Here is a 54333-nt window from a genome sequence, read left to right on the forward strand (position 1 = left end):
GGCCGCCCAGCCCGCGCCGAACGCCTGCCGCTGGACACGCTGCTGCCCCAGGTCGATGCGCTGACCCTGCACTGCCCGCTCAACGATCACACCCGCCACATGATCGGAGCCCGCGAATTGGCGCTGCTCAAGCCCGGCGCCCTGGTGGTCAACACCGCCCGCGGCGGGCTGATCGACGAGCAGGCCCTGGCCGATGCCCTGCGCAGCGGCCACCTGGGCGGCGCTGCCACCGACGTGCTGAGCGTCGAGCCGCCGGTCAACGGCAACCCACTGCTGCAGGCGGACGTACCGCGCCTGATCGTCACGCCCCACAGTGCCTGGGGCGCGGTGGAGTCGCGCCAGCGCATCGTCGGCCAGTTGAGCGAGAACGCCGAGGCATTCTTCGCCGGCCAACCACGGCGTGTGGTCGGCTGAAGCCAGGGCCTCTGGTACACTGCGCCACTTTTTCAGGAGACGCCGTCCATGGACCCGCGCAGTGAAGTATTGCTTCGCCAGGCCGAACTGTTCCAAGGCCCGTTGCTGCTTGCCGGGCTCCCCGCCGATGACCTGCTCGGCCAATTGCCGGGCGCCCACGGCTGGTCCTGGCATGCCGGCGACCAAGCGCTGCTCGACAGCCGTTTCGCCGGCCGCAGCCATTATGGCGTCGAGGTGCCGGACGTCGCGTTCGAGGCCGCCGTGCTGTTCCTGCCCAAGTCCCGCGAGCTGGCCGCCTATCTGCTCAATGCCCTGGCCTCGCGCCTGGCCGGCCGCGAGCTGTACCTGGTAGGCGAGAAGCGCGGCGGCATCGAAGGCGCGGCCAAGCAGCTGCAGGCCTTCGGCAAGCCGCGCAAGCTCGACAGCGCCCGGCATTGCCAGCTGTGGCAGGTGACCGTGGACAACGCACCGCAGGCCAAACCGCTGGAAAGCCTGGCCGAGCGCTTCGAGTTGCCACTCGCCGACGGCCCGCTGCAGGTGGTCAGCCTGCCCGGCGTGTTCAGCCATGGCCGGTTGGACCGCGGCACCGCCCTGCTGCTGCAGCACCTGGACAACCTGCCGGTCGGCCACGTGCTGGACTTCGGCTGCGGCGCCGGGGTGCTGGGCGCAACGGTCAAACGCCGTTACCCACAGAGCCAGGTCACCCTGCTCGACGTGGACGCTTTCGCAGTGGCCAGCAGTCGCCTGACCTTGGCGGCCAATGGCCTGGAGGCTGAGGTGATCAGCGGCGATGGTATCGATGCCGCGCCTGCCGGGCTGGCCCTGATCCTGAGCAACCCGCCGTTCCATACCGGGGTACACACCAATTACCAAGCATCGGAAAACTTGCTGAAAAAATCAGGCGAGCACCTGCAAAAAGGCGGTGAAATGCGCCTTGTCGCCAACAGCTTCCTGCGCTACCAGCCACTGATCGAAGGGGCCCTGGGCAACTGCCGGACCTGCGCCGAGGCAGAGGGTTTTCGCATCTACCAGGCAACGCGCGGTTAAAAACAGGGCTTGCCGAAAGCCGCTCGGCTAGGCAGAATCCGCACCGTCCTAGGGGAGTAGTCTCCCGCGAGCGCCCAGCTCGCCCGGCACGCGTCAACACACTTGGCCCACAGGCCATGGCGCGTGCGACCCAAGCTCCATAGAGAGCGATCCGCACCGCCGGATCACGGGTTTGACAAGACCTATGACACGCACACCTTACCCGGGGCGGGGAGGTCGTACGTGTCATAGCCGTGTCGGCCCGCCCCCGTAGGAATCCTGATGCTGGAATCGTTGCTCGTCCCCACCGCCATCGTTGCCCTCGCCGAGATCGGCGACAAGACGCAATTGCTCGCACTCATCCTCGCCGCCCGTTTCCGCAAGCCTTGGCCGATCATCGCCGGCATCATCGCCGCTACCCTGGCCAACCATGCCGCCGCCGGTGCCGTAGGCGCCTGGGTCAGCAGTTTCTTCAGCGACACGGTGCTGCACTGGGTCCTTGCCGCAAGCTTCGCCGCCACGGCCCTGTGGACCCTGGTCCCGGACAAGATGGACGATGACGAGAACAGCGCCGCACGCCGCTTCGGCCCGTTCGTCACGACCTTGATCGCATTTTTCCTGGCCGAGATCGGCGACAAGACCCAAGTGGCCACGGTCATGCTGGCAGCCCAGTACCCTCACCTGATCATGGTCATCATCGGCACCACCCTGGGCATGTTGATCGCCAACGTGCCGGTGGTATTGGCAGGCAATTTCGCGGCGGAGAAACTGCCACTGACCCTGATTCGTCGCCTGGCAGCGACGGCGTTCTTCGTATTGGCCATCGTCGCGGTGTATTCGGCGATGAAGGCCAGCGGTTGGGTGGGTTGAAGCTATACGGGGGCTGCTGGCAGCCCCATCGCGGGGCAAGCCCGCTCCTACAGAATCCTGCGCAACCCTGTGGGAGCGGGCTTGTCCCGCGATAGGCCCCTTTGTTTACTTCCGGGCCGCCTCATACAGCGGCATCACCTTCGGAATGGCCGCCTGCAGCGAGGCGATCCGAGTGCTCGATGCCGGGTGCGTGCTCATGAACTCCGGCGGGGCACCGTTCGAAGCCTGGTTCATCTTGTTCCACAAGGTGATCGCGGCATTCGGGTCGTAGCCAGCGCGGGCCGCCAGCTCAAGGCCGATCAGGTCGGCCTCGTTCTCGTTGGAACGGCTGTTGGGCAGGGTCATGGCGTAGTTCACCACGGTATCGGCCAGGGCCATGCCACCCTGGCCCAGGCCGAACAGGGCGCCGGCGCCCTGGCGGGCCATTTCCACGCCATAGGCCTTGGACATCGCCTCGCGGCCATGCTCACGCAGGGCGTGGGCGATTTCGTGGCCCAGCACTGCAGCGATCTCGGCGTCGGTGAGCTTGAGTTGGTCCATCAGGCCGGTATAGAAGATGATCTTGCCGCCGGGGCCGCAGTTGGCATTGAGCTCGTCGCTCTTGATCAGGTTGACCTCCCAGTTCCATTGCGCGGCATCGGGCCGGAACTTCGGCGTCTGGGCGATCAGCCGGTCGGCGATGGCCTGGATGCGCTTGGCCTTGGCGCTGGTCTTGTCCAGTTCGCCCTTGGTCGACGCCTCGCTGAGGGTCTGCTGGTAGGACTGGGCATACATCTGGTTGACCTGATCGGTCGAGAGCATGCTGAACATGTACTGCTGACGGTCGACGCCCACGGCGCCACCGCTGGTGGTATTCACCGCCTGGCAACCGGCCAGCAGGATACTGGTGCCCAGCAGGCTGACAACGAATGATCTACGCATGGAAACACTCCCTTTCTACATGCCGCGTATCCTAGGCCGAGTCGCCTGGCCTCGCCAGAGCCGCAGGGAAGATTTATCCGCGCCCCCTCATGCTTTGGTATTACCCCGCCGATAACCCGGGATAACGACCCTCCTGAGTGCGCGGTGCCCCATGAAGTTCAAGTCGATCCAGTTTTCCGTGGCAGCCCTAGCCGGCGCCATCGTGTTGAGCATTGTCGCGGCCCTGGTGCTGTACGCCGTGTATGCCGGCGAACGCACCCAGACGCTGGTGCAGGAGCGCACCCGCCAGCAGTTCGAGAACGTGATCGAGCAGCGCCTGGCCGCCCTCGCCCGCACCCAGGTCAGCGAGATCCAGCGCGGCCTCGAAGCGCCCCTTCTGATCGCCCGAAGCCTGGCCACCAGCAACGCAATGATCGGCATGCAAGGCGCAGACGGCCAGCCGCTGATGCGCATCGACCGCGAGCACCTGGCCAACCAGCTCAAGCGCACCGTGGAGGTCAACCCGACGGTGCTCGGCGCCTACCTGGGCTGGGAGCCCAACGCGCTGGACCACGACGATGCGCGCTATGTCGGCAGCAACCTGGTGGGCGTCGACGGCGCCACCGGCCGCTTCCTGCCCTGGTGGTTCCGCAATGGTGACGGCAGCCTCGGCCAGGACAAGCTGATCGATGTCGACGACCACACGGTGCTGGCCACCGGCGTGCGTGCCAGTGAGTACTACCTGTGCCCGAAGGAGTCGAAAAAGGCCTGCGTGATCGATCCGGCGCCGTACAAGGTCGGCGACAAGACCGTCATGCTCGCCTCTTTCGTCGAACCGATCCTGGTCAACGGCCAGTTCCAGGGCATCGCCGGTGCCGACCTGTCGGTTGACTTCATCCAGGACCTGCTCAATGCCGCCGACCAGCAGCTGTACGGCGGCGCCGGCGAACTGGCCCTGGTATCGAGCAATGGCCGCCTGGTGGCCTACACCCGCGACGCGTCCAAGTTCGGCGAAAAGGCCGATGACGTACTGGACGCCGAACAGGCCGGTACGCTGAAGAACCTGAGCGGCGACGACCTGCACTACGAAATCGACGAGGTCAAGGACCGCATCGAGCTGTACCTGCCGTTCCGGGTCGCCAACACGGCTGCACGCTGGTCCCTGCTGCTGGAGCTGCCGCTGAGCACCGTCATGGCGGACGTGCACAAACTGCAGCAGGACCTGGCCGAGCAACGCCGTACCGATATCACCGGCATGACCCTGGTAGGCCTGGGCATCGCCGCCGTCGGCCTGCTGGTGATCTGGTTGCTGGCCCACGGCATCGCCCGCCCGCTGCGCCAGATGGTCGCCATGCTCGATGACATCGCCCAGGGCGAAGGCGACCTGACCCGTCGCCTGCACAGCGACCGCGCCGACGAACTGGGCGCCATCGCCAAAGGCTTCAACACCTTCCTGGCCAAGCTGCAGGCGATGATCAGCCAGGTGGTCGGCTCGGTGCAGAAAGTCAGCGACTCGTCGGAGCACACCGCCGACATCGCCATCCGCACCAACCAGGGCGTGCACAAGCAAATGGCCGAGATCGACCAGGTGGCCACTGCGGTGCAGGAAATGACCGCCACTGCACAAGACGTGGCACGCAACGCCACCCATGCCGCCCAGGCCGCGAACAACGCCGATCAGGCCGCCAATCAAGGCCTGCTGATCGTGCGCGACACGTCCCACTCGATCAGCGCGCTGGCCACCGAAATCAGCCGCGCGGTCACTGTGGTGCAGACCCTGGCCCGCGACAGCGAGAACATCAATGCGATCCTGGTGGCGATCCGCGCCATCGCCGAGCAGACCAACCTGCTGGCGCTCAACGCCGCCATCGAAGCCGCCCGAGCCGGCGAACAGGGCCGAGGTTTCGCGGTGGTCGCCGACGAGGTGCGCAACCTGGCGCAGAAGACCCAGCAGGCCACCGAGGAAATCCAGCAGATGATCCAGCAGCTGCAACAGGGAACCCGTGAAGTGGTCCGGGTGATGGAAGACAGCCAGGGCAAGACCGACGACAGCGTGCAGCAGGCCAGCCGCGCCGCCGAAGCACTGGAAAGCATTACCCAGGCGGTATCGGTGATCAACGACATGAACACCCAGATCGCCAGCGCTGCCGAGCAGCAAAGCGCAGTGGCCGAGGACATCAACCGCAACGTCATCAATATTGGCCAGGTAGCCGGTGAAGTGGCCGGCGGTGCGGACGAGTCCAGCCAAGCCAGTGCCGAACTGACCAAGCTGGCCGAGCAGCAGCGACGGTTGATCAATCAGTTCCGCGTCTGAAGGGCCGGGCCCAATCGCGGGGCAAGCCGGACCGCCGAGCCCACAGGGATTTCGCAAGTCTCGAGAGCGGCGCAATCTCGGTGGGAGCTGGCGACAGCCTGCGATGGGCTGCAAAGCAGCCCCAAGCCCTCAAACGGTAGAGCCCCTCCAAACTCATGGGGCCGCTTTGCGGCCCATCGCAGGCTCCGCCAGCTTCCACGAAGCAAGCGGAGCCTGGGCCGTATTGGCACGGCTGAGCAGTATTAAACCAATCGAACACACTTTGAGCTTGTCCAGCACCATAGAATCTCCCACAGGTACAGCACCGTTTTTGAAATCGGCGCTGTACCTGCAGCACACCATCATCGGGCGCATGCCTGGCGGGCTGAACGTGCATTGTCGTATTGCCACCTACACAGCCTAGCAAGACACGGAGTTATCAGCCCTTCTGAAAAAACGCACAGTCAAGGCTCCACCAAACAAGCCAAGGACACAGCATGACTGTTCAACCCACCGCGACTTCTGCGCTTCCCGAAATCGCCTATTTCCAGATATTCCGGGTCTATCACAGCGCAGCGCAGCCCAACGCAACGCATTATCTGTTCGGCAACAGCCGCCAGCGGATCGCGCTCACGATCGAAGTACTGGCCCGGGATGCCCAGGGCCGAAAAGTCGACCTTTCCCCCAGGCACCTGGCGGCCCTACGGCTCGTTGAAGTGGACCAGTACGGCTCCCCGACAGGCCCAGCGATTGCTCATGAAGCCGACCCCGAAACCTTGACCGGCTGGAGTACTTACGCCGGCCCGAGTGAATATGTATACGATGAGCGCTTGGTAAAGAAACTCGGTAAAGGCGTTGTTCAAGACGACCGACGAGCGCCCGAAGCGACCGGCCATGATGCCCTGGCAATAGAAACGGACCGCGCGCAAATCTGGGTGGCCACGAGCAAAAGCGATACAAAGAGGTTCGCTGCCAAACTGGGGAACTTCGTCTCGTCTGAGCAGGATATCCAAGCACAGTGGATACGCCTGGCAGCCGTCAAGGTGGACACTGCCAAGGTCGATTTCGAGCATCAGGAAGAACGCGCTTACAGCGGCCTTTACGAGAATGCGCGCGGCTACAACAACTATATACAAGCCCGTACTTCAGATGGCGAAAAAATCAAGCTCAAGTATATCTCCATGCCCGGTATCTGGTGGGACAGGGGCGAGAAATACCTGACCGAGTATTCATTCTGTGTTTCGGCGCATGCGGGCCAGACCCAGATGAATTCAGAAGGATTGCCGCCTTATCTAAACCCTCCTGACAATGTAGGCATCAAGTTTCATCCGCTTGAGATGATGAAGCCCCGAGAGGTGGTCAAGCCACGGGAAGACGAAGTGGTGATCATCATGTTCCTGGACCCAACACACTGGCAGTTCCGTCTGCGCGATTTCACCCAGGCAGAAGATAAAGAAGTACATGATGGCGATATCACAGACGTACATGGCAACGTCTACCCGTTACGGTTCAGATATTCCATCACGAAAGTGGACTTGATCATTACAAAGCGCTAAACCCCATTCCAGACGGGCAGCCTGGCGGAGGATCGTTCAAAAACCGTAAAAGCCTCAAGCTGGCGTCAGGCACTGCGGCCCGTCGAGCTTCGGATCGTTGACGAAATGTGCCAGCGCCCGCTCGCGCAACGTCGCTGGCCGGCTGGCCAACAGCTCATGCAAGCGTGCCAACGGCGTGTCCGGATCGAGCCAGGCCGCCTGCCCGGCCTCGTCGAGGATCAACGGCCGGCGCTGGCTCATCGCCGCCTGGGTCACCACGGCGCAGCTCAGCCATACCTGGCCCTGCACCGGATATTCTTCCCACACCCCGGCGAAGAACAGTGATGCCCCCTCCCCCGGCGTGAGCCAGTACGGGCGCTTGCGCACGGTGCCGCGCCATTCGTAGAAGCCGTTGGCCGGCAGCAGGCAGCGTCGCTGGCGAAAGGCGTCGCGAAACATCGGCTGCTCGGCCAGGGTTTCGGCGCGGGCCTGGGCCGGGGTGCGGGAAAGGTCGGTGAGCCACGCCGGGGTCAGCCCCCAGCGGGCCCTGGCCAGCTCCAGCCGACCATGGAGCTGGCGCTGAATCAGCACCGAAGCGCCCGGGGCAATGTTCCATTGCGCCTGCTGGTCGGCAGGGTAGCCCGGCAAGGCGGCAAAGGCCGGGGACCAGCGAAACAGGGCGTAGCGTCCACACATGGCGATAAAAACTCAGCAGATCAGGGTTCCGGGAAAACTCTCCGGTTCGTCGCCGGCAAGTGGCAGGGCGGCATTGTACGCATCGATCAGCTGCCGTGCGTACCCGGCCTGTTCATCAGGCACCGCCAGGCCCAGCAATCCCTGCATCGGCAATTCACCCACGCCACCGACCAGGTCGCGCCCCACCAGGTGCACCTCGACGCCCTCGCTGGCGAGCATGCCCACCAGCAACTGCGCCTCCATCAGGCTTTCCGGTTCGTAGATCCGTTTCATCAAGCGTCATCCTCGCGTCGTGCTTCGAGCATCCATTCGTCACCATGCACCTGCAGGATGAACACGATGGGCTGGCAACAGACTTGGCAGTCTTCGGTATAGACCTGGTCGCCACCGGAAATGTCCACAGTGGTCTCCACCGTTTCGCCGCAATAGGGACAACGATAGAAGTCGATCTCCAGCATCGCGGCCTCCGCGCTGACTTATGCGTATAATTGCCGGTCTGTTTACAGGGCCTGCGTGTGTCCGAGCCGTTTTTCGGGCCCCACCCCTACTTATTACCCTAGCCGTTTCCAACAAGAGAGCATGATGGGCGAATTCGATGCCATCCGACCGTACGACGACGCTGAGGTGCCTGCTGTTCTGGCACGCCTGCTCAGCGACCCGGCATTCCTGGATATCCTCACCCACTTCCGCTTCCCACGGGCAGCCGGCGCCTTCGGCTGGCTGCTCAAGCCGCTGATCGCCCGCCGCCTGCGCAAGGAGTTCGCTGGCGTCAAATGCGTCTCGACCCTGCAGGACAAGGTCGAGTACTACGTCGACCAGACCATCGAGCGGGCCACGGACGGCGTGACCTATTCCGGCGTCGAACAGCTCAAGTCGGGCACCGCCTACCTGTTCCTGGCCAACCACCGGGACATCGTCATGGACCCGGCCTTCGTCAACTACGCGGTGTACCACGCCGGCTTGCCGACGCCACGCATCGCCATTGGCGACAACCTGCTGCAAAAGCCCTTCGTCAGCGACATGATGCGCCTGAACAAGAGCTTCATCGTGCATCGCTCGCTGAGCGGTCGCCGGGAGAAGCTGGCCGCCTACCTGCTGCTGTCGGCCTACATCAACCACTCGATACGCAACGATTGCGTGTCGATCTGGATCGCCCAGGCCGAAGGGCGAGCCAAGGACGGCGACGACCGTACCGATTCGGCGATCCTCAAGATGTTCCACATGAGCCGCAAGGACGAGCCGTTCGGCGCGGTGATCCAGGGCCTGAACCTGATCCCGGTGTCGATCAGCTACGAGTACGACCCGTGCGACCTGGCCAAGGCCAGGGAGCTGTACATCCGCGCCACCACAGGCACCTACAAGAAGGCGCCCGGCGAAGACGACAACAGCATCGCCCAGGGCATCACCGGGTACAAAGGCCGGGTCCACATCAATTTCGCGCCCCCGGTGACCGAGTATTACGAGGACACCAAGCAGCTGGCACAAGAAATCGACCGGCAGATTCTCGGCGGCTATCGCCTGTTCCCGGTGCATTACCTGGCGTATGAGATGTGGAGCGAGGCAGACCCGGCCTTGCAGGTGCCGAATGCGCAGAAGCTGTTTCCAGCCGAGGAGTTGGCCAAGGCCAAGGAAGAATGGCAGCGCCGCCTGGACGCCTGCCCGACCGAGCAGCAGCCGTACCTGGTACAGCAGTACGCGACGCCGGTGCGCAACCAGTATCAGGTCAAGGCGCAAAGCCCGGTCGCCTGACAGGCTTGCTGTGGGTGCGGGCTCGCCCGCCCCACAGGGTTATCAGGTGTTCAGATCCAGGTGCTGAACCAGGACAGCAGCAGCGCCATGGCCAGGCAGGAAAAACCGAGGATGTAGTAATAGCGCGGCACGCGTTGACCGAAGGCATCGACCGCCACCTCGTCACTCACCACGCGCTCGCGCACCACCGCCTCTCGCCGCCGGGCACTGTGCAGCAACATGCCGCCCGGGCAGGTGATCAGCAGGGCAAGCAGGTTGATCAACTTGGCTGGATGGGCGGCCAGGAATCCCCAGAGCACTTGCAAGGACATCGCAACAACCTCGGTAAAGACAAAGAACGACAGCGAAGGCCGGCATTCTACCCAAGCCCGCCTCTGACGCCCGGGTTTTGCGACCAGCTGTCGTTAATTTCATCTGTCACACGCTCGTCATGAGAAGACGCCACTCTGTCGGCCTTTTCCTACAACGGAGCTAGACATGCTGCACGCCGAAAACCAGGACCGCCTCTATCTCGTCACCCAGAGCGATGAACAGCAGGCGCTGATCGACGGCTTCGCCATCAACGTCCAGGATCACCAGTGGTTGGTCTATTGCGCGCTGGGCGGCCATGCCCACCAGGACCTGCCGGAAGTCGACCCGGGCACAGGCCTGAGCGTGATCGATTTCCACATCGCCGCAGCCTGACGCCACATCTGCAGGAGCGGCCTTGCGCCGCCCCGACAATCGCCAGCCAAAACACACAAAAAAGCCCGCCACCGGATGACCGAGCAGCGGGCTTTTTATTGACGCGTAACGCTTATTCGCCCAGCACCTGACCGATGGTCGGGTCTTTGAACAGGCGGGTCAGGGCATCGCTGAGCACGTCACCCACCAGCTTGGTGTTGGTTTCCTGGTTCGGCGCCATGCCGAAGCGTTGGTCCAGCGAGGCGCCGTAGCGACCGCTGTAGCGGCGGTTGGCGTTGGACACGTCGGCACGGAAGGTGGCGCCAATGGTGGCTTCGGTCACGTACAGGTTGTCCTTGGGCGACTGGTACTTGAGCTCGGCCAGGGTCACGGTCAGCTGCGGCGCGTTGTAGGCGTTGGGCGTCGGGGTGAAGCCGAGCAGGCGCACCGCCGCCTCGGCCTGGGCTTGCAGCTTGGGCACGATGTCATTGCCACTGACGCTGATGGTGCTGGTTTCAGGGTACATGCCACCGCGGGTGCCCAGGGACTGCGAAGCACGCCCGTCGACCACCTTGACCACCACCGGCTGGCCACGACCGACCGGGTTGAGCTGGGCGGTGAGCTTGGGTTGCGGGCTGAGTTGTTGCGGGCTGTGGGCACAACCGACCAGGCTCAGGCTGGCCACCGCGATCAAACCGAACAACAGTCGTTGCAACATGCGCGTTTCTCCAGAAAATGCGGCAAAGGCCCACAGTATACCCAGTCGCGCGCGAACCAGTCATCGGAGCGGGCACGCTGTCACATTGGTTTCATGCCCTGCACCTATCCTGTGGCCAGACCGAACGAACAGGATCGCTCGCCATGGCCTCGCTCTGGAACCTACTTTTCTCCCGCCCCCGCCAGAACACCTACGCCCGCCTCGACGCCGACGGCAGATGCCTTGGGTTCATGCACTGCACTCGGCTGCCCGTCAGCAGCGGCTGGGTCCAGGTCAACGAAGCGCACCTGGGCTGGCTGGGCCAGCCACTACCGGCCAGCGCCCGGGTTTGCGCACGCGCAAGCCGTCGCTGGCAACAACGCACCCTGCCGGCCTGACAAACGCAGCAATAAAAAGCCATTAAGCGCACCTTTCTGCCCGCGACATCGTTATAATCTCCCCCCGATTATAAGGACGTCTCCTGATCGGGCCCCGCATCGCCGTTGACCACGGCACCTTCGACGCTTCGCCCACAGAGAGCCTTCCACTCAGGTCTTGCATCGGCTGTCGTGCCTGCTGTTCCCGGCCTTCGCACTGCATGAACCTGTGGGTTGCCATCGCGCAGTCCCTTTTGAGGTTCACGTTCCAAAAGAACGTGAAAAAACGGGTTTTTCAAACTTCACAAGAGTGTGGCGAGCAAAATGAACAGTCTGGCATGTGCAAAAGCGACAGATGCGTCCCGAACAGCCTCGAACAGACGACAACAGCCTTCATCCTCGATGGGGTGCTGAGGCCGGTCCATACCGCACGGCGGACACCTTGACCATAAGTCGCATTGCCGCACCCGTGGCAAACGGCGTTCAATATGTGAACACCAAGACTGAATTGGCAGTGTCCGCGGAAGTGGCAAGAACTGCGAAGAGTCGGACATGGCGATCCTGGCCACCCCAGTGATCCTATGCTGTCAATTAGGTGCTGTAGATTGTGGAGACGCGTTAAATGGCGCAGAACGAATCGGTTGATGTAGTACTGGTAGGCGCGGGCATCATGAGTGCCACCCTGGCCGTACTGCTCAAGGAACTCGACCCGTCGATCAAGCTGGAGGTCGTCGAGGCGATGGACTCCGGTGCCGCGGAAAGTTCCAACCCCTGGAACAACGCAGGGACGGGCCATGCTGGCCTGTGCGAGCTGAACTATACGCCCCAGGCCGCCGATGGCAGCATCGACATCAAGAAGGCCGTGCACATCAATACCCAGTTCGAGGTGTCCCGCCAGTTCTGGGCCTATCTCATTCGCAAGGGCGGCTTCGGCTCGCCACGCGCCTTCATCAACCCGGTGCCGCACCTGAGCTACGTCGAAGGCGACAAGGGTGTTGCATTCCTCAAGAAGCGCTTCGAGCTGCTCAAGCAGCATCACGCCTTCGCCGAGATGGAATACACCGAAGACAAGGCCGTGATGAACGAGTGGATGCCACTGATGATGCCAGGCCGCCCGGCCGACCAGCACATCGCCGCCACCCGCGTGATCAAAGGTACCGATGTCAATTTCGGCGCCCTGACCAACAAGCTGCTCAAGCAACTGGGCAACTGCCCGGACGCCCAGGTCAAGTACAGCAAGAAAGTCGTCGGCCTGCGTCGCAACGGCAGCGGCTGGACCGTCAGCATCAAAGACGTCAACAGCGGCGGCAGCCGTGAGGTCGATGCCCGCTTCGTGTTCCTCGGCGCCGGCGGTGCGGCCCTGCCGCTGCTGCAGATGTCCGGTATCCCCGAGAGCAAGGGCTTCGGTGGCTTCCCGGTCAGCGGCCAGTGGCTGCGCTGCGACAACCCGGAGATCGTCAAGCAGCACCAGGCCAAGGTCTACAGCCAGGCTGCGGTCGGCGCGCCCCCCATGTCGGTCCCGCACCTCGATACCCGCGTGGTGGACGGCAAGAAGTCCCTGCTGTTCGGCCCATACGCAGGCTTCACCACCAAGTTCCTCAAGCATGGCTCCCTGCTCGACCTGCCGTTGTCGGTACGTATGGGCAACATCGGCCCGATGCTGGCCGTGGCCCGCGACAACATGGACCTGACCAAGTACCTGGTCAGCGAAGTGATGCAGTCGATGGAACAGCGCCTGGAGTCCCTGCGCCGCTTCTACCCTGAAGCCAAGGCCGAGGACTGGCGTCTGGAAGTCGCCGGCCAACGCGTGCAGATCATCAAGAAGGACCCGAAGAAGGGCGGTATCCTGCAGTTCGGCACCGAACTGGTTTCGGCCCAGGATGGCAGCCTCGCCGCACTGCTCGGCGCCTCGCCAGGCGCTTCGGTGACCGTGTCGATCATGCTCGAGCTGATCGAGCGCTGCTTCCCCGAGCAGGCCAAGGGTGCCTGGGCTGCCAAGCTCAAGGAGATCTTCCCGGCCCGCGAGAAGGTCCTGGCGACCGATGCTGCGCTCTACCACAAGATCAGCGCGCAGAACGACGAAGCGCTGGAAATGGTCGAGGACAGCAGCCCGGCGCAGCACTACGCCTGAGTCGGCCTGTAACGAAAAAACGCCCTTCGGGGCGTTTTTTGTGCCTGATGTATCGGTGTCAGCCCTATCGCGGGACAGGCCCGCGCCTACAAGTGTACGAGTACCTGGTGGAAGCGGGCTTGCCCCGCGATAGGGCCGGTACAGGCCTGCCTCTCAGCCTCGAGCGTTATTGATGATCTCGATGTACTCGGCCGCATTACGCTGGTCGGCAATCAGCTCGACGAAGGTCTTGCCATGTTCGTCCTTGCCGTCCAGGTCCAGGCCAGCCTCGACGAAGAAGCCGACGAAGCGCTCGAAGTCGTCGACACGCAGGCCACGGTAGGCTTTGACCAGCTTGTGCAGCGAAGGCGAGGTCAGCGCATCGGCCGGCTCGAACCGAAGGAACGTCTTGACGTAGTCGTCGCTGATCTCGTCACCAATCACCTGCTTCTTGTCTTTACGCATTGCCGACTCCAAGTGGACCATCACGGACATTTCAAAGGCCGGCAGTGTACCCCTCGTGGGCCACGGGCCTCAACGCGTACGAACGGTGCCGGTATGCAGGTCGGCCCATACGTGGCCGTTGGGGTAGGTGAGAAACTGCACGTACAGGGTTTCGTTGCGCAGCAGGTCCATGATCATGCGGTAGTTGGCCATCGGGTAGCTCAACGTCAAGGTCCGCGTTTTCTCATCATAGGCCGGCTTCTTCAGGCTCTTGCCGCCTTCCCCATCGAAATTGACCAGCACCTGACTGATGGTCGCCCCCTTGCTCAGCGGCTTGCCCTTCAGACGCAGCAACAGCGAGGAGGTGATCGGGATCGGTTGCTGGTCGGACTGGCGCTGGATGCCGGCCACCACCGAATAGTCGGTTACCTGCAACAATTGCTGGGCCGAAGGGGCTTGCTGGCGCAGGGTCAGATCGTCGGGCGGCAGGAACTGGCCATGCAACGGCGCCGCAGACAGCGGCAGGCTCACCGCCAGCAGGAAGGGAAGAATCGCACGCATGTGAGGCTCCTTGGCAGGGAGGACCACTCTAGCATGGTGCTGGCCTGAAGCGCGTGGGGACGCGTTGCGCCGCGAAAGGGCTGCAACGCAGCCGCAGAATCACTCGAACTGCGCACGCATCCAGGCGTGGTACTCGGCCACGCCTTCTTCGCCTTCGCGCGGCGCCCAGTGGGCATGCTCGCCCTCGCCCACCGGCCGATACGGCCCGGCCTTGCACTCGAACAGAATGCTGTCGGCCTCCAGCACCACCAGCCCATGGTAGGTGCCTGGTGCCAGGTCGACGCCCAGGCAATCGCCCCCGGCCGCCAATACGCGCTTGTCGATCACCACGCCATGGTCGTCGAAGATCAACAGACCAAGGCGCCCCTTGAGCACGATCAGCGCCTCGGCCTTGTCATCGCTCAGGTGACGATGGGGCGGGATGTAGGTGGTCGGCTGCAGGCCAACGGCCATTCGGTGGCACGGCTCTTCCATCTGGTGGAAGTTGTGATGCTGGCGGCCGCGCGGGTTGCCGGCGGCCTTTTGCGCCAACCCAGCAAACAGCGTGTGGTCGATGAATGCGGGCTGGCGCATGGTCACAGGCCCTTGACGGCGAAGATGCCGTTGGCGTTGCGCCAGTAGCCTTTGTAGTCCATCCCGTAGCCGAAGATGTAGCGGTCGACGCACGGCAGGCCTACGTAGTTCGCCTTCAGGTCCGGGCTGGCCTTGCGGTCGTGGTCCTTGTCGATCAGTACGGCGGTGTGCACCGAGCGGGCGCCGGCATGCTTGCAGAAGTCGATGATGGCGCTGAGGGTATGGCCTTCGTCGAGGATGTCGTCGACGATCAGCACGTCGCGGTCGATGAACGAGATCTCGGGCTTGGCTTTCCAGAACAGTTCGCCGCCGCTGGTCTGGTTGCGGTAGCGCGAAGCGTGCAGGTAAGAGGCTTCCAGCGGGAACTGCAGGTGGGTCAGCAGCTTGCCGGCGAAGATCAGGCCGCCGTTCATGACGCAGAAGACCACCGGGTTCTTGTCGTGCAGGTCTTGGCAGATCTGCTGGCCGACCTTGGCGATGGCCGCTTCGACCTCGGCTTCGGTGTACAGGCAGTCAGCCTCGCGCATGACTTGACGGATATGCTCGAGATCGGCGGACATGGCGCTCTCCAGGGGGCTCGGAATTGGAAAAGCGGGCAAAGGTACGCATCCGCTCGTCACAGATCAAGCATTTATGGACTAACGTGCAGAATGACTGGACGACAGCTCAGGCTGAATAGATTAATCTAGCGCGGTTTTTTTGCCCGCCTCCCGGAGCCCTCCCCTATGCCTACTCGTGAGATCCGCCATCCGCTGATCCGCCACAAGCTCGGCCTGATGCGCCGTGCCGATATCAGCACCAAGAACTTTCGCGAACTCGCCCAGGAAGTCGGCGCCCTCCTGACCTATGAAGCCACCCAGGACCTGCCGCTCGAAACCTACGAGATCGACGGCTGGTGCGGCAAAGTGCAGGTCGAGAAGATCGCCGGCAAGAAGATCACCGTGGTCCCGATCCTGCGCGCCGGCATCGGCATGCTCGATGGCGTGCTCAGCCTGGTGCCGGGCGCCAAGGTGAGTGCCGTGGGCGTTGCCCGCAACGAAGAAACCCTCGAAGCGCACACCTACCTGGAAAAACTCGCGCCGGACATCAACCAGCGCCTGGCCCTGATCATCGACCCGATGCTGGCCACCGGCGGTTCGATGGTCGCCACCATCGACCTGCTGAAAAAGGCCGGCTGCAAGGAGATCCGCGCGATGGTCCTGGTCGCGGCCCCCGAAGGCATCGCCGTGGTGGAAAAAGCCCACCCCGACGTGCAGATCTACACCGCCTCGATCGACCAGCGCCTGAACGAACACGGCTATATCGTCCCAGGCCTGGGCGATGCCGGCGACAAGATCTTCGGCACCAAGCAGAAGGACGCCTGATCATGCAGGACGGCTTCAACGACCCGCTTTGGCGCCAGGTCGTCTCGGGCGCGCAGATGCTCTTCGTGGCATTCGGCGCGCTGGTGCTGATGCCGCTGATCACCGGCCTGGACCCCAACGTGGCCCTGTTCACCGCGGGTATCGGCACCCTGCTGTTCCAACTGGTCACCGGACGCCAGGTCCCGGTCTTCCTGGCCTCGAGCTTTGCCTTCATCACCCCGATCATTCTCGCCAAAGGCCAGTTCGGCCTGGCCGAGACCATGGGCGGCGTGATGGCAGCCGGCTTCGTGTACACCTTCATGGGCCTGATGGTGAAGATCAAGGGCACCGGCTTCATCGACCGCATGTTGCCGCCGGTGGTGATCGGCCCGGTGATCATCTCCATCGGCCTTGCCATGGCGCCGATCGCCGCCAACATGGCCATGGGCAAGGGCGGCGATGGCAGCGTATTGATGCCGTACAAGACCGCGATGCTGATCTCCATGCCGGCGTTGCTGACCACGCTGATCGTGGCCGTGTTCGGCAAGGGCATCTTCCGCCTGGTGCCGATCATCGCCGGCGTGCTGGTGGGCTTTGGCCTGTCGTTCGCCTTCGGCGTGGTCGACACCGCCAAGATCGCGGCCGCGCCTTGGCTGGAGCTGCCCAGGTTCACGGCCCCGGCCTTCAACTGGCAGGCGATCCTGTTCATCGTTCCGGTGGCGCTGGCGCCGGCCATCGAGCATATCGGCGGGGTGATCGCCGTGGGCAGCGTGACCGGCCGCGACTACCTGAAGAAGCCCGGCCTGCACCGCACCCTGCTCGGTGACGGCCTGGCCACCACCGCAGCCGGCCTGTTCGGCGGCCCGCCCAACACCACCTATGCCGAAGTGACCGGCGCGGTGATGCTGACCAAGAACTACAACCCGAAGATCATGACCTGGGCGGCGATCTTCGCCATCACCCTGGCCTTCATCGGCAAGTTCGGCGCACTGTTGCAAAGCATCCCGGTACCGGTGATGGGCGGCATTCTTTGCCTGCTGTTCGGCTCTATCGCCGCGGTGGGCATGAACACCATGATCCGCCACAAGATCGACCTGGCCGAGGCACGCAACCTGGTGATCGTCTCGGTGACCTTGGTGTTCGGTATCGGCGGTGTGCTGATCGGCAGCGGCGACGGCCCGGACGACTGGGGCCTGAAGGGCATCGCCCTGTGCGCCATCGTGGCCATCGCGCTGAACCTGATCCTGCCGGGCAATGACAGCTGGAAGCACAAGCAGCTGGATGACTGAAATCGCGGGGGCTGCTGCGCAGCCCTTTCGCGGCACAAGGCCGCTCCTACAGGGGACCGCGTGCTCCTGTAGGAGCGCCGCAAGGCGGCCCCGCTATATCAGGCCTTTTCGCACATCCCTGCCAACACCTTCACCCACTGCGGGTGGTCATTCAGGCAAGGCACAAGTACCAGCTCCTTGCCACCGGCCTCGATAAACTGCTCGCTGCCGCGCATGCCGATCTCTTCCAGCGTCTCGATGCAATCGGCAACGAATGCAGGGCACATCACCAGCAGCCTCCTCACCCCCGCCTTGCCCAGCTCGTCCAAGCGCGTCTCGGTGTAGGGCTCGATCCATTTGGCACGCCCCAAGCGCGACTGGAACGACACCGACCACTTGCCGTCCGGGATACCCATTTTCTGCGCGAAGGCCCGCGCGGTGGCCAGGCATTGGCCGCGATAGCAGACCGCTCGCATCTCCGCACTGGCCTCCTTGCAGCAATCGGCGGCCTGGAAGTCATGCTGGCCGGTCGGGTCGAGCTTCTTCAGGTGGCGTTCGGGCAGGCCATGGAAGCTCAGCAGCAGGTGGTCGTAGTCCTGCTCCAGGTACGGCCTGGCGCTAGCGGCCAGCGCCTCGATGTAGTCGGGGTGTTCATAGAACGGCTGCAGCACGCGCATCTGCAACGGTAATTGGCGCTCAGTGAGGGTCTGCTTCGCCAGCTCCACCACCGTGGTCACGGTGCTGTCGGCGAACTGTGGATAAAGCGGCGCCAGGGTGACCTTGCGCACGCCTTGGGCCGCCAGGCGCTCCAGCACCTCGGGCAAGGCTGGCTCGCCGTAGCGCATGGCGATGTCCACCGGGCCATGGGGCCAATGCTCGGCCATGGCCGCCTGCAGGCGGCGGGTCAGCACCACCAGGGGCGAGCCCTCGTCCCACCAGATCGAGGCGTAGGCGTGAGCCGACTGTTCCGGGCGCTTGATCAGGATCAGCGACACCAGCAGGCGCCGCACGGGCCAAGGCAGGTCGATCACGTAGGGGTCCATGAGGAACTGGTTGAGGTAACGGCGCACGTCGGCCACCGAGGTGGAGGCCGGCGAACCCAGGTTGACCAGCAGCAGAGCGTGATCGGTCATGCAGCGTCCTATGTCAGAGGCGGCTGGACAGGTTGTCCAGGGCCGATTGCAGATCGTTGAAGCGGAACGTGAAACCTGCCGCCAGCAGGCGAACCGGGCGAGCGCGCTGGCCACCGAGCAACAACGTCGACAGCTCGCCCAACCCAGCCTTGAGCAGCAACGCCGGCACCGGCAGCACAGCGGGCCGATGCAGCGTGCGACCCAGGCGCTTGGCGAATTCGCGGTTGCGCACCGGCTCCGGCGCGCAGGCATTATAAGGACCGCTGCAGTCCTTGTGCTGCAAGAGAAAATCAATCAAGGCGATCTGGTCTTCTATATGAACCCAGGGCATCCACTGTCGACCATCGCCCAAGGGCCCGCCGAGCCCCAGCTTGAAGGGCATGCGCAGACGCGACAAAAAGCCGCCATCGCTGGCCAGTACCAGGCCTGTGCGCACCAGCACCACGCGGATACCCAGCCGCTGCGCACGCTGGGCGGTTTCTTCCCAAGCGATACACAATTGGCTGGCGAAGTCCTCCTTCACTGGCGGCGACGCCTCGGTCAGTTCGCGTTCGCCACCGTCGCCATACCAGCCCACCGCCGAGCCCGAAACCAGCACCTCGGGGCGCTGCTCGCGGCTTTCCAGCCAAGCCAGCAACTGCTCGGTGAGGGTGATGCGACTGGCCCACAGCAACGTCCGCCGCGCAGCCGTCCACGGGCGATCGGCGATTGGCGCGCCCGCCAGGTTGATCACCGCATCCACTTTGTCGTCTGCGATCAGTTCGTCCAGGCGCGCGATGCCGCGCACCCCCGTACCACAGATACCTGGTACCTGTTCGGGGCGCCTGCTCCAGACCGTCAGGCGATGCCCCTGGTCGCGCCAGAACTGGCAGAGGTGGTGGCCGATCAAACCTGTACCGCCGGTCAGCAATATATGCATGGCTGTGTCCTCGCAAGCTGCGCCCGTGGTCTATTTTTAAGAACACAGGCACTTTTTAGACCGGATGCTCTCGGATAAACATAGGCCAACCTGTCCTATCGAGCGGAATAACCTTATACGAAAACATTGCATTGTACAGGTTTGCCTGACCGCGTAGTCTGCCAACAGCAAGGTTTCGAAGAGGCCATCATGACAGTACCTATTGCCATCATCGGTGCCGGAATCGCCGGCCTGTCCGCCGCACAGGCCCTGCAGAAAGCCGGGCAGACCGTTCACCTGTTCGACAAAGGCCATGGCAGCGGCGGCCGCATGGCCAGCAAGCGCAGCGAGGCCGGTGCGCTGGACCTGGGTGCCCAGTATTTCACCGCTCGCGATCGGCGCTTCGTCGAGCAAGTGCAGCACTGGGTCGCCGCAGGCTGGGCCGAACAATGGAAACCACAGCTGTACAACTACCGAGACGGCGAGCTGACGTCCTCTCCCGACGAGCAGATACGCTGGGTGGGCGTACCGCGCATGAGCGCCATCACCCGTGGATTGCTCAAGGATGTGACGGTGAATTTTGGCTGCCGCATCGCCGAAGTGTTCCGCGGCAAGCAGTACTGGCACCTGCAGGACACCGAAGGCTGCAGCCACGGCCCGTTCAGCCGCGTGGTGATCGCCGTGCCCGCACCGCAGGCCACGCCCCTGCTGGCTGCGACGCCGAAACTCGCCGCCGTGGCCGCGGGCGTGCAGATGGAACCGACCTGGGCCGTTGCCCTGGCGTTCCAGTCCGCCCTCGATACCCCCATGCAAGGCTGCTTCGTGCAGGACAACCCCCTCGACTGGCTGGCTCGCAACCGCAGCAAGCCGGGACGCGACGAGCACCTGGACACCTGGGTGCTGCACGCTACCTCCAGCTGGAGCAAGCAGCACATCGACCTGCCCAAGGAAGACGTGATCGAACAGTTGTGGGGCGAGTTCGCCGAGCTGGTAGGCTGCGTGGTACCGGCGCCTACCTTTGCCCTGGCGCACCGCTGGCTCTATGCCCGCCCGGCCGGCAACCACGAATGGGGCGCCCTGGCCGATGCCGACCTGGGCCTGTATGCCTGTGGCGACTGGTGCTTGTCCGGCCGCGTCGAAGGCGCCTGGCTCAGTGGCCAGGAAGCTGCCCGGCGGTTGCTGGAACACCTGGAGTAAACCTGCCTGTGAAGGCTTGAGCCAAGCATCGCACCGGCGGTGCTCGAGCTCGAACACTCTTTCACGGTACGCCCTGTTTAAAAATCGCTTGCATAACCTCGGCGCTGTGTTGAAATCAGCTTGTACAAAAATATATGAATGTACAAGTTTTATGGACGCAGCGATGAAGGATGCCGACAACCTTACCACCACCCCCTTTCAAGCCCAGGCGCACGCGCAATGGCAGCACTTGCTTGCCGAAGGCCTGAGCCGTGGCGCGCTGGTGCGCTTCCATTCGCGCTACAAGTACTTGGTAATGGCCTGCAGCCCTCAGACCTACCGGGAACTGGGGCGCCTGCTGGGCAGCATGTCCGGCGATGACGATCCGCAGCAGCTCGGCGCGAATTACTTCAACCTGTTGCTGCAGGCCCTGCAGCACACGCCCAGCCGGGGTACCCACACCAATGTATTGCAGCATCTGAGCGGTTATCTGCGCCCCGTGCTGGCGCAGCACGAGCGCAGACAGTTGCAGGAAACCATCAGCCACTACCAGCAAGGCATCGTACCGCTGACGGCTCCCCTGGCCCTGCTCAGGCACCACCTGCACGGGCACCCTGACCCCTACCTGCTGCAGCAGGTCTACCTGCAACCGGCCCTCCATTCACCCGATGCCGCATAACCGGACGAGGCGCTTCACCATGCAATTGATCTGGCTGCGCACCGACCTGCGCGTCGATGACAACCACGCCTTGAGCGCCGCCTGTGCGCGCGGGCCGACCCTCGCCCTGTGGCTGGCCAGCCCCGGCCAATGGCAGGCCCATGACGATGCCGCCTGCAAGGTCGATTTCTGGCTGCGTAACCTGCATGCCCTGCGCCAGTCGCTGGAGCGCCTGGAGATACCGTTGCTGGTTCGCCAGGTCGACACCTGGCAGCAAGCGCCCCAGGCGGTGCTGGAGGTATGCCGGCAATACCGGGTGCAAGGCGTGCACTGGAACGAGGAATACGGCGTCAACGAACAGCAGCGCGACGCACGTACGCAGGCGTTGCTGCACGAGGCCGGCATCGCAGCCCAGGGCCACCTGGACCAACTGCTGCTGCGCCCGGGCTCGGTGCTTACCCGCAGCGGTCATTACTTCCAGGTGTTCGGCCAGTTTCGAAAGGCGTGCCTGGAACAGCTGCGCCTGAGCCTGCCGCCCCTGGCCCCGAGGGTGACGGGCCAGGCGCCGACAGGCATCGCCAGCGATCCGATTCCCCAGGCCTTCTCCGGCTTTGCCGCACCGTCGCGAAGCCTGCGCGAGCATTGGCCAGCGGGTGAAAACGAAGCGCAGCGCCGCCTCACCCGTTTCATCGATGAAATCGTCGAGGACTATCCTCGTCTGCGCGACCTGCCCGCCAGGACCGGTACCAGCCAGCTGTCGCCTTACCTGGCCGCCGGCGTGATCTCGCCACGTCAATGCCTGCATGCAGCCCTGCTCGGCAACCAAGGCGAGCTGGACAGCGGCAACGCCGGCGTACGAACCTGGATCAACGAACTGCTCTGGCGGGAGTTCTACAAGCACATCCTGGTGGGTTATCCACAGGTCGCCCGGCATCGGGCCTTCCGCGCCCATACTGAAGCCTTGCCCTGGCGCGACGCCCCCGAAGACCTGGAAGCCTGGAAGGCGGGGCGCACCGGCTTTCCACTGATCGATGCGGCCATGCGCCAGCTGCGCCATACCGGCTGGATGCACAACCGCCTGCGCATGGTGGTCGCCATGTTCCTGAGCAAGAACCTGCTGATCGACTGGCGACTGGGCGAACGCCATTTCATGCGTCACCTGATCGATGGCGACCTGGCCGCCAACAATGGCGGCTGGCAGTGGAGCGCCTCCACCGGGACCGATGCGGTGCCGTACTTCCGGATCTTCAACCCGATCAGCCAGTCGCGTCGCTTCGATCCACAGGGGCAGTTCATCCGCCATTGGCTGCCGGAGCTGCAGGAGCTCGATGACAAGACTGTTCATGAACCCGGGGGCAGCGGCGACTTGTTCGCGGCGCCCTACCCTCGGCCGATCGTCGATCTGGCCAGCAGCCGGGCGCGGGCTCTGGCGGCGTTTCAGGGAGTGTGCAGATGAGGAGGCGTCTGCCCTATTGGGAGCGGAAGGCTACAGCGGGAAAGGCTGAACCGGGTCGGCCCTACCCCAGAGCAGCGGCAGCACCGTGCCCAACGACTGCGGCTGCGCGCTGGTCCAGAATGCGGTACTGCGCGCCGGTCCCGCGGCCAGCAGGCCCCGCGCAGCCAGCAAGCGCTGCAACTGTCGCGCAACGGCGGCGCCGGTATCGATGATCACCACGTCCGAAGGTACCATCTGCGCCAGCAGCGGGCGCAGGAAGGGATAGTGGGTGCAGCCGAGAATGACGGTATCGCACCCGGCCGCCAGCAAAGGCTGCACATAGCCCCACAGCAGTTGCCGCAGCTCGGGGCTGTCGAGGTCCCCGGCCTCGATGCGTTCGACCAGCCCAGGGCACGGCTGGGTCACCACCTGCACGTCATTGGCGAACCGATCGAGCAAGGCCGCGAACTTGGCGCTCTGCAAGGTGCCGGTGGTGGCCAGGACACCGACCACGCCGGAACGGGTGGCCGACGCCGCCGGCTTGACCGCAGGCTCCATGCCGACCAGGGGCCAGTCCGGATACAGCTCGCGCAGGTCGGCGACTGCCGCCACCGTAGCGGTGTTGCAGGCCAGCACCATGGCCTTGGCGCCCTGCTCGCGGAAGAACCCGGCGATGTGGCGCAGGCGTTGGCGGATGTAGTCCGGGGACTTCTCGCCATAGGGCACATGGCCGCTGTCGGCGACATACAGCAGCGACTCGCTGGGCAGCAGGCGCTGGATCTCGGCGAGCACCGACAGGCCGCCGACCCCCGAGTCCATCACGCCGACCGGCGCCGAACCCTCAGCCATGCCGGCTGCCACACACAGGGCACGCCGGGTCGCGCTTGACGCGCAGTTCGCGCATGCGCGTGCCGAGGGCATCGATCAGCAGCAGGCGGCCGATCAGCGGGTCACCGAAACCGGCCAGCAGCTTCATCGCCTCCAAGGCCTGTAGGCTGCCGACCAAGCCAACCAACGGCCCGAGCACGCCGGCCTCGCTGCAGGTCAGCTCGGCGTCGCTGCCATGGCCATAGAGGCAGTGGTAGCAAGGGCTGTAGTCACGACGTGGGTCGAACACCGACAACTGCCCCTCCAGGCGAATCGCCGCACCACTGACCAACGGCTTGCCGGCCGCGACACACGCGGCGTTGACCGCCTCGCGGGTGGAGAAGTTGTCGGAGCAGTCCAGCACCACATCGACCGCTGCCACGGCCGCGGCGAGGGAGTCTTCATCCAGCGCCTGGCGATAGGCGACCAGGCTGATCTCGGGGTTGATCGCCTGCAGGCGCTTGAGCGCCGAGTCGACCTTGCTCATGCCCACGCTGTCGCTGTCATGGATGACCTGGCGCTGCAGGTTGGTCAGGTCGACGGTATCGAAGTCGGCCAGGTGCAGTTCGCCCACCCCGGCAGCGGCAAGGTACAAGGCCACCGGCGAGCCGAGCCCACCCAGGCCGACCACCAGCGCCTTGCTGCGCTTGAGCCGCAACTGGCCGTCGATATCCACTTGGGCCAGCAGGATCTGCCTGCTGTAGCGCAACAGTTCCTGATCACTCAGCATGGCAGTCGCCCCATGGAAATACGTTCGTGGTCGGCCAGGTCGCGCTGGCTGGCCACCTCGACGAAGCCGTGGCTGGCCAGCAGTTCGCGCACCGCCACGGCCTGATCGTGGCCGTGTTCGAGCAGCAGCCAGCCACCGGGCAGCAGGTGCTCGGGCGCCTGGGCGATGATCACGCGCAGGTCGTCCAGGCCATCGGCTCCGGCCACCAACGCGCTGCTGGGCTCGAAACGCACATCGCCGGCCACCAGGTGCGGGTCACCTGCCGCGATATAGGGCGGGTTGCTGAGGATCAGGTCGAAGCGCTCGCCGGCCACGGCGCCGTACCAGTCGCTCAGGCGCACCTGGGCATTACCCAGGCCAAGGCGCTCACGGTTGCGCTCGGCCAGGGCCACGGCCTCCGGGACGCGGTCCAGTGCCGTCACCTGCCAGGCCGGGCATTCGCTTGCCAGGGCCAGGGCAATGGCGCCGGTGCCAGTCCCCAGGTCGAGCACGCGCGCAGGGCGGGGCGGCACCCGGGCCAGGGCGGCTTCCACCAGCAGCTCGGTTTCCGGGCGTGGAATCAACGTGTGCGGCGCCACTTCCAGGTCCAACTTCCAGAACCCTTGCTGGCCGAGGATATAGGCCACCGGCTCACCGGCACGGCGGCGGGCCAGGTAGCCGGCGAACGTCTCGGCTGCTTCGCTGCCGACGATACGCTCGGGCCAGGTATGCAGGTAGCTGCGCGACTTGCCCAGGGCTGCGGCGAGCAACAGCTCGGCATCCAGGCGCGCGGTCGGGGAATCCGGCAGCTGCGCGTTGCGCAGCAGGCTGGCGATGATGGTCATTCAATCCCCCAGGGCGGCCAGCTGGTCGGCCTGGTACTCGGCCAGCAGGGGCTCGATCACGGCATCGACACCGCCGGCCAGGATATCGTCGAGCGAATACAGGGTCAGGTTGATGCGGTGATCGGTCACCCGGCCCTGTGGATAATTGTAGGTGCGGATACGCTCGGAGCGGTCGCCCGAGCCCACCAGCAGCTTGCGCTCGCTGGCGATGGCGTTCTGTGCGGCGCTGGTCTGCATGTCGTTGAGCTTGGCCGACAACCACGACATGGCCCGGGCGCGGTTTTTATGTTGAGAGCGTTCCTCCTGGCACTCGACCACGATCCCGGTGGGCAAGTGGGTGATGCGGATCGCCGAATCGGTCTTGTTGACGTGCTGGCCACCGGCACCGGAGGCACGGTAGGTGTCGACCCGCAGGTCGGCCGGGTTGATCTCGATGGCGACCTGCTCATCCGGCTCGGGCAGCACGGCCACGGTGCAGGCGGAGGTGTGGATACGGCCTTGGGATTCGGTCTCTGGCACCCGCTGCACGCGGTGCGCACCAGACTCGAACTTGAGCTTGCCATACACGTTCTCGCCCTCGACCCGGGCGATGATTTCCTTGTAGCCGCCGTGCTCACCTTCGTTCTCGGAGAGAATTTCCAGGCGCCAGCCACGCTTCTCGGCATAGCGCGAATACATGCGGAACAGGTCGCCGGAGAAAATCGCCGCCTCGTCACCGCCGGTGCCGGCACGGATTTCCAAGAACACGTTGCGACCGTCGTTGGGGTCCTTGGGCAGCAGCATGCGCTGCAGCTGCGACTCCAGGCCGACCAACTGTTCCTTGGCCTCGCGAACCTCCTCGACGGCCATCTCACGCAGGTCCGGGTCGCTGTCCTTGAGCAACGCCTGGGCGCCTTCCAGGTCGTCCTGGACCTTGCGCCACTCCTTATAGGCGTCGATCACCGGCTCGACTTCGGCGTACTCGCGCGAATAGGCGCGAAAACGCGTCTGGTCGGTGATGACTTCGGCATCGCCCAGCAGGGCGGTGAGTTCCTCGAAGCGGTCCTGGAGGGTATCCAGTTTATTGAGCAGCGACGCTTTCATTGCGGGGTCTTGTCCGTCGAGCCCTCGTTGAGGGCAAAGAGTTCCTGGGCCATGGCCAGCGCATCGAGGCGGCCTTCGGCGGAGAGCTTTTTCAGTTGCACGCTGGGTGCATGCAGGAGTTTGTTGGTCAGCCCCCGCGCCAGCTGGGCGAGCACGTCTTCGGGGTTGCCGCCATTGGCGAGCAGGCGCTGGGCCTTTTGCAGTTCTTCGTCGCGCAGGCGTTCGCTCTGCTGGCGGTAGGCCTTGAGCACATCCACCGCAGCCAGCTCGCGCAGGCGCGCCATGAAGTCCTCGGCGCCCACCGACACCAGCTCCTCCGCTGCCTGGGCAGCGCCCTGGCGGCTCTTGAGGTTTTCCGCGACCACTTCATGCAAGTCGTCGACGGTATAGAGGTAGACGTCGTCCAGCTCGCCGACCTGCGGCTCGATATCCCGCGGTACGGCGATGTCGACCATGAAGATCGGCTTGTGCCGACGCTGTTTCAGGGCGCTTTCCACTGCACCTTTGCCCAGGATCGGCAATTGGCTGGCCGTGGAACTGATGACGATATCGCTGTTGGCAAGCTCCTGGGGGATATCGGACAGCAGCACCGCGTGGGCACCGAACTGCTCGGCCAGGGTGCTGGCCCGTTCGAGGGTGCGGTTGGCCACGACGATCCGGCGCACGCCCTGCTCATGCAGGTGGCGGGCAACCAGGGTGATGGTCTCGCCGGCACCGATCAGCAGTGCCTGGCTGCGCCCCAGGTCGCTGAAGATCTGCTTGGCCAGGCTGACAGCGGCGAAGGCCACCGAAACCGGGTTTTCGCCGATGGCGGTGTCGGTGCGCACTTGCTTGGCGGCGCTGAAGGTGGCCTGGAACAGGCGCCCGAGCAGTGGGCCAATGGTACCGGCCTCGCGGGCGACAGCGTAGGCGGACTTCATCTGGCCGAGGATCTGCGGCTCGCCGAGCACCAGGGAATCCAGGCCGGAGGCCACGCGCATCATGTGCTTGACGGCGTCGTGCTCCTCGTGGATGTAGGCGCTGGCGCGCAGCTCGTCGAGGCTCAGCTGGTGGTACTCGGCCAGCCATTGCAGCACCGCATCGGCGGCCAGGTGGTCCTGCTCTATATAGAGTTCACTGCGGTTGCAGGTCGACAGGATCGCGGCCTCGCGGCTGGCGGTCAGTCGGCAGAGCTGCTGCAGGGCATCGACCAGCTGCTCTGGCGTAAACGCCACGCGCTCGCGTACGTCTACCGAGGCAGTCTTATGGTTGATACCAAGTGCAAGAAAGGCCATGCAAGGTCGCTGGTTGTGACGAGAAGCCGATAATTGTCCTACTTCGCAGGTTCCAGAACAACCACCGTTCGCTATTGTCGCGATAGCAAGGGTGTATGCCTGGGGCTGCGTGCCTGAGGCCAGGTATCGTGGAACCCTACTCCCCCCAAAAGGTCGCAGTTAACCAGACACCGCACTGGTGGGTTTGCCCTCGCGCTTGTGTCATCATGCTCCGACCGCCGGTATCCAAAGCCTCCTTTATGAACAAGTCCTACGCATTGCTGCTTGCCCTTGCCCTGCTCCAGGGTTGCCAAAGCCTGGCCCCGCAGAACAACGAGGCCGAGCCGCCCGTGGCCGAGGCCGGCAAGGGCGAACCACAAAAGCCCGTGGCGTATGGATCGTTCAAGCAGGAAACCCTGTACAGCCTGCTGGTGGCCGAACTTGCCGGCCAACGCAACCGCTTCGACATCGCCCTGGCCAACTATGTCGACCAGGCCGAGAAGACCCAGGACCCGGCGGTCTCCGAACGCGCCTACCGCATCGCCGAGTACCTGGGCGCCGACGAGCCGTCCCTGGACACCGCCCTGATCTGGGCCCGTAACGATAAACAGAACCTCGACGCGCAACGCGCCGCCGCCATCCAACTGGCCCGCGCCGGGCGCTACGACGAATCCATGACCTACATGGAGAAAGTCCTCCAGGGCAAAGGCGACACCCATTTCGACTTCCTTGCCCTGTCGGCCGCCGAAACCGACCAGAACACCCGCGATGGCTTGCTACAAAGCTTCGACCGCCTGCTGGTCAAACACCCGGACAACGGCCAGTTGGTATTCGGCAAGGCCCTGCTGCTCAACCAGGACGGCAAGACCCAGCAAGCCCTCGACCTGCTCGAGGCGCACCCGCCACAGAACGGCGAAGTAGCTCCGGTGCTGCTGCGCGCGCGCCTGCTGCAGGCGCTGGACCGTGGCCCGGAAGCCCTGCCGCTGCTGCGCGGAGCCATACGCGACAACCCCGACGACAAGCGCCTGCGCCTGACCTATGCCCGTACCCTGGTCGAACAGGATCGCATGGTCGATGCCAAGGCCGAGTTCGAAAGCCTGCTGCAGCAGTACCCCGAGGATGACGAGCTACGCTATTCGCTCGCCCTGGTGAGCATGGAGAACAAAAACTGGGACGAAGCCGAAGGCTACCTGCAGGAGCTGGTCGAGCGCGACAGCAATGTCGACGCCGCACACCTGAACCTGGGCCGCATCCGCGAAGAGCGCGGCGACCCCGAGGCGGCGCTGCGTGAGTACGCCCTGGTCGGGCCGGGCCCCGACTACCTGCCGGCACAGCTGCGCCAGGCCGACATCCTCATCGCCAACGGCCGTGCCACCGAGGCCTCGCGCCTGCTCGCCGAGGCTCGCGAAGCCCAGCCCGACTACGCCATCCAGCTGTACCTGATCGAAGCCGAGAGCTACGGCAACAACAGCAAGGACGCCCAGGCCGAGCAAGTCCTGGCCCAGGCCATCAAGCGCTACCCGGACGACCTGAACCTGCTCTACACCCGCGCCATGCTGGCCGAAAAACGCGACGACCTGCCGCAGATGGAAAAGGATCTGCGCGCCATCATCGCGCGCGAGCCGGAGAACGCCATGGCCCTGAATGCCCTCGGCTATACCCTGGCCGACCGCACCAGCCGCTACACCGAAGCCAAGGCGCTGATCGAAAAAGCCCACCAGCTCACCCCGGACGACCCGGCAGTGCTCGACAGCCTGGGCTGGGTGAACTACCGCCTGGGCAACCTCGACGAGGCCGAACGCCTGCTGCGCCAGGCCCTGGAACGCTTCCCCGACCATGAAGTGGCCGCCCACCTGGGCGAAGTCCTCTGGGCCAACGGCAAGCGCCGTGAAGCCCGACAGGTCTGGGCCAAAGCCTTCGAAGGCCAGCCCGACAGCCCCATCCTGCGCAAGACCCTCCTGCGCCTGACCGGATCAGAGACCCTGTAGACATGTTCCTGCGTCATTGCATCACCTTCACCCTGATCGCCCTGCTCGCCGGCTGCGCCGGCTTCACAAGCCGCGAAGCCCTGCAAGGCCAAGGCGACCCGCAGCAGTGGCGTGCCCACAAAGCGCAGTTGAGCACCCTCGACGGCTGGCAGATCAACGGCAAGGTCGGTATCCGCGCACCGCGTGACTCCGGCAGCGGCACCCTGTTCTGGCTGCAACGCCAGGACTACTACGACATTCGCCTGGCCGGCCCCCTGGGCCGTGGCGCCGCCCGCCTGACCGGACGCCCCGGTGGCGTGGTGCTGGAAGTGGCCAACCAGGGCCGCTACGAAGCGCCAAGCCCCGAAGCCCTGCTCGAAGAGCAGCTGGGCTGGCAGCTACCGGTCTCGCACCTGGTGTGGTGGGTCCGCGGCCTGCCCGCGCCGGACAGCAAGAGCCAATTGACCCTGGACAGCGACAGCCGCCTGGCCAGCCTGAGCCAGGATGGCTGGCAGGTGCAGTACCTGAGCTACACCCAGCAGAACGGCTATTGGCTGCCCGAGCGCCTGAAGCTGCATGGCCAGGACCTGGATGTCACCCTAGTGGTCAAGGACTGGCAACCCCGCCAGCTGGGGCATTGATCCATGGCCACGCTCACCCTGCCCGCCCCGGCCAAGCTCAACCTGTGGCTGCACATCACCGGCCGACGCCCGGACGGCTACCACGAGCTGGAAACCGTGTTCCAGTTCCTCGACCACGGCGATGAGCTCAGCTTCGCCCTGCGTGATGATGGCCAGATCCACCTGCACACCGAGATCGAAGCAGTCCCCCATGACAGCAACCTGATCGTGCGCGCAGCCCGCATGCTCAAGGCGCAATCCGGCACCTCGCTGGGCGCCGACATCTGGCTCGACAAGGTCCTGCCCATGGGCGGCGGCATCGGTGGCGGCAGCTCCGATGCCGCCACCACCCTGCTGGCGCTGGCGCACCTGTGGCAGCTGGACTGGGACGAAGACCGCCTGGCCGCCCTGGGCCTTGCCCTTGGCGCCGATGTGCCGGTGTTCGTGCGTGGCCATGCCGCCTTCGCCCAGGGCGTGGGCGAGCAACTGACCCCGGTCGACCCCGAAGAGCCTTGGTACGTCGTGCTGGTGCCGCAAGTGTCTGTCAGCACAGCGGAAATTTTTTCGCATCCAGAGTTGACACGTGATTCCCTCCCCCTTAAGATGCGCCCCGTTCCCGAGGGAAACAGTCGAAATGACTGCCAACCGGTAGTTGAGCAACGTTATCCAGAAGTTCGCAACGCATTGAATTCACTGGGTAAATATACGGAAGCTCGAATGACCGGCACTGGAAGTTGCGTGTTTGGGGCCTTCCCAAGCAAAGCCGAAGCTGATAAAGTTCTGGCCCTTCTTTCAGAGACCCAAACAGGGTTTGTGGCAAAGGGAAGCAATGTTTCGATGTTGCATCGCAAGCTGCAAAGTCTGATCAAGAAGTCGAGTGCCTAGCGCTCGCAGCAACAGATACAGGGGCGTCGCCAAGCGGTAAGGCAGCAGGTTTTGATCCTGCCATGCGTTGGTTCGAATCCAGCCGCCCCTGCCATTTTCCTTATACTCATCCAGGTTACCCTCAGCCTTCAGGTACTGCGCGTGTCCAAGATGATGGTCTTCACGGGGAATGCCAACCCCGATCTGGCTCGGCGTGTCGTACGTCAGCTGCATATTCCACTGGGTGATGTTTCTGTCGGTAAATTCTCCGACGGCGAAATCAGTGCTGAGATCAATGAAAATGTTCGTGGTAAGGACGTCTTCATCATCCAGCCAACCTGTGCTCCTACCAATGACAATCTGATGGAACTGGTGGTGATGGCCGACGCCTTCCGCCGCTCCTCAGCGTCTCGAATCACCGCCGTGATTCCCTACTTCGGATACGCCCGCCAGGACCGCCGTCCGCGTTCGGCACGTGTAGCCATCAGCGCCAAAGTCGTCGCTGACATGCTCACTGTCGTGGGTATCGACCGTGTACTCACCGTCGACCTGCACGCTGACCAGATCCAGGGCTTCTTCGATATCCCCGTCGACAACATCTACGGCTCGCCCGTACTGGTCGACGACATCGAAGACCAGCGTTTCGAGAACCTGATGATCGTCTCCCCGGACATCGGTGGCGTGGTACGTGCGCGTGCCGTGGCCAAGTCCCTGGGCGTCGACCTCGGGATCATCGACAAACGCCGCGAAAAGGCCAACCACTCCGAGGTCATGCACATCATCGGCGACGTCGAGGGGCGCACCTGCATCCTGGTAGACGATATGGTCGATACCGCCGGCACCCTGTGCCACGCGGCCAAGGCCCTGAAAGAACATGGCGCTGCCAAGGTTTACGCCTACTGCACGCACCCTGTCCTGTCGGGCCGTGCGATCGAGAACATCGAGAAGTCGGTACTGGACGAGCTGGTGGTGACCAACACCGTCCCGCTGTCCGCCGCTGCTCAAGCCTGTGACCGTATCCGCCAGCTGGATATCGCACCGGTTGTCGCTGAGGCGGTCCGCCGCATCAGCAACGAAGAATCGATCAGCGCGATGTTCCGCTAAGCGGAACACTCACTGACGAGAAGCGCCCCGCCCCGACACTGGTTGTCGGGGCGGGGCTTTTTTGCCATCCCCGTTGGCGCTGGTCGCAAACGCCCTCGGGAGGCTATTTTGGAGAAACAAAATGACTAACTTCACCCTGAACGCCCAAGCGCGTACTGACCTGGGGAAAGGTGCGAGCCGCCGCCTGCGTCATTCCGCCAGCATCCCTGCCGTTGTCTACGGCGGTGATAAAGAAGCCCAGTCCCTGACCATCGTGGCCAAGGAAATCGCCAAGCTGTTCGAAAACGAAGCTGCCTTCAGCCACGTTCTGGAACTGAATGTCGACGGCGCCAAGCAGAACGTCGTGGTCAAGGCCCTGCAGCGTCACCCGGCCAAAGGCTTCATCATGCACGCCGACTTCGTTCGCGTCGTTGCAGGCCAGAAGCTGACCGCCAAGGTACCGGTTCACTTCATCAACGAAGAAGCCCCGGTCAAGAAAGGCGGCGAGATCTCCCACGTCGAGTCCGAGATCGAAGTGTCCTGCGAAGCCAAGGACCTGCCTGAGTTCATCGAGGTCGACCTGGCCAACGCTGAAATCGGCACCATCATCCACCTGTCGGACCTGAAAGCTCCGAAAGGCGTAGAGTTCGTCGCTCTGGCCCACGGTGATGACAAAGCTGTTGCCAACGTCCACGCTCCGCGCGTTGCCGCTGAAGCTGCTGAAGGCGCTGCCGAGTAATCCACTCGCGCGCCGGCGTTGATCGGGTTACAGTGCCGCGCGCACCGTAACCCACCAACTCCAAGGAAGAGCCCCTGACGTGACCGCCATCCAGTTGATCGTCGGCCTGGGTAACCCCGGCCCCGAATACGAACAGACCCGGCATAACGCAGGGGCTCTTTTCGTTGAACGCCTTGCCAGTGCCCAGCGCGTTTCGCTGTCCGCTGACAAAAAGTATTTCGGCCTGACGGCTAAGTTCAGCCATCAGGGCAACGATGTTCGCCTGCTGATTCCCACCACCTACATGAACCGCAGCGGTCAGTCCGTGGCGGCTCTGGCCAATTTCTTCCGCATCAAGCCGGAAGCGATCCTGGTGGCGCATGACGAACTCGACCTGCCTCCTGGCATTGCCAAGCTCAAGAAGGGCGGCGGCCATGGTGGGCACAACGGCCTGCGCGACATCATCGCGCAGCTCGGCAACCAGAACGACTTCCACCGCCTGCGGCTTGGCATCGGCCACCCGGGCGACGCCAAACTGGTCTCCAACTTCGTCCTGGGCCGCGCACCGCGCGCCGAGCAGGAGAAGCTCGACGCCAGCATCGATTTTGCCCTCGGCGTGATGCCGGACGTCCTCGCCGGCGACTTCGCCAAGGCGATGCGCGAACTGCACAGCCAGAAGGCCTGATTTCCTAGAGAGGGGAATACCCATGGGTTTCAATTGCGGCATCGTCGGCCTGCCCAACGTCGGCAAGTCCACCCTGTTCAACGCCCTGACCAAGTCCGGCATCGCGGCAGAGAACTTCCCCTTCTGCACCATCGAGCCGAACAGCGGCATCGTACCGATGCCCGACGCACGCCTGGACGCCCTGGCTGCCATCGTCAAGCCTGAGCGCGTGCTGCCTACCACCATGGAATTCGTCGACATCGCCGGCCTGGTCGCCGGCGCGTCGAAAGGTGAAGGCCTGGGCAACAAGTTCCTCGCCAACATCCGCGAGACCGACGCCATCGCCCACGTGGTGCGCTGCTTCGAAGACGAGAACGTGATCCACGTCTCCAACAGCGTCGACCCCAAGCGTGACATCGAGATCATCGACCTGGAACTGATCTTCGCCGACCTCGACAGCTGCGAGAAGCAACTGCAGAAGGTCGCACGTAACGCCAAGGGCGGCGACAAGGACGCCCTGGCACAGAAGGCCCTGCTGGAGCAACTCATCGCCCACTTCACCGACGGCAAGCCGGCGCGCAGCCTGATGAAGAACATGAGCGTCGAAGAGAAGGCCGTCATCCGCGGCTTCCACCTGCTGACCAGCAAGCCTGTGATGTACATCGCCAACGTTGCCGAAGACGGCTTCGAGAACAACCCGCACCTGGACGTGGTCAAGGCCATCGCCGAGGAAGAAGGCGCGGTCGTGGTGCCGGTGTGCAACAAGATCGAAGCCGAGATCGCCGAACTGGAAGAAGGTGAAGAGAAGGACATGTTCCTCGAGGCCCTGGGCCTGGAAGAGCCTGGCCTGAACCGCGTGATCCGCGCTGGCTACAGCCTGCTCAACCTGCAGACCTACTTCACCGCCGGTGTGAAGGAAGTCCGCGCCTGGACCGTACGCGTCGGCGCCACCGCCCCGCAAGCCGCTGCCGTTATCCACACCGACTTCGAGAAAGGCTTCATCCGCGCCGAAGTGGTGGCCTACGACGACTTCATCCAGTTCAAGGGTGAAAGCGGCGCCAAGGAAGCCGGTAAATGGCGCCTGGAAGGCAAGGACTACATCGTCAAGGATGGCGATGTGATGCACTTCCGCTTCAACGTGTGATCACCACACGATAGAAAAAACCCCTTGAGGACAGGCGCTTCAAGGGGTTTTTCGTTTATGGCTGGGTGGTTCGTCACAGCCTCATCGCCTCCTGCTCGAACGCCTCGACCAGAAAGTCGATCAGCTTGCGCACAGCGGGCATCAGGCCCCGACGAGAAGGAAACAGTGCGACGATTTCCCCGAGCCTCGGCGTCCAGCCTTCCAACGCGTGCACCAGGCGACCAGCAGCCAGGTCGGCGCGCACCAGCTCCTCCGGCAACAACGCCACGCCCACACCGCCCAACGCGCCCTGGTGCAAGACGGCCAGGTCATCCGACACCAGGCGAGGCCGGAAGCGAATGGAGGCCACGCTGCCGTCCGGCCCATCCAGGTCCCAGGTGTATTCCTGCACGTTGGCACCCCAGCCAAGGCTAGGCAGGCCGAATAGGTCCGAGGGCAGCAAGGGCTGGTCCAGGCCGGCCAGCAGCCTTGGCGCTACTACCAGGCACTGCCGGCTCAAGGCCAGCCTGCGCATGATCAGCTCACTGCTCTCCAGGGGACGATGGCGCACGCTCAGGACCAGGTCGAAGCCTTCGCCAATCACGTCCACCCGCCGGTTGTAGCTCTTGACCAGCAGCTCCACCACCGGGCACTCGACCATGAACCGTGCCAGCATCGGCGCCAGGCGCGAGTCCAGCAGCGCGGTGCTGCAGGCCAGGCGAACGATGCCGCTGGGCACGGCGCGGCTGCGCTCGATGGCATCCTCGGCGGCAAATGCCCTGTCCATCATCGACACGCAGTGGTGGTAGTACTCCAGGCCCACTTCGGTGACAGCGAACTGCCGGGTCGAACGCTGGATCAGGCGCACGCCCAGGCGCTCCTCGAGCTTGGCCACGCGCCGGCTCAGGCGTGACTTGGGCAGGCCCAGCACCCTGCCCGCCGGAGCGAAACCACCATGCTCGACGACCTTGCTGTAGAGGTACAGGTCATTGAGGTCAAACATCATGCTCATCGACGACCCACCCAAACACTATTCAAGGATGGTGACCGTCGCGGTAGTGCCCGCGCGCAGTGGCGGCGCATCAGCGTCACGCTCCAGACGTAACCGCACCGGGATGCGCTGGGCCAGCTTGACCCAGGTGTAGCTCGGGTTGACGTTGGCCAGCAGGCGGTTGCCCGGCTGGTTCTCCCGGTCGGTGATCGCGTAGGCGATGCTTTCCACCGTGCCTTGCAGCCGCTCGCCGCTCATCAGTTCGATGCGTGCCCGGCTGCCGACCTTGATCTTCGGCAGCTTGGTTTCCTCGAAGTAACCGCTGACATGGAACGACTCGCTGTCCACCAGGGCCAGCAGCGGCGCGCCGGACTGGGCGAAGTCGCCCTGGCGGGTCAGTAGGTTGGTCACATAGCCATTGACCGGGGCACTCACGCGGGTACGCTCAAGGTCCAGGCGCGCCTGCTTGAGGGTGGCTTCGGCGAGTTGCACATTGGCCTGCGCCAGGCCCAAGTTGGATTGCTCGCGCAGCAGGTCGGCCTGGGCCACGGCGACCTCGGTGCCGGACTTCTCCCATTCCTCGGCAGAAATCGCCGACATCGATTGCAGTTTGCGGCGCCGTTGTTCCTCGCTGCGCCGCTGCTTGAGCAGCGCTTCGCTGGCGACGATGGCAGCCTGCGACTGGCCCAGGGTGGCACGGGCCACCTCGACTGCGCGCTCGGCGTGCAGCACAGCAAGTTCGTAGCGGGCCGGATCGATCTGCAGCAACAGGTCGCCACGGTGGACGAACTGGTTGTCCTGCACGGGCAGTTCGATGATGCGCCCGGCGACTTCCGCCGACAGCGTCACCACGTCCGCCCGCACCCGCGCATCACGCGTCCATGGGGCACGGGTGTAGTAGTCCCAGGCAAGCCAGACCAGGCCGGCGGCAATCGCCAACACCACCAAGGTCAAGGCCTTGGCCACAACAGGTTTCAACGCAGGCATTTCAGACGCTCGCTCCCATCGTCAACACGAGGGCCGCGCAGATCGCGGCATACAGGGCTCCCTGGAACAGCGCCGGGTGCCAGACCCGCGCCAGCACGCCAAGCCGCCGCAGCACGGCATCGGCGACCAGGAACAACACCAGGCCCAGCAGCAGGGCCTGGGCAATGGGCGGCAGGTAGACACCGCCAAATTCGAAATCAATGGGCATGGGCGCCCTCCTTTTCAGGCAACGGCGCAGGCCCTGCCAGGACTGACCGATAGCGCTGCAGCAACTGGCCGGCAACCGAGAGTGCCACGCGCAGGATGAACAACCGCCGCAGCGCTTCCCGATCAGCGTCCAGGTGCGCCTCGTGCAACGCATCCAGGGCCAGGCCTACCTGTTCGGCCTCCCGTAACAGCCCGTCGATGTCTACCTGGCGTTGCCCGCCGATGACCTCGGCCATCTCTTGCAACACTAGGCCTAAACGAGCCTTCGTGCCCTCCGGCAGCGCTACGCTGGTCACGCACTGGGTACGCGCCTGGACCAGGGCAATGGCCAGTGCCGGGCAGACCAGGCTGCAGTCGAACAGCTCCCGCGAGCGCGGGTCGGTGGCGGCAGGCAGCAGGCCGATCATTGCTGACAGGCGGTCGAGCGTGCGGCTTTCGAAGTCGAACTGGTGGGTCAGCCCGTTGCCCTCGGTCACCTGCCGGTACACATCGTCACGGGTCAGGCGGAACAGCCGGGCCATGCGTTTTGCTGCATTGAATGGAAAGACCAGGGCGAACACCACCATCGCCAGCACCCCGGCGACCACGTAGCCGCCAGCGAACTCGAACCATTGGATGGCGCTGTTGTGGTAGGTGCCGACGTTCTGCGGCCCGATCATCAACAGGCTGATCAGGCCGATGCCCATGCCGATGCCGGCGGTCATCGGGTTGGCCAGGCCAACAGCCGCCAGGTAGAGCAACGGCGCCAGGCACAGGGCGAGCATTTCGAAATCGGTGAAGATCGGCAGCAGTGCGAACTGGTAGAGGGCCGACAGCACCAACGCCACCAGCAGGCCACGGTTGTAGTTCTGGCTCGCCAGCAAGGGCCGCGGCAGGGTCGCCATCAGGGAACACATCACACCGATCAGGATCACCCCGGAGCGTGCGCCGTCCCAGGCGGTCTCGACCCACAACCAGCCGGCCAGGAACAAGGCCAGGAATGCCCGCACGGCGTTCATGCCGGCCAGGCGAAAATCCAGGTGCAGCGCACTGACCCGCCCTTGGTCATGGGGGCAACTGGCCGCCCTCCCCTGCTGGATCGCCTCGTTGAGTTCGATCAGTTCATCGAGCTGCTGCAACAGGCGCGCCTGCTCCCAGCGCAAAGCCCAGGCCAGCGAACGCATGCGCGGCGGCAGCGGCTCGTTGAGAAACTCGGCGCGGTCGGCAGCCTGGTCGAAGCCCTGGTGCAAGCTACGGATCGCCTTGCGCCCGCTCGCCGACAAGGCCACGCCATCGCGGGCCAATGCGTCCAGGCTGTCCAGTTCGGCCAGGCGCAGCAGCTGGATGTCGGCCGGCAACGGCCCTTGCCAGTGCTGCTTGATCAGTTCGCGTTGCTGACGCAACACCAGCAGACGCGACACCAGCAGCACCAGCTGGTTGGCCAGCAACTGCACCAGCCCATCAGCGCTGCGCAGGTGCGGCGCATCGAAATACAGGTGGCGGCGCAGGCCTTCCAGCGCGCTGATCTCGGCGATCAGTTGCGCCTGGCGTTGACGGAAAGCCGCTTCGTCTTCTTCGGTACGGACCACCTCGGCGGCGTGGCGGGCGATCAGCTTGACCAAGCTGTCGACCTTGTTGAAATACCCCTGCGCCACCGCCTGGGGGCGAGCGGTCAACAGGCTGACCACGGCCACACAGACCACAGCCAGCAAGGTTTCGGTCAAGCGGGTGATGGCCAACAGGAAAATGCCGTCCGGCTCCGGGACCGCCAGCATCGCCACCACCACGGCAGTGAAGCCGCTCAGGACGAAAGCATGGGAATCGGTGTAGCGCAACAAGGTGCCCCCGGCCGTGCAGAACGCCAGCCAGAGGGACAGGCAGACGATGAAGGGCATCGGTGCCTGGGGGAACAACGCCATGATCGCTACCGCCACGGCGGCACCCGCCGCAGTGCCGAGCACCTGGGCGAAGCTGCGCTTGAGGGTCATGCCGGCCAGCGGCAGGCTGATGATGATCACGGTCATCAGCGCCCACTTCGGTTGTTCCAGATCGAAGATGAAGGCCAAATATAGGCACAGGAGGCCCGCGACGAGGGTGCGCAGTGCGAATAACAGCACCCCGCGCCCAGGGTTCAAAGCCAGCTTGAAATAGGAAATCAGTGGACCCATCCGGTACCTCGAAACACGGACGGAGAGCCATGCGCCACGGCATGGCTCCCCAAACCGGGTTACTTCGTCAGCAGGCTGTAGCTGGTCATCAGGTTACGGTAGTCCGGGATGTGATTGGAGAACAGCGTGCCCAGGCCCTCGATGTCGTTGCGCCAGTCGCGGTGCAGCTCGCAGGCCACGCCGAACCAGGTCATCAGCTGCGCACCGGCAGCTTCCATGCGGCGCCAGGCCGAGTCGCGGGTCAGTTCGTTGAAGGTGCCCGATGCATCGGTGACCACGAACACATCGAACCCTTCTTCCAGGGCCGACAGGGCCGGGAAAGCCACGCACACTTCGGTCACTACGCCGGCGATGATCAGTTGCTTCTTGCCGGTGGCCTTGACCGCCTTGACGAAGTCTTCGTTGTCCCAGGCATTGATGTTGCCTGGGCGTGCGATGTACGGCGCGTCAGGGAACTGCTCCTTGAGCTCGGGCACCAGCGGGCCGTTGGGGCCGTTTTCGAAACTGGTGGTGAGGATGGTCGGCAGCTTGAAGTACTTGGCGAGGTCCGACAGGGCCAGCACGTTGTTCTTGAAACGGTCGGGCTCGATGTCCCGTACCAGGGAGAGCAGGCCAGTCTGGTGGTCGACCAGCAGAACAGCGGCGTTGTTCTTGTCCAGACGCTTGTATTGGAAGGCCATGATGTTTCTCCTTGCTTGGTGGGTAGGTAACTCAGCTCGTTCGGAGTCCAGTCGCTCGTGGTGGGTGACCACGGCCTGGGCGTTCATGTCGCGTTCGATCGGCGTTCACAAACGCGGTTATGGGACTATCAGCGTAGGCAACCCCCGGTGAACCACGCGACCGTCAGTCGCCGAAGGCCGCGCTTGACGGCTGCCTACGCAAAATACAGGCACAACGTTAGTTCGATGAACGAAGCGCCGGTAGACACTTAATTCGAACCTCTGCGTTCCATTTCGTGAACGCCGTTACTGGAGCGCCCAGCGCTGGACCTGTAGGAGCGGGCTTGGCCCGCGATCGGCTGCGCAGCAGCCGCAACCCAAGGTCAACCAGCTACACCGAAGTGGCTGACTTTACGGCTGCTGCGCAGCCGATCGCGGGACAAGCCCGCTCCTACAAGGATGCGTGCGGCCATGAAATTGGTTCACAGATTCCTGAACTGATTATTTATCCCCAGCGATTTTTCCCCCCGCCAACCCTCACCAGAATCGCTTCAACAATCACAATAACCGTGAGGCCACTCCCGTGGACCAGACCCTCCAAGTGCGCCAGGCCGCCGCCGACCTCGTCGACGCCTTCGCCAGCAACGACACCGCCCGCTACTTCGCCTGCTTCAGCGAAGACGCCACCTTCCTCTTCCACACCTTGGCGCACCCGCTGCTCTCGCGCGATGCCTATGAAACGCTGTGGGCACAATGGCAGGCCGAGGGCTTTGCCGTGCTGGCATGCCAGTCCAGCAACGCGCAGGTGAGCCTGCAAGGTGAGGTGGCGATCTTCATGCACGACGTAGCCACGCACATTCGCATCGCGGGCCAGGAGCACCGGCTGGCCGAGCGCGAGACCATCGTCTTCAAGCGCCAGGGCGGACGTTGGCTGGCTTGTCACGAACACCTGTCGGTCGCCTCCGACACCTGATGTTTCGCGGCCCTGCCGCACTGCCAACGCACCACAAGAAAGTCCGCGCACCGCGCCGACTCACAACAACCGCGCTGGAGCCTTGCCATGAGCCATTCGACCGGTATCGAGACCAATGGCGTCGAACAGATCCCCGACGATCAACGCGACGCGACCCCACTGGACCTGTTCCGCCTGATCTTCGGCGGTGCCAACACCTTCGCCACCGCTGTGCTGGGCAGCTTCCCGGTACTGTTCGGCCTGTCGTTCCAGGCCGGGCTGTGGGCCATCCTGCTCGGCGTCGGGGTGGGGGCCTTGATCCTCGCCCCCATGGGCCTGTTCGGTGCGCTCAACGGCACCAACAATGCGGTGTCGTCCGGCGCACACTTCGGCGTGCATGGGCGCATCGTCGGTTCGTTCCTGTCGCTGCTCACCGCCGTGGCGTTCTTCTCGCTGTCGGTGTGGAGCTCAGGCGACGCCCTGGTCGGTGGCGCCAAGCGCCTGGCGGGGCTGCCGGAAACCGACCTGACCCTGGGCCTGGCCTACGGCCTGTTCGCCGTGCTGGTGCTGGTGGTGTGCATCTTCGGCTTCCGCTTCATGTTGTGGGTCAACAAGATCGCGGTGTGGGCATCGAGCCTGCTGTTCCTGCTGGGCATCCTGGCTTTCGCCGGCCCCTTCGACGTGCACTTCGCCGGTAGCGTCAACCTCGGCCAGCCCGGTTTCTGGGCCGCCTTCGTCGGCGCGGCGATCCTGGCCATGAGCAACCCGGTGTCGTTCGGCGCGTTCCTCGGCGACTGGTCGCGCTATATCCCGCGCCAGACGCCCAAGGCGCGCATCATGCTGGCCGTGATCGCCGCCCAGGCGGCGACACTGATCCCGTTCCTGTTCGGCCTGTGCACCGCGACCCTGGTCGCCACCCAGGCCCCGGACTACATCGCCGCCAATAACTATGTGGGCGGCCTGCTGGCGATCTCGCCGGGTTGGTTCTTCCTGCCGGTGTGCCTGATCGCGGTGATCGGCGGCATGTCCACCGGCACCACTTCGCTGTATGGCACCGGCCTGGACATGTCCAGCGTATTCCCGCGCTTGCTCAGCCGCGCCGGCGCGACCCTGCTGATAGGCGTCGCCGCCATCGCCTTCATCTTCATCGGCCGCTTCACCTTCAACCTGGTGCAGAGCGTGTCCACCTTCGCCGTGCTGATCATCACCTGCACCAGCCCCTGGATGGTGATCATGATTCTCGGCCTGGTCACCCGTCGCGGCTTCTACCATGCCGACGACCTGCAGGTGTTCACCCGCGGCCAACGCGGCGGGCACTACTGGTTCACCCATGGCTGGAACTGGCGCGGTATGGGCGCCTGGATCCCCAGCGCAGCGGTGGGCCTGTGCTTCGTCAACCTGCCAGGGCAGTTCGTCGGCCCACTGGGCGAGCTGGCCGGCGGAATCGACCTGAGCCTGCCGGTCACCCTGGGCATGGCTGGCCTGCTGTACATCGTCCTGCTCAACCTGTTCCCTGAACCCGCCGGCGTCTATGGCCCCCATGGCCCACGCTGGGTGCGTTGCAAAAGCGCCCCGCGCACGCCGGTAACCACCGCCGAAACCGCCTGACTGGAACCCGATCATGACCACACCTCACTACATCGACGGCCGCTGGGTCGAAGGCCAAGGCAGCGACTGCATCACCGTGCATGACCCCGCGCTGGGCCAGCCATTCGCCGAGCTGATGTCCGCCAGCACCGCCCAGGTCGACCAGGCCGTGGCTGCCGCCCGGCGCGCCCTGCCCGCCTGGAAAGCCACTGCTCCGGGCAAACGTGCCGCGCTGCTGCGTGGCTTCGCCGAACAACTTGGCCAACGCCGCGAAGCACTGATTACCCTGCAGATGCGCAACAACGGCAAGCCACGCCACGAAGCCGAGATCGACCTGGACGATGCCGTGGCCACGTTCGCCTACTACGCAGACCTTGCCGAGCAGCTGCCTGGCAAGAATCGCGAGGTCCCCCTGGCCGCCCCCGGCTTCACGGCCCGTACGCGCCTTGAACCGGTGGGCGTGGTCGGCTTGATCGTGCCGTGGAACTTCCCCCTGGTGACCAGCGCATGGAAGCTCGCCCCGGCTCTGGCTGCCGGCTGCACTGTGGTACTCAAGCCTTCGGAGATCACGCCACTGATCGAACAGGCCTACGGCCAGATCGCCGACACCCTGGGCCTGCCCGCCGGCGTGCTGAACATCGTCAATGGCAAGGCCGAGACCGGCGCAGCCCTGAGCGGCCACAACGGGCTGGACAAGCTGTCGTTCACCGGCAGCAACGGGGTGGGCAGCCAGGTCATGCGCGCCGCTGCAGCCCAGTGCCGCCCCGTCACCCTGGAACTCGGTGGCAAGTCGGCGATCGTGGTGTTCGATGACTGCGACGTGGACCAGGCCGTGGAATGGATCGTCGCCGGCATCACTTGGAACGCCGGGCAGATGTGCTCGGCCACCTCGCGCCTGCTGGTCCAGGACGGCATCGCCCATACCCTGCTACCCCGCCTGCAGGCGGCCCTGGAACAGATGAACGTGGGCAACCCGCTGGTCGAGGACGTCGCCATGGGCCCGCTGACCAGCCAGGCACAATGGCTCAAGGTCGCCAGCTATTTCGCCATTGCCCGCGAAGAAGGCCTGCATTGCCTCACCGGTGGCCAGGTGCTGGACCGCGAGGGCTGGTTCGTCAGCCCGACCCTGTACAGCGATGTGCCGGAAGGTAGCCGCCTGTGGAACGAAGAGATCTTCGGTCCGGTATTGTGCGCCCGCCGCTTTGCCACCGAGGCACAGGCCATTGCGCTGGCCAACGACAGCCGCTTCGGCCTGGTCGCCACCGTATGCTCCGCCGACCTGGACCGCGCCGAACGTGTGGCCGACGCACTGGAGGTTGGCCATGTATGGATCAACTCGGTGCAGGCGGTGTTCGTCGAGACCTCCTGGGGCGGGACCAAGGGCAGCGGCATCGGCCGCGAACTCGGGCCCTGGGGGCTGTCGGCGTACCAGTCGGTCAAGCATGTGACGCGTTGCCTGGGTTGAAACCAAGCTGCAGGCGAGTGCCTGTCAGTTAGGGCCCCATCGCCGGCAAGCCGGCTCCCACCAGTGACGCGCCAGTCTCGAGAACGGCACTGTCCCTGGGGAGCTGGCGGAGCCTGCGATGGACGATAAGGCTTAACTGTAGGGATGAGGAATCTGGATTTTCATGCGGGGAATTGTCGCAGCCCGTGACTTTTATCCGACGCACCAAAGTCCCATCCCTGGTAGCCTCGACAATCACAACACCAGGCCAGACCTCCCATGCATCCGCAACGCACTGCCCTGCATAACGAACTGCACGCTCGTCCATCGCTGTATTTCGACGAACCCGCCCATGTCCATCATCTGGCCGTGCTGGGCGACGACGCCGCCTGCCTGGCCCTGCTACAACGCTGCTGTCCGGACGCCGTCGATAGGGAGGCCGCCCAGGGTATTACCCGGCTGGATGGCAACCCCTTCAAATGGGAGCGCCACGCCGAGTTCTTCACGCTGACCTTGGTGGTGCCCTGTGCCACCCACGATGCCGGCTGGCAGGCGCTGCCCCAGGTTCTGGCCGAAGCCATAGCCCCCCAGGCACATCAGGTGATCAATGCCGTGCAGGTGCTGGTGCTTGGCGAACAGGGCCTGGACCTGACGCGCTACGGTTTCAAGGACCCCTGCGGCTCGCTGGTCGGTGGCGGCGATGCGGTGGTGTGGAGCGACTTTCGCCTGACCGAGGACGGCACCAACCGCCTGTTGTTCGTCAACCGCCGCCTCAACGCCTACCGCCAGGGCCGGATGATCCGCCGCCTGCTGGAGATCGAGACCTACCGCATGATGGCCTCGCTCACCCTCAGCACGGCAAAGGCGCTGAGCCAGGAGCTGGACGCCTTCGACCGGACCTTGGTGAGCCTCTCCGAGCGCAGCGCCAGCGTCGATGGCCACGACTCCAAGGCCTTGCTCGAAGCCATCGCCCACCTCTCCCGTCAAGTGGTCAGCCGTACGGTGAAGACCCGCCATCGCTTCGGTGCGACCCAGGCCTATGCGCAACTGGTGTTCGAGCGCCTGGCCGAGCTGCGCGAAAGCCATGTGGGGGATTGCCAGCGGCTGGGGGTGTTCATCGAGCGACGCTTCAAACCGACGGTGCGCTATTGCGCCGCCACCGAGCAGCGTCTGGAGCAACTGGCCAAGAATGTCGCCAACCTGGGCGACCTGCTGCAGGCGCGGGTGCAGGTGGAGATGGAGGAGCAGAACGCCGAGATCCTGCGCAGCCTCAATGCCCGCGCCGATGCCCAGGTGAAGATCCAGCGGGCGGTGGAAGGGCTGTCGATCATTGCCATCACCTATTACCTGCTGAACCTGTTCAAGCTGCTGTATGGCGGGCTGAACGTGCTGGGCGCGGGGCTGACGGCGCGCGAGGCATTGCTGGGGATGGCAGTGCCGGTGATGCTGCTGCTGGGAATGATCCTGCTAAGGATCAGACGGGCGAAGCAGCATTGACCCCTGCATTCGCCGCTCCTAATAGGAGCGGCCTTGTGCCGCGAAAGGGCTGCGCAGCAGCCCCCTAGCCTCATTCTGCCGGCTGTGCGCCTTCCTGCACCAATACCATGCTCTGCGGCGACGACAACGCGATCCCCTCCTCCCGCAACCGCCCCAACACCGTGAACAGCAGGTCGCTGCGCGCACCCGACACTTGCCGCGGGCTGGCCACGTAGCCACTGACGCTGAGCACCATGCCACTGGCGGTGAGGTCCTTGAAGGTCACCGACGACGCCGGCGCATCGAGGATCGATTCATGCTCGCGGAATGCCGTCAGCAGCAGGTCACGCACCTTGTTCGCGTCGGTATCCAGCGGCAGGGTCAGGGTGATGCCGACCACGCCCAGGGCATTGCCCATGGTCACGTTGCGCACGTTCTGGGAAATGAACTGCGAGTTGGGCACGATCACCGTGGAACGGTCGGACATCTGGATTTCCGTGGCGCGCACGTTGATCCGACGGATGTCGCCCTCCACCCCGGCCAGGCTCACCCAGTCCCCCACCTTGACCGGGCGCTCGGTGAGCAGGATCAGGCCGGAGATGAAGTTCTGCACGATCTGCTGCAGGCCGAAACCGATACCCACCGACAGCGCACTGACCACCCAGGTCAGGCTGGTGAGGTTGATACGCAGGGTCGACATCACCAGCATGGCCAGGAACAGGAAGCCCAGGTAGCCGACCAGGGTCACCAGGGATGCACGCATGCCGGCATCCATGTCGGTCTCCGGCAGCAGGCGCTCGCTCAGCCAACGCTTGACCACGCGGATGGCGAACAGCCCACCGAGGAACATGGCCACGGCCAGGAAGATGTCCTGCGGCACGATATTCAGGTTGCCGAGCACCTTGCCCCCGCTGCCGTCCCATTCCGCCAGGCTCAGCAGCAGCTCGCCGGGGCTGGTGCCCGAGGGCATGAGTACCAGCAGGCCGGCGATGAACAGCAACAACGTACGCCCGATGCCCGCCAGGATGGTGCTGGCCTGGGCCTGGTGCCGTGGCTGCAGGCCAAGGGCCGCGGACAATGCCAGACCACTGGGCTGGCGCGGCGACAACAGGGTTTCGCACAGGTCGCCGAACACCGTGATGAGCAGATAGGCGCAGGTGGCCACCACGCTGATCCACAGCAGCTTGGCGGTGAGGAAGTAGGCCAGGGTCAGGTAGCCGGTGAGCAGCGCCAGCAGGATCAGCCCCACCCAGACCACGATCACGAACGGAATCAGCCCGGCCAACCCAGGCGGGCGCTCCAACTGGTGCCGTGTGCGGGCGCGGCGGTAGCACACCAGCGCCGCAACGAAGATCAGCGACACCACCAGGGCAGTCAGGCCGTTGGTGGCCACGGTCAGCGCCAGGCTGGTGCCGATCACGCTGTTGATACGCTCCTGGGTCAGCAGCACCATCAGCGCCAGGGCCAGGACCTGGGGGAACCAGCCCAGGGCACTGGCCACTTCGTCCGGGATCGGCGGCAGGCGCCAGGAGGGGCGCTGCAACATCAGCATGGCGCGGCCGAGGCCGGCGATGAAGGCGCTGAACACCACCAGGGTGAGGATATGGTTGATCAGGCTGGCGATGTCGCTGCCCAGCGCGGCGCTGTTCTCCAGCCCCCAGCGCACCAGCGATACCGAGCCGCCGATGGTGCTCAGGGTCGCCAGGCTGACGCTCAAGGCCAGGGCACTGCGCCGCAGGCGGCCCTCGGGCAGCCAGCGGATCATGGCATCGGCCAGCAGCCGCTCGAGCACCTTGCGCACCAGTGTCCATACCAGCAGGGCCGCCACCAGGCTGCTGATGAACAGCCAGCGGTGCTCGGCGCTGAAGGCGCTGGCCACGGCATCGGCGGCCTCCCCGCGCAGGTCGCGCAGGCGTGCCACGTCCTCGTCGGTCGGGCGGATCAGGCTCGACCAGAATGCTGGGCTCAGGGGGCTGGCGGCACGGGTGGTGACCTGCGAGTTGAACTGGCTACGGCGCAGGTTGACGATCTGCGTGGCCAGGTCACGAGCCGATTGGGTCAGCTTCACCGCCTGCTGCTGCTCGGCCAGTACCGACTTCTTTTCATCGCTCAACTGCTTGCGCTGGCGGGTGATGCTGTCGGCTTCGTCGGGCAGCACCGGGCCGAGCACTTGGAGCTGGTCGTCCAGGCGCTCCACGTCGGAGGTGCGTTGCGTGCCCAGGGCGTCAGCCTGGCGCTGCACCTGCAAGGCGGCCTGACGCAGCTGGGACAGCAGGTCATCGTTCGCCTCGCTGGTAAGCCCCTGGCGGACCTGGTCCAGGCGGTCGCTCAACTGCTCCAGGCTGGCGTTCTCGTCCAACGTGGGCAGTTCACCGGCGCTCAACGGCCCGACCTGTGCCGACCAGGCTGGCGTGGCTACCCACAACAGCACGGCAAGCGTTGCTACACAAAAACGGTAAAGGCTCAGGCGCCTCATCGAATTCCCCTATTTACACGCTCGATTGGGCGGGGATTCTACGCTGCTCGCAGCGCTCAGGTGAGTGCCGTTTCTCGTGTCAACAATTGCCGTTTACGCTCCACTCCCCAGCGGTAGCCACTGAGGTCGCCGTCACGGCGTACCACCCGGTGGCAGGGGATGGCCACGGCGAGACAGTTGGCGGCGCAGGCCTGGGCGACGGCGCGCACGGCCTTGGGTGCACCGATGCGTTCGGCGATGTCGGTGTAGCTGACGGTGCTGCCGGCGGGTACCTCGCGCAGCGCCTGCCAGACGCGCTCCTGGAAGGCCGTGCCTTGTACGTCCAACGGCAGCGCCAGGCCCAGGGCCGGCTGCTCGACGAACCCCACCACTTCGGCGACCAGGCGTTCGAAACCAGCGTCGCCGCCGATCAGCCGAGCCTTGCTGAACTGGTCCTGCAGGTCCTTGAGCAGGCGCTCAGGGTCCTCGCCCAACAGGATGGCGCAGATGCCCCGTTCACTCTGCGCCACCAGGATCGCCCCGAGCGAGCACTGGCCAATGGCGAAGTGAATGGTCGAGCCCGCGCCCTTGGCCCGGTATTCCCTCGGGCGCATGCCCAGGCGTTGGCCGGCGCTCTCGTAGAAGCGGCTATTGGAGTTGTATCCGGCGTCATAGATGGCCTCGGTCACGGAGCTGGCACAGTCGTCGAGTCGCTCGCGCAAGCGCCGGGCGCGATAGGCCGAAGCATAGGCCTTGGGCGTGAGCCCGGTCTCGGCCTTGAATACGCGGTGCAAGTGGAAGGGGCTGACGGCCAGCTGCGCACCGAGCTGGTCGAGGTGGGGTGGGGTCTCGCTGGCCTCGATCAGGCGGCAGGCGCGGGCCACCAGTTCGGTGCGGCGCATCATCTGCAGGGCCTTGCCCTCCGTGCAGCGGCGACAGGCGCGATAGCCGGCCGCTTCGGCAGCGTCGGCATCATTGAAGAATTCGACGTTCTCACGCTTGGCCAGGCGCGACTTGCAGCCAGGCTGACAGTAGACGCCCGTGGTGCGTACGGCATAGACGAAATGGCCGCTGGCCGCCAAGTCGCGGCGTTGCACGGCGAGCCAGCGGTCAGCGTCGGTGGCGTAGGCGGTGGCAGGCTTCATGAGATCTCTCCTGGGCGGCTGATGTTGCAAGCCTGACAGACTGGGTCGGGGCTGGCGCTCCGTTTATTGCACGGCAATCTGCCGGCGATGGGGATACGTACACGCTCAGGCGCGCCACAGGTACCAAGACGCCACGGTCCGATACGGGCTCCAGCCACCTCCCAGCGAACGCATCTGCGCCGGTGTCGGCGCCTTGTCCATGCCCTTGAGCCGACGATACCCCTCGCGCACGCCGAAGTCGTCCACCGGCAGGATATCGGAGCGCTCCAGGCAATAGATCAGCAGCATCTCCACGGTCCAGCGCCCGACGCCACGCAGGCTCACCAGACGTTCGATCAGCGCATCGTCATGCATCGCCAGCGCTTGCTCGCGGCTGGGGACGATACCGTCCAGGCGCGCCTGGGCAATCCCCTGCACCGTAGCCAGCTTGTTCGCGGATAAGCCACAGCCACGCAACACCTCGGGCGGCGTGGCCAACAGTTGCTCGGGGCTAGGGAAGGCGCCCCCCGGGTACAACGCCAGCAAGCGCGCCAGGATCGCTTCGGCCGCCCGGGCGTGCAACTGCTGGTAGGCCACCGCCCGCACCAGCGCCTCGAAGGGCTCGCGCTCTGGCACAGCGCTGTGCTGGCACGGGCCGATTGCAGCGATGTGTCGGGCCCAGTCCGGGTCCAACGCCGCGAGGAAGTCCGTGGCCTGGCGATAGGCCGAGGGCGAGAGGTCGGCGTGGATCATGCGCGATAGCCTCGAGTGATCGGAAAAAGACCAGCTTAGACCAACCTGTCATCGACAGAACGACGGTTCTTGCGCAGGTAATGGCGCTTCAGTCTGTCACAGCCCGCAGCTTCCCTGCCCGGCGATACGACTGCCGGGCGAAGCACACGAACAACCCTGCCATCACCGCCAAGGCCATGGGCAGCCCGTGCGGCGCCACGTCCATCGCCGCCCCGCTGACCAGCGGCCCGACCAGGCTGCCGACACCCCACAGCAAGCCAACGCTGGCATTGGCCGTCACCAGGTCCTGGCCCTTGAAGCGCTGGCCGATCAGCACCAACGCCAGGGTATAGATGCCCCCAGCCACGGCGCCCAGCACTACCAGCAGCGGCCATAGCAGCCAGCTCATCTGCAGCAGCCACGGCAGGCCGATGCCGATCGCCATGGCCACCACACCGCACACCAGGTGCAGCCCGGTACGCTCGACCCGGTCGGCCAGCCAGCCCAGGGGCAACTGGAAGATCATGTCGCCAGCGAACACCACGGTCACCATCAACGCCGCCACACCCACCGCAAAACCATGGCTGGTGGCGTATACCGGCAGCAGCGACAGCACCACGGCATCGAAGAAGGAGAAGAACAGCACCGCCACGCACAACGCCGGCGCGACCCGGAAGAACCCGGCCAGGCCAAAGCTCTTTTCGCCTTCCTCGTGCTGCACATGGTCGTTGGGGACGGTCAGCAGGATACACAGCAATGCCAGGCCGTAGCAGGCGGTGACCACGCCCGTGACCCACGGGCTGCTGGCCCCAAGCAGCGCCAGCATGGCCGGCCCCAGCACCTGGAAACCGGTGAAGCTGGTGGCGTAGAGCGCCATGATCTTGCCGCGGTTGTGCTCCGGGCACAGCTCGTTGACCCAGGACTCGCCAAGGATGATGGCGATGCCCATGCCGATACCCAGCGCCAGGCGCAATAGCGCCAGGTACCAGATCGAGGTGAAGGCGCCTTCGAGCAACGCGATGCTCAGGGTGCACAGGCTGAAGCACAGCAAATAGATGGTGCGCCGGGTCAGGTGCCGGCAGCAGGCATCGACCATGAACGCCGAGAGCATCATGCCCGCCGCGGGGATGGCCGAAATGATACCGATCTCAAGGGTGCCTGCCCCCGCCTCGTGCAGACGCAACGACACCAGCGGCAGGCTCGCCCCCAGGCTGAACCCCACCACCGACACCGCGAACAACAGGCCCGCCAGCAAACGCATGTTCATTACCGCTCCTTGCTCGCCGCCCACATGCACCCTGGGCCGGGACGGCTGGAAAAACCACTGGAAAGATGTGCGAACGCAGCCACCCGCAGCCACGCCGGCAGGCGGACACGCAGGGGCGCAGGATCAGTTCAGGGCAAGGTGTGGCGAGAAGGTGAAGGCGAACAGCACGCTGCGCCGACGCTTGAGCACCGTGTCGCTTGGCCACGCACGACGCACCGCCTGGATGACAGGCTGGCGGACAAGGCGAAGGCTCTGGGAACGGCGCATTGCATCGACTACGTGAATTGAAAGGAGGCGGCACTCTAGGCCAAGGGGCCTTGACGCGTCAATCGCCAAGGCCCTCGTGGTAAATCACCCAGCCCATTGGGCTTGAGACGATCAGCGTTTACCGGTGGAAGGCAGGAACACTGCCAGCACGCCAAACAGCGGCAGGAACGAACACAGCCCATAGACGTACTCGATACCTCGCAAATCAGCCAGGTAGCCCAGCAGCGCCGCGCCGATGCCACCGAAACCGAACATCAGGCCGAAGAAGATCCCGGCGATCATGCCTACGCTGCCCGGCACCAGTTCCTGGGCATAGACCACAATGGCCGAGAACGCCGAGGCCAGGATGAAGCCGATCACCACGCTGAGCACGCTGGTCCAGAACAGATCGGCGTACGGCAGGGCCAGGGTGAACGGCGCCACCCCCAGGATCGAGAACCAGATCACCGCCTTGCGCCCGATCCGGTCACCGATCGGCCCGCCGAAGAAGGTACCGGCCGCCACCGCGCCAAGGAACAGGAACAGGTGCAGCTGGGAGCTTGCCACCGACACACCGAACTTCTCGATCAGGTAGAAGGTGAAATAGCTGGTGAAGCTGGCCATGTAGAAGTACTTGGAGAACACCAGCAGGCCCAGCACCACCAACGCCAGGATCACACGCTGGCGCGAAATCCCATGGCTGGCCTGTACGGCCTTGCGGGCCTTGAACTGGTTGAGGTGGCCCTTGTACCAACCCCGCAGCAACAAAGTCACAGCGAAGAAGAACAGCCCGGCCAGGCCGAACCAGGCCACATGGCTCTGGCCGAAGGGAATGACGATGGCCGCCGCCAGCAGCGGGCCGAGGGCAGAGCCGGCGTTACCGCCGACCTGGAAAGTCGACTGGGCCAGGCCAAAGCGCCCTCCCGACGCCAGGCGGGCGATGCGCGAGGTCTCGGGGTGGAAAGTCGAGGAGCCGATGCCCACCAACGCCGATGCCAGCAAAATCATCGGGAAGCTGCCCACGAATGCCAGCATCACGATCCCCACCAGAGTGCACAACGTGCCCAACGGCAGCAGGTTCGGCGCCGGTCGCCGGTCGGTGAAGAAGCCAACCCACGGCTGCAGCAGCGACGCCGTGATCTGGAACGTCAGGGTAATCAGGCCGATCTGGGCGAAACTCAGGTTGTAGTTGGCCTTGAGCATCGGGTAGATGGCCGGCAGTACCGCCTGGATCAAATCATTGATCAGGTGCGCCAGGGCACAGAAGCCGATGATACGCATCACCAGTGGGGTGGCCTGTGCGGCGGTGCTGGTGCCGGTGGAGGTCTGGGCGCTGCTGATGGCCATGACTATGTCCTTTCCGCGAATTTGGGATCCGATTATCAGGAAAGAACTAGATACTTAGCTACCTTTTTATGCGATTGGCCGCCCCGCGCCTCGACTTACCCAGTCTGCGCAGCGCATTCTTTGCAGGTTGGCGGGCACACCGAGCGGTCCGCCCAGCTAAGCGTTTGAAAGGCTGGAAATTTTTTTTACAACGAGTGTTGACAGAGTCGCGATTCGAGCTAATAATGCGCGCCAAGTCGGCTACATAGCTCAGTTGGTTAGAGCATAGCATTCATAATGCTGGGGTCCGGGGTTCAAGTCCCTGTGTAGCCACCACCTTCAAAAAAGGGCTTATCGAAAGATAAGCCCTTTTTTATTGCGCTGAAAAAACCGTCAACGCACGCCCGCCACTACCACGGCCAGGCCCAGCCCGATCAGGGCTACGCCGATCACCCGGTCGACCACCCCTTGTCGCTCGATCATCGCCTGGCGCAATCCGTCGCTCGAGAAGAACACCGCCACCAGGCTGAACCATGCCCAATGGGCGAACGACATGAATGCCCCATAGGCGAAATCCAGCGCCAGCGGGCTGCCCGGCCGCACCACCTGGGTGTAGGCACTGACGACGAATAGCATCGTCTTGGGATTCAGCGCATTGGTCAGAAAACCTGTGCGCAGGCCTTGGAGCACGCCAGCCCGAGGGCTCTGGCCGATGCCATCGAGTGAGATCCGTGAGGTGTTGGTCAATGATTTGTAGCCCAGGTAGACCAGGTAACCGGCTCCCACCACTTTCATGGCCAGGAACAGCGCCGGGCTCTGGCTGATGATCACGGCGATGCCAAGCACGGTGTACAACACATGCACCTGCACGCCCAGGGCGATCCCCAAGGCTGCGGCCAGGCCAGCCGTGCGCCCTTGGGCATAACTGCTGCGGGTGACCATGGCGAAGTCGGCCCCTGGGCTGATGACGGCCAGCACGGTGAACAGGGCGACGGCGATCAGTTCATTCACGGAAAAAGCTCCTCGATTGGCGATGAAAATGCACAGTGCGCTGATTATCGAAGGCTTATTCGTGGCGAAAAATCGATTTATAGTGCGGCAGACCTGCTAGTTTTTTTCACAGACAGGCGTAAGCCTTGCTGGCCCAATCGCGGGACAAGCCCGCTCCCACAGGGAAGAGCCCAGAGAGCCTTTGTGGGAGCGGGCTTGCCCCGCGATTGGGCCGCCACAGACGACACACGACCATGAAACTGCCCCCGCTCACCGCCCTGCGCTATTTCGATATCGCCGCCCAGACCGAAAGCTTCGTGCGCGCCGCCGAGCACCTGCACGTGACCCACGGCGCCGTCAGCCGCCAGGTACGCCTGCTGGAGGAAAGCCTGGGCATCGAGCTGTTCGAGCGGCGTAACCGAGCCCTGTTCCTGACACCGGCCGGCCGCAGCCTGCATGGCACCACCCAGTCGATCTTCGAGCAGCTCGAAGGCGCGGTGCAGCGCCTGCAAGCGCAGACGCAAGACAATGTGCTGGTGATGTCCTGCGAGCCAACCATCGCCATGCGCTGGCTCATCCCTCGCCTGCCCCGGTTCCATGCTGCCCATCCCGACTTGCAGCTGCACCTGGTCGCCGCAGGCGGGCCGCTGGACTTCAGCCGTGCCGGGGTAGATCTGGCGCTGCGGCGCGACGACTTTCATTGGGAACGGAAACTGCACAGCCTGAAGATCTGCGAGGAGTGGATCGGCCCGGTCTGCCGGCAAGGCCAGGACGCGGGTTTCGACAACCAACGCCTGCTCTACAGCGCCACCCGCCCTGACGCCTGGAGCACCTGGCAGCGCCTGGCCGGGAAGAAGGCGCACCACACCGAGCGCAGCGACTTCGAGCATTTCTACCTGTCGATCCAGGCCGCCAGCGCAGGGCTGGGGCTGGCCATCGCGTCAGCGCTGATGGTCCGTGACGAACTGGACAGCGGGCAACTGGTAGCGCCCTTCGGCTTCCTGCGAGACGGCTCGGCCTACCACCTGCTCAGCCCCTTGCCTCTGGATGACGGCAGCAAGCGCCAGCGCTTCGCCGAGTGGGTGGCGGGCGAATGCCAGGCGTGCCTGGCTCACCTGGGCCTGGTGC

General features: G+C 64.4%; 55 protein-coding genes, 2 tRNA genes, 2 pseudogenes and 1 riboswitch (3 of these 60 only partly in view). Of the genes and pseudogenes, 29 read left to right on the forward strand and 30 right to left on the reverse strand.

Annotation, left to right across the window (positions count from 1 at the left end):
- From AC1MHZ_RS06330 to AC1MHZ_RS06340, 3 genes are all read left to right on the forward strand, one after another.
- Positions 1-414, forward strand: the end of a protein-coding gene (locus AC1MHZ_RS06330) for a 2-hydroxyacid dehydrogenase (RefSeq protein WP_084858561.1). 552 nt of this gene lie to the left of the window's left edge; only the last 414 of its 966 coding nucleotides appear in the window; the start codon falls outside the window, past its left edge; it ends in the stop codon at positions 412-414.
- A gap of 48 nt (positions 415-462) precedes the next feature.
- Positions 463-1461, forward strand: a complete 999-nt coding sequence (locus AC1MHZ_RS06335; RefSeq protein WP_084858562.1) for a class I SAM-dependent methyltransferase — start codon at positions 463-465, stop codon at positions 1459-1461.
- Between the two features lie 39 nt (positions 1462-1500).
- Positions 1501-1635: riboswitch (yybP-ykoY riboswitch) on the forward strand.
- A 90-nt stretch (positions 1636-1725) separates the two neighbouring features.
- Positions 1726-2310: a TMEM165/GDT1 family protein gene (locus AC1MHZ_RS06340; protein ID WP_482966164.1), complete on the forward strand. Its 585-nt coding sequence runs from the start codon at positions 1726-1728 to the stop codon at positions 2308-2310.
- Between the two features lie 105 nt (positions 2311-2415).
- Here AC1MHZ_RS06340 and AC1MHZ_RS06345 read toward each other — a convergent pair whose 3' ends face one another.
- Positions 2416-3231 (reverse strand): M48 family metallopeptidase, encoded by an 816-nt coding sequence (locus AC1MHZ_RS06345; protein ID WP_482966146.1) that lies wholly within the window; start codon positions 3229-3231, stop codon positions 2416-2418.
- A gap of 1234 nt (positions 3232-4465) precedes the next feature.
- Between AC1MHZ_RS06345 and AC1MHZ_RS06350 the strand changes: the two are divergent.
- The 3 genes and pseudogenes from AC1MHZ_RS06350 to AC1MHZ_RS06360 all read left to right on the forward strand — a co-directional run.
- Positions 4466-4669: pseudogene (locus tag AC1MHZ_RS06350) on the forward strand (HAMP domain-containing protein); the annotation flags it as partial.
- A gap of 111 nt (positions 4670-4780) precedes the next feature.
- Entirely contained in the window at positions 4781-5524 is a 744-nt protein-coding gene (locus AC1MHZ_RS06355) for a methyl-accepting chemotaxis protein (protein ID WP_416768005.1), read from the forward strand.
- A gap of 476 nt (positions 5525-6000) precedes the next feature.
- Positions 6001-7059 (forward strand): hypothetical protein, encoded by a 1059-nt coding sequence (locus AC1MHZ_RS06360; protein WP_084858566.1) that lies wholly within the window; start codon positions 6001-6003, stop codon positions 7057-7059.
- Between the two features lie 54 nt (positions 7060-7113).
- On the opposite strand, the gene AC1MHZ_RS06365 is transcribed toward AC1MHZ_RS06360, so the two are convergent.
- From AC1MHZ_RS06365 to AC1MHZ_RS06375, 3 genes are read right to left on the reverse strand one after another with little or no spacing between them, the layout of a single operon-like run.
- Positions 7114-7734, reverse strand: a complete 621-nt coding sequence (locus AC1MHZ_RS06365; RefSeq protein ID WP_084858567.1) for an SOS response-associated peptidase — start codon at positions 7732-7734, stop codon at positions 7114-7116.
- Positions 7735-7746: 12 nt separating this feature from the next.
- Positions 7747-8007, reverse strand: coding sequence for a putative signal transducing protein (locus AC1MHZ_RS06370; protein WP_084858568.1), 261 nt, complete (start codon positions 8005-8007; stop codon positions 7747-7749).
- On the reverse strand, positions 8007-8192 hold the full coding sequence (locus AC1MHZ_RS06375; RefSeq protein ID WP_084858569.1) for a CPXCG motif-containing cysteine-rich protein: 186 nt from the start codon (positions 8190-8192) through the stop codon (positions 8007-8009). The genes AC1MHZ_RS06370 and AC1MHZ_RS06375 overlap by 1 nt, the downstream gene beginning before the upstream one ends.
- Before the next feature lie 121 nt (positions 8193-8313).
- Here AC1MHZ_RS06375 and AC1MHZ_RS06380 point away from each other — a divergent pair, with 121 nt between their 5' ends.
- Positions 8314-9483, forward strand: a complete 1170-nt coding sequence (locus AC1MHZ_RS06380) for a 1-acyl-sn-glycerol-3-phosphate acyltransferase (protein WP_482966147.1) — start codon at positions 8314-8316, stop codon at positions 9481-9483.
- A 50-nt stretch (positions 9484-9533) separates the two neighbouring features.
- Here AC1MHZ_RS06380 and AC1MHZ_RS06385 read toward each other — a convergent pair whose 3' ends face one another.
- On the reverse strand, positions 9534-9794 hold the full coding sequence (locus tag AC1MHZ_RS06385) for a hypothetical protein (protein ID WP_084858571.1): 261 nt from the start codon (positions 9792-9794) through the stop codon (positions 9534-9536).
- Positions 9795-9960: 166 nt separating this feature from the next.
- Between AC1MHZ_RS06385 and AC1MHZ_RS06390 the strand changes: the two genes are divergently transcribed.
- Positions 9961-10167 (forward strand): hypothetical protein, encoded by a 207-nt coding sequence (locus AC1MHZ_RS06390; protein WP_084858572.1) that lies wholly within the window; start codon positions 9961-9963, stop codon positions 10165-10167.
- 112 nt (positions 10168-10279) lie between these two features.
- Here AC1MHZ_RS06390 and AC1MHZ_RS06395 read toward each other — a convergent pair whose 3' ends face one another.
- Entirely contained in the window at positions 10280-10864 is a 585-nt protein-coding gene (locus AC1MHZ_RS06395; protein WP_084858573.1) for a YajG family lipoprotein, read from the reverse strand.
- A gap of 143 nt (positions 10865-11007) precedes the next feature.
- Here AC1MHZ_RS06395 and AC1MHZ_RS06400 point away from each other — a divergent pair, with 143 nt between their 5' ends.
- Complete coding sequence (locus tag AC1MHZ_RS06400; RefSeq protein WP_084858574.1) at positions 11008-11241, forward strand: hypothetical protein; 234 nt, start codon at positions 11008-11010, stop codon at positions 11239-11241.
- A gap of 601 nt (positions 11242-11842) precedes the next feature.
- Positions 11843-13351, forward strand: coding sequence for a malate dehydrogenase (quinone) (gene mqo, locus AC1MHZ_RS06405; protein WP_084858575.1), 1509 nt, complete (start codon positions 11843-11845; stop codon positions 13349-13351).
- A 153-nt stretch (positions 13352-13504) separates the two neighbouring features.
- Here the strand turns inward: mqo and AC1MHZ_RS06410 are convergent, their stop codons facing one another.
- From AC1MHZ_RS06410 to AC1MHZ_RS06425, 4 genes are all read right to left on the reverse strand, one after another.
- Entirely contained in the window at positions 13505-13795 is a 291-nt protein-coding gene (locus AC1MHZ_RS06410) for a PA4642 family protein (RefSeq protein ID WP_084858576.1), read from the reverse strand.
- A 69-nt stretch (positions 13796-13864) separates the two neighbouring features.
- A complete protein-coding gene (locus AC1MHZ_RS06415) occupies positions 13865-14335 on the reverse strand; it encodes a hypothetical protein (RefSeq protein ID WP_084858577.1) in 471 nt (156 codons plus the stop codon).
- A 99-nt stretch (positions 14336-14434) separates the two neighbouring features.
- Positions 14435-14908, reverse strand: a complete 474-nt coding sequence (locus AC1MHZ_RS06420) for a WbuC family cupin fold metalloprotein (RefSeq protein WP_084858578.1) — start codon at positions 14906-14908, stop codon at positions 14435-14437.
- A 2-nt stretch (positions 14909-14910) separates the two neighbouring features.
- Entirely contained in the window at positions 14911-15468 is a 558-nt protein-coding gene (locus AC1MHZ_RS06425; protein ID WP_084858579.1) for a hypoxanthine-guanine phosphoribosyltransferase, read from the reverse strand.
- 165 nt (positions 15469-15633) lie between these two features.
- Here AC1MHZ_RS06425 and upp point away from each other — a divergent pair, with 165 nt between their 5' ends.
- Both upp and AC1MHZ_RS06435 read left to right on the forward strand, forming a co-directional pair.
- Positions 15634-16272 (forward strand): uracil phosphoribosyltransferase, encoded by a 639-nt coding sequence (upp, locus tag AC1MHZ_RS06430; protein ID WP_028691132.1) that lies wholly within the window; start codon positions 15634-15636, stop codon positions 16270-16272.
- Positions 16273-16274: 2 nt separating this feature from the next.
- Complete coding sequence (locus AC1MHZ_RS06435) at positions 16275-17540, forward strand: uracil-xanthine permease family protein (protein ID WP_084858580.1); 1266 nt, start codon at positions 16275-16277, stop codon at positions 17538-17540.
- Positions 17541-17638: 98 nt separating this feature from the next.
- Here AC1MHZ_RS06435 and hemH read toward each other — a convergent pair whose 3' ends face one another.
- Entirely contained in the window at positions 17639-18652 is a 1014-nt protein-coding gene (gene hemH / locus AC1MHZ_RS06440; RefSeq protein WP_084858581.1) for a ferrochelatase, read from the reverse strand.
- A 13-nt stretch (positions 18653-18665) separates the two neighbouring features.
- Positions 18666-19571, reverse strand: a complete 906-nt coding sequence (locus AC1MHZ_RS06445) for a TIGR01777 family oxidoreductase (RefSeq protein WP_084858582.1) — start codon at positions 19569-19571, stop codon at positions 18666-18668.
- A 189-nt stretch (positions 19572-19760) separates the two neighbouring features.
- On the opposite strand from AC1MHZ_RS06445, the gene AC1MHZ_RS06450 reads away from it, so the two are divergent.
- The 3 genes and pseudogenes from AC1MHZ_RS06450 to phrB all read left to right on the forward strand — a co-directional run bounded on the left by AC1MHZ_RS06450 (position 19761) and on the right by phrB (position 22840).
- On the forward strand, positions 19761-20747 hold the full coding sequence (locus AC1MHZ_RS06450) for an NAD(P)/FAD-dependent oxidoreductase (protein ID WP_482966148.1): 987 nt from the start codon (positions 19761-19763) through the stop codon (positions 20745-20747).
- Positions 20748-20955: 208 nt separating this feature from the next.
- A pseudogene (locus AC1MHZ_RS06455) lies at positions 20956-21405 on the forward strand (YbgA family protein); the annotation flags it as partial.
- Between the two features lie 19 nt (positions 21406-21424).
- Positions 21425-22840 (forward strand): deoxyribodipyrimidine photo-lyase, encoded by a 1416-nt coding sequence (gene phrB / locus AC1MHZ_RS06460; RefSeq protein WP_482966149.1) that lies wholly within the window; start codon positions 21425-21427, stop codon positions 22838-22840.
- A 30-nt stretch (positions 22841-22870) separates the two neighbouring features.
- Here the strand turns inward: phrB and murI are convergent, their stop codons facing one another.
- The 5 genes from murI to hemA are packed head-to-tail and all read right to left on the reverse strand — an operon-like array spanning position 22871 to position 27597.
- Positions 22871-23668: a glutamate racemase gene (gene murI / locus AC1MHZ_RS06465; RefSeq protein WP_482966150.1), complete on the reverse strand. Its 798-nt coding sequence runs from the start codon at positions 23666-23668 to the stop codon at positions 22871-22873.
- Positions 23661-24416: a molybdopterin-synthase adenylyltransferase MoeB gene (locus tag AC1MHZ_RS06470; protein WP_482966151.1), complete on the reverse strand. Its 756-nt coding sequence runs from the start codon at positions 24414-24416 to the stop codon at positions 23661-23663. Before AC1MHZ_RS06470 ends, murI begins: the two co-directional genes overlap by 8 nt.
- Entirely contained in the window at positions 24410-25240 is an 831-nt protein-coding gene (prmC, locus tag AC1MHZ_RS06475; protein WP_482966152.1) for a peptide chain release factor N(5)-glutamine methyltransferase, read from the reverse strand. The genes AC1MHZ_RS06470 and prmC overlap by 7 nt, the downstream gene beginning before the upstream one ends.
- Entirely contained in the window at positions 25241-26323 is a 1083-nt protein-coding gene (gene prfA / locus AC1MHZ_RS06480) for a peptide chain release factor 1 (RefSeq protein WP_084858589.1), read from the reverse strand. It lies immediately after the preceding gene.
- Positions 26320-27597: a glutamyl-tRNA reductase gene (hemA, locus tag AC1MHZ_RS06485; RefSeq protein ID WP_084858590.1), complete on the reverse strand. Its 1278-nt coding sequence runs from the start codon at positions 27595-27597 to the stop codon at positions 26320-26322. The genes prfA and hemA overlap by 4 nt, the downstream gene beginning before the upstream one ends.
- A 239-nt stretch (positions 27598-27836) precedes the next feature.
- On the opposite strand from hemA, the gene AC1MHZ_RS06490 reads away from it, so the two are divergent.
- From AC1MHZ_RS06490 to ychF, 8 genes are all read left to right on the forward strand, one after another.
- The gene (locus AC1MHZ_RS06490) at positions 27837-29564 is read left to right on the forward strand and encodes a tetratricopeptide repeat protein (RefSeq protein WP_084858591.1); all 1728 of its coding nucleotides are present in this window, start codon (positions 27837-27839) and stop codon (positions 29562-29564) included.
- Between the two features lie 2 nt (positions 29565-29566).
- Positions 29567-30184: a lipoprotein insertase outer membrane protein LolB gene (gene lolB / locus AC1MHZ_RS06495; RefSeq protein ID WP_084858592.1), complete on the forward strand. Its 618-nt coding sequence runs from the start codon at positions 29567-29569 to the stop codon at positions 30182-30184.
- Positions 30185-30187: 3 nt separating this feature from the next.
- Positions 30188-31048 (forward strand): 4-(cytidine 5'-diphospho)-2-C-methyl-D-erythritol kinase, encoded by an 861-nt coding sequence (gene ispE / locus AC1MHZ_RS06500; RefSeq protein WP_084858593.1) that lies wholly within the window; start codon positions 30188-30190, stop codon positions 31046-31048.
- A 19-nt stretch (positions 31049-31067) separates the two neighbouring features.
- Positions 31068-31142: transfer RNA gene (locus AC1MHZ_RS06505), tRNA-Gln, on the forward strand.
- Between the two features lie 47 nt (positions 31143-31189).
- Entirely contained in the window at positions 31190-32131 is a 942-nt protein-coding gene (locus tag AC1MHZ_RS06510; protein ID WP_016391678.1) for a ribose-phosphate pyrophosphokinase, read from the forward strand.
- Between the two features lie 121 nt (positions 32132-32252).
- The gene (locus AC1MHZ_RS06515) at positions 32253-32849 is read left to right on the forward strand and encodes a 50S ribosomal protein L25/general stress protein Ctc (protein ID WP_084858594.1); all 597 of its coding nucleotides are present in this window, start codon (positions 32253-32255) and stop codon (positions 32847-32849) included.
- Positions 32850-32928: 79 nt separating this feature from the next.
- A complete protein-coding gene (gene pth, locus AC1MHZ_RS06520; RefSeq protein WP_084858595.1) occupies positions 32929-33513 on the forward strand; it encodes an aminoacyl-tRNA hydrolase in 585 nt (194 codons plus the stop codon).
- A gap of 22 nt (positions 33514-33535) precedes the next feature.
- Positions 33536-34636: a redox-regulated ATPase YchF gene (ychF, locus tag AC1MHZ_RS06525; protein ID WP_084858596.1), complete on the forward strand. Its 1101-nt coding sequence runs from the start codon at positions 33536-33538 to the stop codon at positions 34634-34636.
- A 73-nt stretch (positions 34637-34709) separates the two neighbouring features.
- On the opposite strand, the gene AC1MHZ_RS06530 is transcribed toward ychF, so the two are convergent.
- Genes AC1MHZ_RS06530 through ycaC form a run of 5 tightly spaced genes read right to left on the reverse strand, consistent with a single transcriptional unit; the run spans position 34710 to position 39627 of the window.
- The gene (locus tag AC1MHZ_RS06530; RefSeq protein WP_084858634.1) at positions 34710-35618 is read right to left on the reverse strand and encodes a LysR substrate-binding domain-containing protein; all 909 of its coding nucleotides are present in this window, start codon (positions 35616-35618) and stop codon (positions 34710-34712) included.
- 27 nt (positions 35619-35645) lie between these two features.
- A complete protein-coding gene (locus AC1MHZ_RS06535; RefSeq protein ID WP_416768003.1) occupies positions 35646-36593 on the reverse strand; it encodes an HlyD family secretion protein in 948 nt (315 codons plus the stop codon).
- Position 36594: 1 nt separating this feature from the next.
- A complete protein-coding gene (locus tag AC1MHZ_RS06540) occupies positions 36595-36801 on the reverse strand; it encodes a DUF1656 domain-containing protein (protein WP_084858597.1) in 207 nt (68 codons plus the stop codon).
- Positions 36791-38947 (reverse strand): FUSC family protein, encoded by a 2157-nt coding sequence (locus AC1MHZ_RS06545; protein WP_084858598.1) that lies wholly within the window; start codon positions 38945-38947, stop codon positions 36791-36793. Before AC1MHZ_RS06545 ends, AC1MHZ_RS06540 begins: the two co-directional genes overlap by 11 nt.
- 59 nt (positions 38948-39006) lie before the next feature.
- A complete protein-coding gene (ycaC, locus tag AC1MHZ_RS06550) occupies positions 39007-39627 on the reverse strand; it encodes an isochorismate family cysteine hydrolase YcaC (RefSeq protein ID WP_084858599.1) in 621 nt (206 codons plus the stop codon).
- Positions 39628-40189: 562 nt separating this feature from the next.
- Here ycaC and AC1MHZ_RS06555 point away from each other — a divergent pair.
- The 4 genes from AC1MHZ_RS06555 (at position 40190) to AC1MHZ_RS06570 (ending at position 45086) form a co-directional block, all read left to right on the forward strand.
- Positions 40190-40579, forward strand: a complete 390-nt coding sequence (locus AC1MHZ_RS06555; RefSeq protein ID WP_084858600.1) for a YybH family protein — start codon at positions 40190-40192, stop codon at positions 40577-40579.
- Between the two features lie 87 nt (positions 40580-40666).
- Positions 40667-42166 (forward strand): purine-cytosine permease family protein, encoded by a 1500-nt coding sequence (locus AC1MHZ_RS06560; protein WP_324816382.1) that lies wholly within the window; start codon positions 40667-40669, stop codon positions 42164-42166.
- A 13-nt stretch (positions 42167-42179) separates the two neighbouring features.
- A complete protein-coding gene (locus AC1MHZ_RS06565; RefSeq protein WP_324816380.1) occupies positions 42180-43610 on the forward strand; it encodes an aldehyde dehydrogenase family protein in 1431 nt (476 codons plus the stop codon).
- A gap of 258 nt (positions 43611-43868) precedes the next feature.
- On the forward strand, positions 43869-45086 hold the full coding sequence (locus tag AC1MHZ_RS06570; protein ID WP_482966153.1) for a DUF3422 domain-containing protein: 1218 nt from the start codon (positions 43869-43871) through the stop codon (positions 45084-45086).
- Positions 45087-45156: 70 nt separating this feature from the next.
- On the opposite strand, the gene AC1MHZ_RS06575 is transcribed toward AC1MHZ_RS06570, so the two are convergent.
- The 6 genes from AC1MHZ_RS06575 to AC1MHZ_RS06600 all read right to left on the reverse strand — a co-directional run bounded on the left by AC1MHZ_RS06575 (position 45157) and on the right by AC1MHZ_RS06600 (position 52236).
- Entirely contained in the window at positions 45157-47541 is a 2385-nt protein-coding gene (locus AC1MHZ_RS06575) for a DUF3772 domain-containing protein (protein WP_084858605.1), read from the reverse strand.
- A 56-nt stretch (positions 47542-47597) separates the two neighbouring features.
- Positions 47598-48665 (reverse strand): bifunctional DNA-binding transcriptional regulator/O6-methylguanine-DNA methyltransferase Ada, encoded by a 1068-nt coding sequence (gene ada, locus AC1MHZ_RS06580; RefSeq protein WP_084858606.1) that lies wholly within the window; start codon positions 48663-48665, stop codon positions 47598-47600.
- A 105-nt stretch (positions 48666-48770) separates the two neighbouring features.
- Entirely contained in the window at positions 48771-49397 is a 627-nt protein-coding gene (locus tag AC1MHZ_RS06585) for a DNA-3-methyladenine glycosylase family protein (RefSeq protein WP_084858607.1), read from the reverse strand.
- A gap of 88 nt (positions 49398-49485) precedes the next feature.
- Positions 49486-50643: an MFS transporter gene (locus AC1MHZ_RS06590; protein ID WP_324816369.1), complete on the reverse strand. Its 1158-nt coding sequence runs from the start codon at positions 50641-50643 to the stop codon at positions 49486-49488.
- A 123-nt stretch (positions 50644-50766) separates the two neighbouring features.
- On the reverse strand, positions 50767-50910 hold the full coding sequence (locus AC1MHZ_RS06595) for a hypothetical protein (protein WP_172403057.1): 144 nt from the start codon (positions 50908-50910) through the stop codon (positions 50767-50769).
- 111 nt (positions 50911-51021) lie between these two features.
- Positions 51022-52236 (reverse strand): MFS transporter, encoded by a 1215-nt coding sequence (locus AC1MHZ_RS06600; RefSeq protein WP_084858609.1) that lies wholly within the window; start codon positions 52234-52236, stop codon positions 51022-51024.
- 238 nt (positions 52237-52474) lie between these two features.
- Here AC1MHZ_RS06600 and AC1MHZ_RS06605 point away from each other — a divergent pair.
- Positions 52475-52551 (forward strand) — tRNA-Met (locus tag AC1MHZ_RS06605).
- 57 nt (positions 52552-52608) lie between these two features.
- On the opposite strand, the gene AC1MHZ_RS06610 is transcribed toward AC1MHZ_RS06605, so the two are convergent.
- Complete coding sequence (locus AC1MHZ_RS06610; RefSeq protein WP_084858610.1) at positions 52609-53226, reverse strand: LysE family translocator; 618 nt, start codon at positions 53224-53226, stop codon at positions 52609-52611.
- Between the two features lie 233 nt (positions 53227-53459).
- On the opposite strand from AC1MHZ_RS06610, the gene AC1MHZ_RS06615 reads away from it, so the two are divergent.
- A protein-coding gene (locus tag AC1MHZ_RS06615) for a LysR substrate-binding domain-containing protein (protein ID WP_465001449.1) crosses the window boundary here: on the forward strand, positions 53460-54333 show its 5' portion. 44 nt of this gene lie beyond the right edge of the window; only the first 874 of its 918 coding nucleotides appear in the window; its start codon is at positions 53460-53462; its stop codon lies beyond the right edge, outside the window.
- Positions 54317-54333, reverse strand: partial view of a D-Ala-D-Ala carboxypeptidase family metallohydrolase gene (locus AC1MHZ_RS06620; RefSeq protein ID WP_084858636.1) — the end only. The gene runs 556 nt beyond the window's last position; only the last 17 of its 573 coding nucleotides appear in the window; its start codon lies off the right edge, out of view — the gene reads right to left on this strand; the stop codon is at positions 54317-54319. The two genes, AC1MHZ_RS06615 and AC1MHZ_RS06620, sit on opposite strands and share 61 nt — an antisense overlap.

This window comes from Pseudomonas sp. FA-1 (genome assembly GCF_056856075.1).

What these genes read in the sequence shown, in the direction of transcription:
- AC1MHZ_RS06335 (WP_084858562.1), top strand. Translation starts at nt 463, where the DNA reads ATGGACCCGCGCAGTGAAGTATTGCTTCGCCAGGCCGAACTGTTCCAA.
- AC1MHZ_RS06345 (WP_482966146.1), bottom strand. Translation starts at nt 3,231, where the DNA reads ATGCGTAGATCATTCGTTGTCAGCCTGCTGGGCACCAGTATCCTGCTG.
- AC1MHZ_RS06355 (WP_416768005.1), top strand. Translation starts at nt 4,781, where the DNA reads ATGGCCGAGATCGACCAGGTGGCCACTGCGGTGCAGGAAATGACCGCC.
- AC1MHZ_RS06360 (WP_084858566.1), top strand. Translation starts at nt 6,001, where the DNA reads ATGACTGTTCAACCCACCGCGACTTCTGCGCTTCCCGAAATCGCCTAT.
- AC1MHZ_RS06365 (WP_084858567.1), bottom strand. Translation starts at nt 7,734, where the DNA reads ATGTGTGGACGCTACGCCCTGTTTCGCTGGTCCCCGGCCTTTGCCGCC.
- AC1MHZ_RS06370 (WP_084858568.1), bottom strand. Translation starts at nt 8,007, where the DNA reads ATGAAACGGATCTACGAACCGGAAAGCCTGATGGAGGCGCAGTTGCTG.
- AC1MHZ_RS06375 (WP_084858569.1), bottom strand. Translation starts at nt 8,192, where the DNA reads ATGCTGGAGATCGACTTCTATCGTTGTCCCTATTGCGGCGAAACGGTG.
- AC1MHZ_RS06380 (WP_482966147.1), top strand. Translation starts at nt 8,314, where the DNA reads ATGATGGGCGAATTCGATGCCATCCGACCGTACGACGACGCTGAGGTG.
- AC1MHZ_RS06385 (WP_084858571.1), bottom strand. Translation starts at nt 9,794, where the DNA reads ATGTCCTTGCAAGTGCTCTGGGGATTCCTGGCCGCCCATCCAGCCAAG.
- AC1MHZ_RS06390 (WP_084858572.1), top strand. Translation starts at nt 9,961, where the DNA reads ATGCTGCACGCCGAAAACCAGGACCGCCTCTATCTCGTCACCCAGAGC.
- AC1MHZ_RS06395 (WP_084858573.1), bottom strand. Translation starts at nt 10,864, where the DNA reads ATGTTGCAACGACTGTTGTTCGGTTTGATCGCGGTGGCCAGCCTGAGC.
- AC1MHZ_RS06400 (WP_084858574.1), top strand. Translation starts at nt 11,008, where the DNA reads ATGGCCTCGCTCTGGAACCTACTTTTCTCCCGCCCCCGCCAGAACACC.
- mqo (WP_084858575.1), top strand. Translation starts at nt 11,843, where the DNA reads ATGGCGCAGAACGAATCGGTTGATGTAGTACTGGTAGGCGCGGGCATC.
- AC1MHZ_RS06410 (WP_084858576.1), bottom strand. Translation starts at nt 13,795, where the DNA reads ATGCGTAAAGACAAGAAGCAGGTGATTGGTGACGAGATCAGCGACGAC.
- AC1MHZ_RS06415 (WP_084858577.1), bottom strand. Translation starts at nt 14,335, where the DNA reads ATGCGTGCGATTCTTCCCTTCCTGCTGGCGGTGAGCCTGCCGCTGTCT.
- AC1MHZ_RS06420 (WP_084858578.1), bottom strand. Translation starts at nt 14,908, where the DNA reads ATGCGCCAGCCCGCATTCATCGACCACACGCTGTTTGCTGGGTTGGCG.
- AC1MHZ_RS06425 (WP_084858579.1), bottom strand. Translation starts at nt 15,468, where the DNA reads ATGTCCGCCGATCTCGAGCATATCCGTCAAGTCATGCGCGAGGCTGAC.
- upp (WP_028691132.1), top strand. Translation starts at nt 15,634, where the DNA reads ATGCCTACTCGTGAGATCCGCCATCCGCTGATCCGCCACAAGCTCGGC.
- AC1MHZ_RS06435 (WP_084858580.1), top strand. Translation starts at nt 16,275, where the DNA reads ATGCAGGACGGCTTCAACGACCCGCTTTGGCGCCAGGTCGTCTCGGGC.
- hemH (WP_084858581.1), bottom strand. Translation starts at nt 18,652, where the DNA reads ATGACCGATCACGCTCTGCTGCTGGTCAACCTGGGTTCGCCGGCCTCC.
- AC1MHZ_RS06445 (WP_084858582.1), bottom strand. Translation starts at nt 19,571, where the DNA reads ATGCATATATTGCTGACCGGCGGTACAGGTTTGATCGGCCACCACCTC.
- AC1MHZ_RS06450 (WP_482966148.1), top strand. Translation starts at nt 19,761, where the DNA reads ATGACAGTACCTATTGCCATCATCGGTGCCGGAATCGCCGGCCTGTCC.
- phrB (WP_482966149.1), top strand. Translation starts at nt 21,425, where the DNA reads ATGCAATTGATCTGGCTGCGCACCGACCTGCGCGTCGATGACAACCAC.
- murI (WP_482966150.1), bottom strand. Translation starts at nt 23,668, where the DNA reads ATGGCTGAGGGTTCGGCGCCGGTCGGCGTGATGGACTCGGGGGTCGGC.
- AC1MHZ_RS06470 (WP_482966151.1), bottom strand. Translation starts at nt 24,416, where the DNA reads ATGCTGAGTGATCAGGAACTGTTGCGCTACAGCAGGCAGATCCTGCTG.
- prmC (WP_482966152.1), bottom strand. Translation starts at nt 25,240, where the DNA reads ATGACCATCATCGCCAGCCTGCTGCGCAACGCGCAGCTGCCGGATTCC.
- prfA (WP_084858589.1), bottom strand. Translation starts at nt 26,323, where the DNA reads ATGAAAGCGTCGCTGCTCAATAAACTGGATACCCTCCAGGACCGCTTC.
- hemA (WP_084858590.1), bottom strand. Translation starts at nt 27,597, where the DNA reads ATGGCCTTTCTTGCACTTGGTATCAACCATAAGACTGCCTCGGTAGAC.
- AC1MHZ_RS06490 (WP_084858591.1), top strand. Translation starts at nt 27,837, where the DNA reads ATGAACAAGTCCTACGCATTGCTGCTTGCCCTTGCCCTGCTCCAGGGT.
- lolB (WP_084858592.1), top strand. Translation starts at nt 29,567, where the DNA reads ATGTTCCTGCGTCATTGCATCACCTTCACCCTGATCGCCCTGCTCGCC.
- ispE (WP_084858593.1), top strand. Translation starts at nt 30,188, where the DNA reads ATGGCCACGCTCACCCTGCCCGCCCCGGCCAAGCTCAACCTGTGGCTG.
- AC1MHZ_RS06515 (WP_084858594.1), top strand. Translation starts at nt 32,253, where the DNA reads ATGACTAACTTCACCCTGAACGCCCAAGCGCGTACTGACCTGGGGAAA.
- ychF (WP_084858596.1), top strand. Translation starts at nt 33,536, where the DNA reads ATGGGTTTCAATTGCGGCATCGTCGGCCTGCCCAACGTCGGCAAGTCC.
- AC1MHZ_RS06530 (WP_084858634.1), bottom strand. Translation starts at nt 35,618, where the DNA reads ATGTTTGACCTCAATGACCTGTACCTCTACAGCAAGGTCGTCGAGCAT.
- AC1MHZ_RS06535 (WP_416768003.1), bottom strand. Translation starts at nt 36,593, where the DNA reads ATGCCTGCGTTGAAACCTGTTGTGGCCAAGGCCTTGACCTTGGTGGTG.
- AC1MHZ_RS06540 (WP_084858597.1), bottom strand. Translation starts at nt 36,801, where the DNA reads ATGCCCATTGATTTCGAATTTGGCGGTGTCTACCTGCCGCCCATTGCC.
- AC1MHZ_RS06545 (WP_084858598.1), bottom strand. Translation starts at nt 38,947, where the DNA reads ATGGGTCCACTGATTTCCTATTTCAAGCTGGCTTTGAACCCTGGGCGC.
- ycaC (WP_084858599.1), bottom strand. Translation starts at nt 39,627, where the DNA reads ATGGCCTTCCAATACAAGCGTCTGGACAAGAACAACGCCGCTGTTCTG.
- AC1MHZ_RS06560 (WP_324816382.1), top strand. Translation starts at nt 40,667, where the DNA reads ATGAGCCATTCGACCGGTATCGAGACCAATGGCGTCGAACAGATCCCC.
- AC1MHZ_RS06565 (WP_324816380.1), top strand. Translation starts at nt 42,180, where the DNA reads ATGACCACACCTCACTACATCGACGGCCGCTGGGTCGAAGGCCAAGGC.
- AC1MHZ_RS06570 (WP_482966153.1), top strand. Translation starts at nt 43,869, where the DNA reads ATGCATCCGCAACGCACTGCCCTGCATAACGAACTGCACGCTCGTCCA.
- AC1MHZ_RS06575 (WP_084858605.1), bottom strand. Translation starts at nt 47,541, where the DNA reads ATGAGGCGCCTGAGCCTTTACCGTTTTTGTGTAGCAACGCTTGCCGTG.
- ada (WP_084858606.1), bottom strand. Translation starts at nt 48,665, where the DNA reads ATGAAGCCTGCCACCGCCTACGCCACCGACGCTGACCGCTGGCTCGCC.
- AC1MHZ_RS06585 (WP_084858607.1), bottom strand. Translation starts at nt 49,397, where the DNA reads ATGATCCACGCCGACCTCTCGCCCTCGGCCTATCGCCAGGCCACGGAC.
- AC1MHZ_RS06590 (WP_324816369.1), bottom strand. Translation starts at nt 50,643, where the DNA reads ATGAACATGCGTTTGCTGGCGGGCCTGTTGTTCGCGGTGTCGGTGGTG.
- AC1MHZ_RS06595 (WP_172403057.1), bottom strand. Translation starts at nt 50,910, where the DNA reads ATGCGCCGTTCCCAGAGCCTTCGCCTTGTCCGCCAGCCTGTCATCCAG.
- AC1MHZ_RS06600 (WP_084858609.1), bottom strand. Translation starts at nt 52,236, where the DNA reads ATGGCCATCAGCAGCGCCCAGACCTCCACCGGCACCAGCACCGCCGCA.